The following is a 57671-nucleotide window of genomic DNA, read 5'->3' on the forward strand; positions in this document are numbered from 1 at the left end:
CAACAGCCCAAATACTGTCAGAGGTGCCATGTTGTGATAAAACACCAACAAAGACTGCTTCATCGCCTGAATAATACGGGGTTCATCACGGAAAAATACTAAGGGTAGCGCATAGGCAAAGGCCATCATCGCCAGCGATTGTATAACAACAAAAATCGCAATGTCCGCAAAGGTAACCTGTGCAATGACTTGCGCCAACACTTGCGCCTCATCACTCTGTTCATTCACGCTTTGTAATACTTCCAGTGCAGGACCAAATAAGACGCCCAGCAAAGCACTCAGTAACAGCGCAATACCCATTTGGTACAAACCAAAGCGAAACAAATTCAGGCGCCGGCCTTTAGTTGAAAAGGGCACTAAAATGTCGGCCAAGGTAATCGCTTCACCCTGTTGTTTTTTCACCACTGCCAGATAAAATCCCACGGTCAAAAAAGGCGACGCCAGTACAGCCACGAGCTGTAATGGCGGAAAGACGAAAGGCACCAGGCTCACTACAACCATGAGCAGGTACATCATGACAAAGGTAAAAGGTTGGGACTTGAAAATAATCCACCCGGCTTTAAGCCACTGCAAGCCATACCCTGCGGTAAACGTTTTAAATTCTGTTGGCATATTCATCAATTCATTGTGAAACAGACCGATTATACTGGGTCAAGGAAGGACTTAAAAGGTCAGATGGGGGAATTTTCAACTCGTTACCTACAACATCTGAGTCGATACTGGTCAATCGACAAAACCAACTGACCAGCGTGTTGCCTACGACCTAGATTTCGTCTGGCTTTTTGATCTTTTTAATGTCTAACATGTGCGAGCCATGTTTTACTTTGGTCTCGAGGTAATTTTTATTTCCGGCCACACCCACTTTAACATGTGCATGCGTGCCCACCACTTCCTCAACCTCAATCCCGGCATCTCTGAGCGCGTTAAGCTTACGGGGGTTATTGGTCATCAGCCGAACGTGATCCAGGCCAAGTGCCTGCAACATCAGTACCGCATCCGAAAAGTCACGCAAGTCATCATCAAACCCAAGGTGATTATTCGCTTCATAGGTATTCATGCCTTGTGACTGCAGCACGTATGCGTCGATCTTATTATATAGCCCAATCCCTCTGCCCTCCTGACGGAGATATAAAAGCACCCCCCCCTGCTGATGCATCGCTTCAATACTCTCATTAAGTTGTTCACCACAATCACACCGTGACGAGTGGAATACGTCACCCGTTAAACATTCAGAATGCATTCTAATCAGCGGCACTGACTGCTCGCTATCGGCACGATTAAACACCAGGGCAACGTGTTCCTGGCCGTCCTGTAACCCTTCAAATGAGACGATTTCTGCGGGGATATGACTACGCTGCCCAACATTCAGCTCAACTCTTGCTCTTACTTGTGCCACGACTACAAAATACCTAATTGCAAAAATGTGATAATATCACAAAAAATACTGTAACAGACTATATGGTGGCTAAGCCACCCAGTTACAAGTCCTCAGACTAAATACTGGCAAATACACCGAACACCGCTAGGCTATTAATATCAGACTAGGTTAATTTGCAACCAATTCTAGAGCATAGCTCAGGCGCTAATGGATTAAAAATTTCTCATTTAGAACAAATGAATAGCAATTTTTTCAGCATTAACGCCGAGGTTTCCTCATTGTATGATTGGCTACTTAATTAAGCAGGTTTGATATCAGAACTGCCCGGTGCCACTCGCACTAGTGCATTTTCTACTGAAATAATATCTTAATGGTAACTGATGCGCTCGAAAATTGTGATGTTTTTATCCCTGATCTGGTGCCTTGCGCTACCTACGCAAGCAGATCAGCTAAAAGTGGATGGCTTTGCCACATTAGATATCAACATCAGTAACTCCCAAACAGCCGGGATCCGACATGTGATCTCGCAACCCGACGCCAGCTATTTAGGTGAGCCCAGCTTTGCCAACTCCTCCATTGGCTTACAGTTCGAGTGGCAATCGTCTTCGCAACTGCAGTGGGTGGCGCAAACCGTGCTCAAAGAACGCAAAGAGTACAAGCTTGATTACCTTATTCAAATGGCTTTTGCTCGCTACACCCTGACACCTAACTGGCAATTTCGCATTGGTCGTACCGGACTCGATCTCTATATGATGACGGAGTACCGAGATATTGGCTTTGCGTTTAATTATGGTCACCCCCCCACTGAGTTTTACGCGGTTGTACCACATCAAAGCCTGGATGGCATTGATGTCACTTATACCTATCCACTTGAACAAAGTGTCCTGACTTACAAAGTGTTCGCCGGACGTTCAAATGCACCGATAATCAGTGACGAAGATTTCATCTGGGATGTTGAGCTGAAATCTATATATGGCATGGGCCTGTCGTTGCAAACCCAAAATTGGCTGCTGCGCAGCAATTTCACCACCACTCAGGCTGGTAACACTAATGAGCAACAGATTCAATTGCTCAGCGCTTTACAACAAATACCAAACGCTGTCTGGCCTACACGCCAGGCATTGATTGAATCCTTGCAAATTAAAGGCAAACGGTTTAATTACTTTACACTCGGAGCCCACTACGACGACAGCCATTGGATTTTACAAAGTGAGCTCGCCTATATCGACTCAAACTCTGAGGTGCTCAATCATTTAAAAGCCGGATACATCAGTGTCGGCACGCACCTGGACAACGACACTTGGTTACTAACTCTCAGTGCTGCAAAATCTAACAACCGTGTTGATCCGGGGCCTTTGCTGACGACACCTCAGCTCGATGCGCTCTATCATGGTGTGATCCGTCACACCAATTTTTACCTGATAGATCAACATACCTGGTCGTTAAGCTGGCGACGCGATCTAACCTCCACGCTGGCAGCGAAAATCCAACTTGATCACACCCAGGCCAACCACTTACCATCGGCCTTTTACCTCCACAAGAACTTGTCGTCTGGAGATCATGACAGATATTTTCAGTCACTTGGACTCAGTCTGAATTGGGTGTTCTGATGCGGCTGCAAGTACTATCAAGCATTCAGCATACCCTGACAGGGCTGCAAAAATTATTCAGAATGGCCTTGAGCCTGTCGCTGTTCATTTGTTTTACCACTGACGCGAACGACCCTCTGGTGGTAATTGTGCACAAGGACAACCCTAATCAGCAGATTTCCCAGCACCAGCTGGTCGATCTCTATATGGGCAAATATACCGCCTTCCCGGACGGCACCTTGGCTAACGTCCTGGACTATGAACAAGGGCATCCTTTACGCACTATTTTTCTGACATCATTAACAGGGCGCCCTATTAATCAGATAAATGCATACTGGTCACAGGTAAAATTTAGTGGTAAGGCCTCTTTCCCACAAGCATATCAATCAATCGACGCTATACTTGAAGAAGTCGCATCTACGCCCGATGCAATTGGTTATGTGCCCGCAACTGCGGTTACTGAGGACGTCAAAGTGGTGTATCGTTTTGTTCAATAAACACAGTTTGATCACACGGCTAACCCTTTTACTGAGTCTGGTGACGCTGCTTTTCAGTGTGATCTACGCAAAGCTCTATTATCGGCACGTGTTTGATGAAGAGCTGGCACGGGCCAGCGACACAGTTATGCAAATAGGGAAAACGGTGTCGTCTACAGCATCTATCGCCGCTTACCTTGAAGACAAAGATTTGGCCACAGAAGTCGTTAACGGGCTGGTGAGCAACGATATTATTTTATCAGCTGCGCTCGTCAGTAAAGATACTTTACTGGCCAAGAGCATATTACACAGCGGTCCGGGCAGTATTCAGATCAAACTGGTCAATCCGTTTTTTCTGTCAGAGCACATTGGCTTAATACATATCGCACCAAACACCCAAATTATTGAACAGAATGCACAAAATATCGCGCTGGGCGGCGTCAGAACCATGTTGGTCGTGATCCTGCCTATCATAATCTTACTGACGACCCTAGTTTATTGGCAAGTCACCCGACCCTTGAATCACCTCGGCAAACAATTAGCAAAGATCCTTCCAGGCAGTGCTCAGCGCCTAAAAATAGACAAGCACGCCCATCATAACGAGATAGGTCGTATTGAACTCGGGATCAATACCCTACTGGACAAAGCCGAGGTGTTATTCGAGCAAGAGCGCAACCTCAGAGCAGAAGTGGTGGAGCTGGAAAAACGCTTTCGGTTGATGTTCGAGCAGTCATCTTCGCCCACCTTACTGGTTAAAGATGAAGGAGATATTTTGTTGATCAACGATGCAGCAAAAGATCTGCTCGTTGGTATGGGCGTAGACATAGATGAACGATTTCCGGAGAATCTGGGACTGTACTGTAAAACCCCGGATATTCTTTACACCTTCACTGAAAACAGCATCAAACAAAAACAAGTGATGCAGTCTGAATTTGAATTCATAAACCCACTGACTCAAACCACCGTATGGTTGAGCATTATTGTACTCAACACACTGAGCGACGGAAAATGGTATTTTCAGGTGTTCCTTGCCGACATTACTCTGCGTAAGACCATGCTCAACCAGCTCAACAAGCGCGCGCAAAGGGACAGCCTCACTGGACTGTATAATCGCTACGGTGCAGAGCTCATGTTACTCGACTGGATAGACAATCAATGTACATTTAGCCTGCTGCTCATAGACTTAGACAAGTTTAAACCAATCAACGACGTGTATGGTCACAATGCTGGAGATGCGCTGCTCAAGCACGTAGCAAGTCAATTATCTAACACGATGGGCACCACAGACCTGGTTTGCCGCTGGGGGGGAGATGAATTTTTGGTTGCCCGGCTGGATATAACACAACAAGAGCTTACTCGTCTTGCTCAGGCACTACTCGAAGCAATCAATCAGCCTATGCCATTTGAACATCGTGAAGGACAGACCGAGCTGGTGGTGGGTGCCAGTATCGGTATTGCGCACTTCCCTCAGCATGCAGAAAACCTAAAAGGCCTGGTGGAATGTGCTGACGTCGCAATGTACAGCATTAAAAAGACCTCCAGGAATAACTTTACCTTTTATTCCAATTGAGCACAGTTGCATGGCTCAGCATTACTCTGACTGAGCCACCCTTCTTATTGAATAGCCCTCAGAACTTATCTAACAAAGCCGAATCGTACCGGGCCAAATCCAGTGTTACCTGATATTGCTTGGTCAGCGCATCGAGCTCTGCCTGCCAGATGCCTAGCTCTTCCATCGTCAACGTATTATCGTCAAGCTGCCATAATTGACGCGAACCACTGTAACTAAAGTGCATGGCAAGCATGGCATCGACATCACCCTGCTGTGCGGCCACCTTAACTTTGGCCATTTTTCGGGTAACCTTATTCAGCGCCTGTTTGAGCTGCCAGACATAGTTCACTTCATACATGAACGGGTGATACTGCACCTGTTTGAGTACCGCAGCGATTATCACACACGTCAGCACAACCCCAGTCAGGTTCCAATGGAAGTGACTCCCATCCGGATCCGGGAAAGCAACAATCAAAATCCGGGCAAACCCTAAGCTGCCAGCGACCAGGGCCGCAATACAGGCCGCGATCACTATGTTTAGGTGTTTTCTGTAACGTGTTTTATCTATGTCCAGTAATTGCATCTTTTCTCCCACATACTGTAAAACTATCACGCAGGCTAGGCTGTTACGCCCTGCTTAGCCTGTAATGATGAACAGGTAATCAGGTAGGCCTGTTCAGTTATTTTGCGCATTCTAACGTAATCGGAAAAAAAAACGCTAACTAGTTCACCCCTTTTTGACCTCAGCCCCGTTTTACTGATAAATCATCCAGGAGCATGCTTATGAACGGTCAATTTCTAGCAGAACAATCGCCTCGTCCTTACCAGACCCTGAACAAGGTATTATTGTCGTTTTTGGGCGCCTGCGGCGTCACCTTTGCTGCATTTGCTTTTATGCAGCACTTAATCAGTCAGGATCTGGAGTTTAAACAGGATCCAATCACTTATACGCCTGTATTTTTACCCACGTTAAAACAAGATAGTCCGGTTGAAATCAGAGACAAGCTGCCGCCTCCGCCTAAACCTGTGCCGAAAGCTCCACCAAAACCAACGGTGAATGCAGAAACGCCAACCGTGGCGTTAAACGGGCTTGGCAGTGCGCCAGTCGTCGAAACAGGCCCTATACAAATGGGCTCATCGATGAAACCAACCGATATGCAGGCAACGCCCATCGTCAGAATTGAGCCTCGCTACCCGGCTGTCGCGGCACGTGATGGTACGCAAGGGTGGGTTGAGCTGCACTTTACAATTTCTGAAACAGGCGAAGTAGTCGACGCCAGAGTCGCCAATGCTGAACCCAAACGTGTGTTCAACCGTGAGGCATTAAAAGCCTTAAAGCGCTGGAAATACCGCCCTCAAGTGGTGAACGGTCAGCCCCAGCGACAGCCCGGACAAAAAGTCGTGCTGGAGTTCAAGCTCAACCAGAATTAATATCTAGACTGGGCACCGGGTTTATTTACCTGGTGCAACCAGGCACAGACAATAAAAACAAGGACCTGCCTATGCTACTTGCTTTGAAAAACTGGCTGTCGGCAAACGAACCCGAGCCTGCCGACCCTTTATATGAGTTTAAATTGAGCGGAGACAACAAGTATCTGGAACTGGCGATAGACAAGTATAACCACGATTTATATCACTTTTTGCTGACCCAAAGTGACAGCGAACTGGCCAAAGACGTGTGCCAAAAAATCTGGCTAACCGTCGTTGAAAAACGTCAGGCCTATCACACCAGCCAGGCACCGAAAGCCTTTTTATTCAAGCTGGCCCGGAACGCACTGATCGACGAATTGCGTAAACAAAACCGGCTTACCTATATGGAACACCCGGAACAGCAGCTGTCTGTTCCAACGGAGCGCACTGTACGGTCCCATCAATCCTTGTACGATGCAATTTTATTACTACCACTACAGCAAAGAGAAGCCATAAGCCTGCAACTGGAAGGTTTTTCATTGCAACAAATCGCCAGTATCACTGACGCCCCGCAGGAAACCATTAAAACGCGCCTTCGTTATGCCCGCACGGCGCTTAAGCACGCATTAGGAGACGATGATGAGTGACAAATCGCAGGAAGATCGGCTTAAACAGGCCTATCTCCACGCAAAACAGCAGCACAGACCTACGGCACTTGAGCAGCGCCAGCTCAAGCAAGTTTGTCGCGCAGCTAATACCACAGCGAAACAGATCAGCTGGTGGCAAAGGGGCCAATGGGTTTTAGCATGCGGAGCACTCATAATGCTGGCCACAGTAATGCTATCTCAGGAACACGGCCAGCAATCAGTACAAGCTTTGTACGCCTTGAGCTTTGATGATTATGAACAGGTTGAAACCCATAGTGTCGAACAGGGTCACTACGTTACTCAGCTTCGAGCACAAAAACAGAACTTAGATAAGCAATTTAAACAGCAGCATCAACAACTGAGCGAACAACGCTTTTATGGACGACTGGTGCACAGTGACGCCAATACCTGGTTTGTTGCCGACTGCCGCAACAAAACGCTTTTGGAAATTAAACATTCAGTGCTCGCAGCACTACGAGACGACACTGAGTTGTCAGGCATGTCACCGGGTCAAATGTTAGCATTGGATAAGAACACGGATGGTCATTTAACGACCATCACAGCGGTACCGGGCAAAGTGTATGCCTGCCCTTAAGCTCGCCAGCCTTAGAACAAGGCTGGCGAAAGGCGATTCTTAAATCATTACGATACTGGCGACGAAGAAGCTGATCAGTGCCAGCACGCCACCGACCATTGCATAAGGAAGTTGCGTTTTTACGTGAGTCAGCAGATCGCAGCCAGATGCCAATGCTGACACAGCGCTGGTATCTGAAATCGGCGAGCAGTGATCACCAAAAATCCCGCCACTGAGTATCGCGCCGACAACCAGCGATGGAGGCAGTCCCAAAGTTTGGATCAATGGCACCCCTATCGGGATAAGAATGGCAAAGGTGCCCCAGGATGTTCCTGTCGTAAAAGACATCACAGCCCCTGTTAAAAACAGCACTGGTACAATAAAGTAAACGGGTAAGTAATCACCCACTAACGATGCAACAAAAACCCCAGTGCCTAACTCTTTTAAGCTTGCACCCAGCGTCAGTGACAGCAATACGATACTCACCAGAGGCAACAGTTCTCCCATACCTTTGAAGCCCACGTCAACCAGTTGTTGATGCGTAAAATGGCGAGCTTTAAGAAGCAGTAAGTAAGCTACCGCTGTTGCCAGCACCGTGGCATACAAAACCGATTTAGAGCCACTGCCTTGAGCCAGTTCACCCCCACCTGTCCACAACATAAAACCCAGCATACTGATGATAAGTGTCGCCAGAGGCACTAACATAAAGCGCGCTTTACTGGCAGCCGGACCTTTGTCAATTTCCTGGTCTTGCTTTGCCAGCGCGTGTTCTGCCACTTTCATTGGGCCATGTACTTTGTCAAACACTATGGTGTAAAACACTATCAACAAAGCAATGATGGCATAAAAATTAAATGCCACACTGCCCCACAAAATACTGACCGCCGATTGCTCCAGCTCATAATTACTTAACAGACCCAGCACATACGCGCCCCAGCCGTTAAGCAGGATAAGAATACACACAGGTGCACTGGTGCTGTCGATAATATATGCCAAACGTGCGCGACTCATTTTAAATTTGTCAAACAAGCCCCGGGATACGATCCCTGAGGTCAGCACACTCATGTTTGACTCAATAAATACCGCCATCCCCGTGAACATGGTCAACAGGCCAACCTGGCGCTTATTTTTTGCAACGCCAATATTCAGCAGTTTATTCACTGTCGCACCGACGCCACCTGATTCTCTGATATAAGCCAGTAGCGCACCAATCACGATACTAAACAGTAAAATTCGACTGTTGCCGGGAGAGGTAGCAACGCTCACAATACGCTCAATACTATTAATAAAGGTGGAAAATAGCGCGTTACCACCACCGTTTAGCGCGAGTAGAAATTCTGAAGAGATCAACGCCAGGATCAGCGCCACAATGACCTCTTTGCGCCAAAACACCACGGCAATAGCTATCAAAGGCGGTAAAATCGAATACCAGGACATAGGTTCCCTATTACTAATTATTAGATCAGGCTGTAAACCCGTTAGCTTAATTAGTTGAGAGGAAAAAACCAAGCTTTTCGCAGCTGAATTTACAAACGCAACAAAAAGAACTTTTTTAGGGACCAACCAGATTAAAAAGCGCAATAATATATCTTTCTGATCTATTACATTGTTCACTTTGAACCTATAATATGGACATCTCTGTTAGTACAGGTTACCAAGTGAAGCGCATGTCTACTTTTATTAAAATAAAGGCATTAAGGCCAACTCTCTCACAAAGTGAGGCAAAACTCGCCGACTTTACCCTTAGTTCGGGGACCCAGATCCGTACCTTATCGTCCATTGAACTGGCCAAGGCAGCCGGCGTTAGTCAGTCCAGTGTCGTAAAGTTTGCACAAAAATTGGGGTACCGGGGTTTTCCGGCTTTCAAACTCGCGGTTGTGGATGCACTGAATGAGCAAACTTCCGAGCAGACATCCCGCTCGACACAGTTTGAGCAAAGCGATTCGTTGGCTGATATCAGCGAAAAGCTCATCGCCAATCAACACAAAACGCTGAGTGCAACTCAGAAACTCAATAATGGCTCAGAATTTGAGCGCACGGTGCAGGCCTTAAAAGCGGCGCGCAAAGTACTGATCTGCGCCAAAGGTGCATCCTGGTCTGTTGCGCAAGATTTTGCCTTTAAACTACAAAAAGTAGGCATTTCTGCGGTGTGTCACAGCGATGAATTTAATGCAGCCAGCTATGTTGCGTCGATGGGCAAAGAGGATCTGCTAGTTGTGATCAGCAATTCAGGCCAGACAAAAGCACTTCTTAAACTGGCCGAACAGGCAAAGCGCAATGAGTGTCGCGTATTTGCTATCACGCGTTATGGCGACTCTCAGCTCAGTGAGATGGCGGAGCATGTCTTGTTTACCGTACAAGAGGCTGAGCCGATTAATCACAGCGCCATACTCACCCGGGCATCCCAATGCTACCTCATTGATACGCTCTTTGTTGCCTTGGCTCAGTCAAACTTGCACTGGCAACGCCGGGTTGAGCGGGCAAATGATAATATGCGCGCGATTTTTAACGACTGAGATCGTTTTATTCCCGCTCATAAAGCAGGTAAGGCAGGCGGCGTATCTTAAACGCCTGTACTTCCTGCGCCCAGATTGCTTCTATCTGATGTGCTTTCAGACCTTGTGTCAGTGCCAGACGGATGACATCGGTTCCTGCTAGTTTGTCAAAGAAGCTCGGTGAGTTAATCAACGCCTCAGGATACAGCTCAAATGCACTGTGTGCCTGCACTAGCCAGTCTAATGACAGGCCGCGTTGTTGAGATTGCCGTAAATCTCTGGCATAAACGGTTTTACCTTTTAACTTAGGGTGCATGGCTGCACCAGGTATAGACCGTGGCGAGAAAGCCAAGGCCCCGAGCGGGACCTGATCATGACCAAACACCTGAAACGGAAAATCACTGCCTCGACCCACTGAGACGCGTGTGGCCTCAAATAAGCATAACGAAGGGTACAAATAAATAGCACGTTGATTCGGCAGGTTAGGACTAGGTGCAATAGGTAGCATATAGTCATCTTTTGCACTATAACTGGCAACCGGGATAACCGTCAGATCAAGCTTTGCACCACCATCTAGCCACTCTTCCCCTACACTCATCAAAGCTAACTCACCCAACGTCATACCATGCAATACAGGCACAGGCAGCATACCGACAAAAGAGCGGAAGCGCTCATCCAGAACCGGACCATCAACATAAGCGATATTCGGGTTAGGTCGGTCCAGCACCAGAAAGCTGACACCATTTTGCTGCGCGGCCTCCATCGTTAGAAACAATGTGCTGAGGTAGGTGTAAAAGCGGACACCCACATCCTGAATATCAAATACTAAAACATCAATATCTGCCAACTGTGCGGGCTTTGGCTTCTTATTCGTACCGTACAAGGAGACGATAGGCACACCTGTTTTTGTGTCTTTACCATCCGTGATGTAAACACCTGCTCCTTTGTTGCCCCGAAATCCATGCTCTGGCGCAAAGATCCGGACCACATTCACCTGGTTGTCTGTCAGATAATCCAGTAAGTGTTGATCATATACTCGGGCACTTTGATTCACCACCAGACCCACCCGTTTGCCTTTCAGCATTGGCAGATACTGATCACCGCGCTCGGCAGCAACCGTAATCGCCCGTGTTTGAAATGAGCAAAGGAGCACACTGATGGCAATCATCAGCATCAGAAAAGCATAGATAGTCTGGCGCACAAAAGTCCTCAGGGGAAAGCAAACGGTATCGAGATTTTGCGGTGCGATGGCTCACCTTTGCAAATATTTACGACGGAAGAAATCCTACAAATTCGGCCCCAACTGCCGGGTTTGTAGTCAGGTACTCTATCCTGCAGAGACCACTAACCTAAACTTCAAATACAAAAAACCGACTTTCGTCGGTTGATTGCTCACTTCCTGAAGAAGAAGTGGCGGGCTCGGGACGTCTTTTGTGGAGAGTGACCCTCCGACCGCCTGGTTCGTAGCTAGGTACTCTATCCAGCTGAAGTAACTCACACCAAATTTCAGACACAAAAAAACCGACTTTCGTCGGTTGATTGCTCACTTCCTGAAGGAAGAAGTGGCGGGCTCGGGACGTCTTTTGTGGAGAGTGACCCTCCGACCGCCTGGTTCGTAGCCAGGTACTCTACCCTGCTGAAGTAACTCACACCAAATTTCAGGCACTAAAAAACCGACTTTCGTCGGTTGATTGCTCACTTCCTGAATAAGAAGTGGCGGACGCGGGACGTCTTTTGTGGAGAGTGACCCTCCGACCGTCTGGTTCGTAGCCTGGTACTCTATCCAACTGAAGTAACTCACACCAAATTTCAGACACAAAAAAACCGACTTTCGTCGGTTGATTGCTCACTTCCTGAAGAAGAAGTGGCGGACGCGGGACGTCTTTTGTGGAGAGTGAACCTCCGACCGCCTGGTTCGTAGCCAGGTACTCTATCCAGCTGAAGTAACTCACACCAAATTTCAGGCACAAAAAAACCGACTTTCGTCGGTTGATTGCTCACTTCCTGAAGAAGAAGTGGCGGACGCGGGACGTCTTTTGTGGAGAGTGAACCTCCGACCGCCTGGTTCGTAGCCAGGTACTCTATCCAGCTGAAGTAACTCACACCAAATTTCAGGCACAAAAAAACCGACTTTCGTCGGTTGATTGCTCACTTCCTGAAGAAGAAGTGGCGGACGCGGGACGTCTTTTGTGGAGAGTGAACCTCCGACCGCCTGGTTCGTAGCCAGGTACTCTATCCAGCTGAAGTAACTCACACCAAATTTCAGGCACAAAAAAACCGACTTTCGTCGGTTGATTGCTCACTTCCTGAATAAGAAGTGGCGGACGCGGGACGTCTTTTGTGGAGAGTGACCCTCCGACCGCCTGGTTCGTAGCCAGGTACTCTATCCAGCTGAAGTAACTCACACCAAATTTCAGGCACAAAAAAACCGACTTTCGTCGGTTGATTGCTCACTTCCTGAATAAGAAGTGGCGGACGCGGGAGGATTCGAACCTCCGACCGCCTGGTTCGTAGCCAGGTACTCTATCCAGCTGAGCTACGCGTCCGTTGTTCAATTCAATTTTACTACCTGAATTAGTGTAGTCTTTTTATTTAACCACTTAAGAGAAGTGGCGGACGCGGGAGGATTCGAACCTCCGACCGCCTGGTTCGTAGCCAGGTACTCTATCCAGCTGAGCTACGCGTCCGTTGTTCAATTCAATTTTACTACCTGAATTAGTGTAGTCTTTTTATTTAACCACTTAAGAGAAGTGGCGGACGCGGGAGGATTCGAACCTCCGACCGCCTGGTTCGTAGCCAGGTACTCTATCCAGCTGAGCTACGCGTCCGTTGTTCAATTCAATTTTACTACCTGAATTAGTGTAGTCTTTTTATTTAACCACTTAAGAGAAGTGGCGGACGCGGGAGGATTCGAACCTCCGACCGCCTGGTTCGTAGCCAGGTACTCTATCCAGCTGAGCTACGCGTCCGTTTTACTACAAAGACACCATTTTAATAAATGGCGGAGAAGGAGGGATTCGAACCCTCGATAGGGCTACAAACCCTATACTCCCTTAGCAGGGGAGCGCCTTCAGCCACTCGGCCACCTCTCCGTCTTTGTGGGGCGTATAATATAGAACCGTGAAAATATGTCAAATACTTTTCTTGTAAAAAAGCACTGTATGGTGATAGATTGTTCAGCTTGGTCTGTTTTAAGGCACTTTGTCGATTATTTTGTCATAAATTAGTCACTTTTAGGGCCTGACTGTATATTATAGTGGTCCAAAAGAGTTTGCTTACGCGTGCTTTCTTCAGCAATAAAGGCATCTACATAGCCTAAACGCTGAAATTCGCTGATACAGCTACGACAATAATTCATCCTGGCTTGTTCGTGCTGTGATTTTGATTTTTGTTGCGACATGGTCTGAGTTCATTTGCATCCTTTCATAACCAAAGCAGTATAGGCTAAAAAGTCTGATATGCCAGTCGTACCCAACTAGCAACTATTCGCCGAATGTACTCCTGCACACTTTCTATGTATCTAACCTCTGATCTTACAAAAGTTTTATAAATATATTGAGAGTTCAACTGGCGTTTAGCAGAGATGTCTTACATAGATAAAAGAAAAGCGCCTAAGGCGCTTTTCTCAATTGTACATTCAATGTAACCGGACTAGTCAGCCTGAGGTCGCATATGCGGGAACAGGATAACGTCTTTGATAGTCGGAGAGTCGGTAAATAGCATCACCAGGCGGTCGATACCAATCCCCTCACCAGCCGTTGGCGGTAAGCCATACTCCAGCGCACGGATGTAGTCATCATCAAAATGCATTGCTTCGTCGTCACCGGCGTCTTTCTCTTCAACCTGACGCGCAAAACGCGCAGCCTGATCTTCTGCATCATTGAGCTCCGAAAAGCCATTTGCCAGTTCACGTCCACCTACGAAGAATTCAAAGCGATCAGTGATAAATGGGTTTTCATCATTACGACGTGCCAACGGTGATACTTCCCACGGGTATTCCGTGATGAAAGTTGGCTGGATCAGTTTATGCTCAGCGGTTTCTTCAAAGATTTCACATAAGAACTTACCGGCACCCCATACACATTTTTCAGGGATCTTCACGTGTACTTTCTTCGCGTATGCCACCAACTCGTCAAAGTGGTTTTCTGGATCTTTAAAGATGTGCGCAGAGGCTTCAGCGTCAGGACCATATTTGATGATCGCATCAGCCATAGACAGGCGCTCAAACGCTTTACCAAAGTCGTACTCGATGGTCTCAAGGACTTCGCCTTCTGCGTTCTTGACTGTATTAGTCACAATGGTCGTGCCCAGTACATCCTGTGCAACGGTACGCAGCATGTCTTCTGTCAGGTTCATCAGATCTTTGTAATCTGCGTATGCCTGATAGAATTCAATCATAGTGAATTCCGGGTTGTGACGAGTCGACAGACCTTCGTTACGGAAGTTACGGTTGATCTCGAAGACGCGGTCAAAGCCACCAACCACCAGGCGCTTCAGGTAAAGCTCAGGTGCGATACGCAGATACATGTCGATGTCCAGCGCATTGTGGTGTGTCACAAACGGACGTGCCGTTGCACCGCCAGGGATCACTTGTAGCATTGGCGTTTCAACTTCCATAAAGTCACGTTCAGCCAGGAAACGACGAATGCCTTCAATCACTTTAGAGCGAATACGGAAGGTCTCACGCGTTTCCATGTTAGTGATCAGATCAACGTAACGTTGACGATACTTGGCTTCCTGATCAGTTAAACCATGGAATTTCTCTGGTAGCGGACGCAGCGATTTAGTCAGTAGTTCATACTGAACCATATCAACATACAAGTCGCCTTTACCTGATTTGTGCAGCGGACCAGACACACCAATGATGTCACCAATGTCGAGCTGACCATATTTGGCTTTCAGCTCTTTTTGTACATCTTTAGACGCGTAAGCCTGGATACGGCCTTTCATGTCTTGCAGAACCAAAAATGGCCCACGTTTAGCAAGGATACGGCCAGCCACAGAGACCTGATGATCTAACTCAACCAGCTCTTCTTTAGACTTATCACCAAACTTAGCCTGTAGATCAGCCGTATAGTCTTCACGGCGGAAGGTGTTCGGATGGCCATTGGCACTGCAATTATCACGAATTGCATCCAATTTAGCACGACGCTCAGCAATGAGTTTATTCTCGTCTTGGATTTGCTCTGTCATTTTTTAGCTCTTAGTTTAGCTTGTTGATTATAGGCCTGATTTCAGGCTGGCTTCGATAAATTTGTCTAGATCACCGTCCAATACCGCCTGGGTATTACGGTTCTCAACACCGGTGCGCAGGTCTTTAATACGCGAGTCGTCCAGTACGTAAGAACGGATCTGGCTGCCCCAACCGATGTCAGATTTGGCATCTTCCTGAGCCTGCTTTTCCGCATTTTGCTTTTGCAGCTCAAGTTCAAACAGTTTTGCTTTTAACTGTTTCATTGCCTGATCTTTGTTTTTGTGCTGTGAACGGTCGTTCTGGCACTGCACCACAGTGTTCGTTGGCAAGTGCGTAATACGCACCGCAGACTCTGTCCGGTTAACGTGCTGACCACCCGCGCCCGAGGCACGATATACGTCGATACGCAAATCTGCCGGGTTGATGTCAATCTCAATGTTGTCATCAATTTCCGGGTATACGAATGCAGAGGCGAACGAGGTGTGACGACGACCGCCTGAGTCGAACGGGCTCTTGCGGACCAGGCGGTGTACACCGGTTTCTGTGCGCAGCCAGCCATAAGCATACTCGCCGCTGACACGCAGTGTTGCGCCTTTGATACCTGCCACGTCACCATCTGTTGCTTCGACAATCTCAGTTTTGAACCCTTTGGCTTCTGCCCAGCGCAGATACATACGCAACAACATGTTGCACCAGTCCTGGGCTTCTGTACCACCGGAACCGGCTTGCAGATCGAGATAGGCATCATTGCTGTCTTGTGCGCCAGAGAACATACGGCGGAACTCCAGCTTTTCGAGCTGGGCATTCAGGCCTTGCACTTCTTGCTCAGCTTCAGCAAAAGTCTCTTCGTCTTCGGCTTCTACAGCCAGCTCAACCAGGCCTTCTGCATCATCTGCACCGCTCACCAGGTTGTCTATGGTTTCAACGATGGTTTCCAGACTGGATTTTTCGCGACCCAATGCCTGTGCCTTCTCAGGCTCATTCCAGACTGCTGGATCTTCCAGTTCCGCATTAACTTCTTCCAACCGCTCTTGTTTCAGAGCATAGTCAAAGATACCCCCGAAGAAGTTCAGTACGCTCGCGAATTTCCTTGATTTGATTAATCACAGGATTCACTTCAAACATTCACATTACTCCAATTTACGTGATGGTGACGCAGCCAATGGCCCACCTAAAGTGACCACCGGACTGAAAATTTTGCGACCACTGTGTATCAACACATTATGTAAGCGGTCTAAACGGCCAATACTAACAAATAATGGGCTCAGATATCAGCCCTTAAAGAGAACATTTTATACCTTTCTCGCAAATGTTAGCAGGCACGGATCTCCCGAACTATCAACTGCAAGGTAAACTTGCCTCTAAACTCATTGATATCCAGTTGATAAGCTAACTCCGCCATCTGTGCCGCGGTGTTTGGCCAGGCCCGCACATCTATGTTAAACGCAATCGCATCAACCAATTTACCGCTGGGGTGTTTAAGCACCAGCTTGAGATGTTTCTCACCGACAATGCGCTGCTGCACTAACTCGAACACGCCGCTGAATACCGGCTCAGGGAAATGCTGACCCCAGGGCCCAGCCTGTTGCAGTAACATTGCAAAGTCCATATTAAAACACTCAGCTGGTAACTCACCATCTGTCAGTAATACCGACTGCTTATGCTCTTCACTGAGGGTCTCGCTGACCAGGGCCTCAAAGGTGCGTTTAAAGTCGCTAAAGTCGGCTTCTCTGATGGTCAAGCCGGCCGCCATCGCATGGCCACCGAATTTCACGATTAAGTCCGGATGGCGTGTATTTATCTGCTCCAGCAAATCACGCATATGCAAGCCTTCAATTGAGCGGCACGACCCTTTAATTTCGTCATTGTCGCCCTGAGCAAAAATAATCGCCGGGCGATGGTATTTTTCTTTGAGTCTGCCCGCCAGGATCCCAATCACCCCCTGATGCCAGTCATCCTGATATAAACATACCGCATCAGGAATACTCTGCTGCGCAGCAACCAAGCGCTCAAGCACCGCCTGCGCTTCTTGCTGCATGCCCTGCTCTATCTCTCGTCGCTCCTGGTTTAGGCTATCCAATTGTGCGGCAATGCGCCGTGCCTGATGCTCTTCTTTAGACAATAAACAAGCGATACCCAGGCTCATATCATCCAGTCGCCCTGCAGCATTCAATCTCGGTGCCAGTGCAAAACCAAAATCACTGGCGTTAAGCCGGGCTGCGGTGCGATTTGCCACTTCAATCAGAGCACGGATCCCAGGCCGGGTTTGCCCTTTGCGAATTCGCGCCAGTCCCTGATGTACTAAAGTACGGTTGTTGGCATCCAGGGCAACGACATCCGCGACCGTCCCCAAAGCAACTATGTCCAGCAAGGATGCCAGGTTAGGCTGAGTCTGGCCCTGACGCTCAAAATAGCCCGAAGAGCGCAAATGATGACGAAATGCCACCAGCAAGTAAAACGCCACACCAACACCCGCAATCGATTTCGAGGGAAACTGGCAGTCGTGCCGATTAGGGTTAACGATGGCGTCGGCATTGGGCAGTTGCTCACCCTGCAAATGATGATCGGTGACCAGAACAGCAATGCCAGCCTGTTTTACGATGTCTATGCCTGCCAGGCAAGAGATACCATTATCAACGGTGATCACCAGTTGTGGAGCAAGTTGAACTATTTGCTCCGCCAGTGCCGGACTTAGGCCATAACCCAGACTAAAACGGTCAGGAACCAGGTAGTCGACTTGCTGCAGACCAAACAGGCGCAGCCCCTCCATCAGCACAGCTGTGCTAGTTGCGCCATCGGCATCAAAGTCGCCCACAATGAGTATACTTTGCTGTTGCTGTAGTGCTGTTTCTAGTAAGGCACAGGCTTTATCCATGTCCCGGAACAAACGAAAATCCAGCAAAGTGGCGGCACTGTTATCAAGCTCTTGGGCCTCTTTTACACCCCTGGCGGCATAAATTTGTTTAATTACAGGGTGAAGATGGGTGGGTAAATGACTGTCATCGACACGTAATCTGGGTCGGATCTCTGTTTGCATAACACTCTCTGAACTACCTGATGACGTGAAGTAATACCAATTTGCTTAATTAAGTGAAATTGGTATAAACCTCCACAAAGCAAAAAAGGCCCGCAGGCCTTTTTAGAAACGCTGAGAGTATACCTCAGATTTAAGATTTTTTGCTCGCCTGGTCTAACATTTTTGCCAACGCGTCTGCCGGTTGATAACCCGGGATCATACTGCCGTCTTCAAGTACAATAGCCGGAGTACCGGAAATACCAAAACTCTGACCTAGCTGATAATGCTCAGCAACCGGTGCCTGACAATTCTTTGCATCCGCAATGGTGTTACCAGCTTTCGCTTCAGTCATGGCAGATGCAGCATCGTCAGCACACCAAACGTTCATCAGGCTCTTGTAACCGTTACCACTCAGGCCGCCACGAGGAAACGCGAGATACTTAACGGTAATGCCCGCTGCCAGGTAATCATCCAGCTCACGGTGAAGTTTACGGCAGTAGCCACAGGTAATGTCAGTAAAGACCGTGATTTGGTGTTTCTCATTTTCCGCCTTGTACACAATCATCGAATCCTGGTACTCAGCGACACCATTTTTACGTACACCACTGAGTGCATCCTCAGTGATATTACGACGGTTTGTCACATCAATCATGGTCCCCTGAACCAGATACTGACCATTAGGGCTTGCATAGAATACCCCTTTATCCGTGATCACAGTCTTAAGGCCCGAAATAGGGCTGTCAGATACACTCTTGACTGTTAAGCCCAGATCCGCAAATTGAGATGCGATGGGGCTAACCGCCATTGGTGAAACTTCTTTGATTGTCTCGGCAACGGTACCGACACTAAAAGCGAGCGATGCTGCTAAAAGTAACTTTTTCATGTTTTTCTCGTAAAATTGCTCTTGTTAATCACTAGGACCGGATTACTGCAAATAAATTCCATTACGACCTAGGATGATGTTGCTGATGAAGCGATTTCAGTCGCTCACTGGCAACATGCGTATAAATCTGGGTTGTCGACAAATCGCTATGGCCTAACATCATTTGTACAACGCGGAGATCCGCCCCATGATTGAGCAAATGTGTTGCAAACGCATGACGCAACGTGTGTGGCGATAACGGTGACTTAACGTCTGCCAACATAGCATAGTGTTTGATGCGATGCCAAAAAGTTTGCCGGGTCATGCCGATACCACGCTTAGAGACGAAGACAAAGTCATTCGCATGTTTCACCATTTGAGCTCGTCCAACCTTTAGAAATTGTTCGACCCAGTGCAACGCTTCCTCACCCATCGGAACCAGTCTTTCTTTGCCACCTTTACCGCGAACCAGCAAAACAGCCTGACGCAGATTAATTTGCTCCATCCGCAGCCCCACCAGTTCTGTGACCCTTAATCCCGTCGCATACAACAATTCCAGCATCGCTTTGTCTCTAAGACCCATAGGATCTGACACATCTGGCGCATTGAGCAGAGCCTCAACTTCCTGCTCGCTGAGGGTTTTAGGCAACGACTGCGACAACTTGGGCTGCGCGATATGTGTCAAAGGGCTGGCAGGAAGCTCCTGTTTGCTCACCCAATAGGCATAAAAGCGCTTGAGGGCACTCATTGCCCGTGCGGTACTGCGCGGTTTCAACCCCTGGTCGACCCGGTAGGCCAGATAGGCCTCCACATCTGCGCTATTGATGGCCAACAATGGTTTATCATCCAGATTGGCCACGACATAACGGACAAACTTATCCAGGTCAGCCCGATAGGCAGCCAGGGTGTTGTCACTGAGTCCTTGCTCAAGAAAGAGCGCGTCCAGGAAAGATTCAATCAGCTCACTGTTACTGTGCGTGGCTGGGTCAGATAATTCTATATCGGTCACGGGCCGCCTGTATCAATTCGTTACACCATAAGGTAGACTTCGCGCCATATAATAACAGCCAATTGAGCGAAGACTACTATGCAGATCGGGTTATTTTACGGTTCAACTACCTGCTACACAGAAATGGCAGCAGAAAAGATGCAGGAGATCATGGGTAAAGACATCCTGTCGCTCCACAATATCAAAGACGAGCCTCTGAAAAATGCAGAGCAGTTCGACTTTGTGATCTTCGGTATCTCAACCTGGGACTTTGGCGAGTTACAAGAAGACTGGGAGTCACACTGGGACGACATCGATCAGGTCAACCTCGCCGGGAAAACCATCGCATTATTTGGTATGGGTGATCAACAGGGCTATGGACAATGGTTCCAGGATGCACTGGGTATGTTACACGATAAAATTGCGCCACAGGGTGTCAACTTTCTGGGGTACTGGCCCAATAGCAGCGACTATGAGTTTGAAGCCTCCAAAGCGCTGACTGAAGACAAAAGCCAGTTTGTAGGCCTGGCGCTCGACGAGGACAGTCAGTACGAAAAAAGCGATGAACGAATTGCCACCTGGATTGAGCAAATCATGACTCAATACAGCGAGTCATTGTAATTTATCCCCTCTCAGATCTGCCATACGCATTGTTGGCAGATCAAACTCATCTCCCTTACATCCATTAACAAAAAATATATACAAATATCTTTTTATAGTTCAGTATGGATTTTGTACAGCAACTGCAATTTTGCCTTAGTCGCAGCAGCTGTCGTTCATTAACTCAATTATAAAAGGACTAATCATGAAGCTTAACCTAAACAAAAAGAACTATAAGAACTTGTCTCAGCAACCACAATCAATCAACAACAAAATGACGCCACGTATCGGCGGTGGTCAGGGTGCATGTTCAGGCGGTGCAGCCTGTCATATGGACAAACAAATAGAAGGTGGTGGCTCTGTCTGTATCACTTGGTAAAACAGGCAAGATAACGGGACTGTAAACGTCCCGTTTTATGTCATACTCCGTATCCAATCCTACTCAGGAATCCCCAGTGTTCTGCTTTTGTTTGCTGAACTTTCCCGGAGAACACCCAAACCAGCGCTTAAACGCCTTGTTAAAAGCCGCCTGTTCGTTAAACCCTAACTCTCTTGCCAGCTCGGCCAGTGGCATGGTGCCCAGTAAGTCTCGAGTCCGCCTGAGCCGCTCTTCGGTCAGTAACTGTGAGTAACTGGTATTACATTGCTTAAGCTGCCTTTGTACCTGACGCACCGATTTATTTAATTCACCAGCCAGCCTGTCCAGCTGACAATCACTGAGATCGCGACGGGCAGCCAGCATAATACGAAGCTGTGTTGCCACGGTATGATGCTGCTGAAGTTGTGCCAGTGCTGTGTCTGACAGACGCTGTAACGCCTCATGCATAACGCAATTCGCCCGTCTGAAGGGCAAGGACAGATAAGCGCGCTGAAATACAATCTGATTGCAATGCTGACTAACAATCACAGGGCAACCGAACCACAGCGCCAGCTCTGAACACTCTGTGTTGTTCAAATAGCAGGTTAAGTAAACGCGCTCAGGCGCGACCTTTTGGGTTAACAAGGCACGCACTAAGGCAACCCAGGCGGTCATATTGCGCAAGATCACATGACGAGAGGTCCGTGAATTTGGTACCCAGTCAAGTACGGCCCAATCATGCTGTTGATGAAATTGTGCTTTTCCGATGCTGGCCACAAGCTGGTCATATCTGAGTAGCGCCATTAGCGCTTGATGCAAATTTTCGCAGCTTTCAACCAGGTAGCCCAACACGCCATAATCTGCAGACTGGATCTGCTGGCCCAGGTGAAAACCAAACAAAGGATCTTTAGTCAGCTCAACCCCTACTTGCAATATCTGCTCATATTCAGCCAAAGGGATCCTCGCCCCCAGCTCAGCCTCCGTGTTACTTGCGTACTGATTGCTGTTTTCGTACAGCCAGCCTAATTGCTCCAGATAGAGCTGCACACTGGTGAAATAGTTTTTATCTAAAGTGTTTTCCATGTCGCATTTGGACAAAATTACGTCGCCTATTCGCAAGATTGCCAGATAAACCTCACTTACACTAGACAAAACTGTGAATAAGGAAAAGCCATGGTCAATGTTCGCTGCCACAGAGACATCGCCGCCACGCCGCATGAGGTAATGGAAACTCTGCTTGATCACCCAAGGTTAGATCGCTTTTTTAATGCCCAGTTCAAAGTCGTGCACAGTGCTGTGCATCCAGCCATTCGGGGTGGCAGTGGCTGTATTCGCGAAGTACGTATGCTGGGGCTCAGATTCTATGAACAGATCCAGCATGCCGACCCAGGTTCAATTCGCTATCAAATCGTCGGTGATTTCCCGGTGAAAAAACACCAGGGTGAGATCCGGCTGCGTCAAATCGACAATAACACCTCAACCCGGATTGATTACCATGTGCGCTTTGCTCCACCCTGGTACCTGCCAGGCTTTATTATTCGCCACCTGATCACCCGTGACATCAACCTCGCACTGACGCGTCTGGAGGCAAGTTATGCTGTCCGTTGAGTGGATCTTGCTACTACTCAGTCCAGTCTTTGTGATTGCCATAGTGCTGGAATATCGCATCGCTCCCGGACACTATCGCCTCAAAGACGGTCTGCACAACGTGATACTCGCCTTACTCCATCAGGGCGCTGATCTGTTGGCATTGAGTGTGCTAATGCCGCTGTTCTATTGGTTACATCAATTCGCGCTGTTTGAAGTTCCCCTCACAGTTCTGACTGTAGCTGGCGCTTTCTTACTGCAAGATTTTCTATACTACTGGTTTCATCGTGCCTCACACAAAGTACACTGGCTGTGGTTAGCACATGTGGTCCACCATAGCTCTGAACACATGAACTTTTCAACGGCCTTTCGCCAAAGTTTACTCTATCCCTTTGTTGGCATGTGGCTATTCTGGACCCCGATGATCTTACTGGGCTTTGAGCCTGAGCTGGTTCTGGCCGTCGTGGCCATTAACCTCGCTTTTCAGTTTTTTGTTCATACTCAGCTGGTTGGTCAACTGGGCTGGCTGGAGCGAGTATTTAATACCCCCACACATCACCGTATTCATCACGCCAGCAACGCCTGCTATCTCGACAAAAACTTTGCAGGCGTGTTGATCATCTGGGACAAACTGTTTGGCACCTACACGGATGTGCAACCTCATGAACGGATCCGTTATGGTATTGTCGGTAGTGCACCACAAGATACGCTGCTATCTATCAATTTTCATGAGTGTCGGATATTGCTCTGCAAACTTAAAAAAGCGAATGGATTCAAAGAGAAGCTAAATCAACTGTTGTCTTCACCACGGCATTTTGAGTAGGCAACAGCAGCCAGCCCACATAGTTCATCCAAAAAAAGACATTTAATAGTTTACTTTTCCACCCAAAAAAGTAAACTACACAGTGCAGTTTACTTTTGGATCACACAATGAAAAAGTGGTTGGTTATTTTTGCCATCATGTTTAGCGCTATTACAGGGGGCTGTTCTATGATCTCTAATCTTAATGCACAAGTGCCATCTCAGGGTTACCAGTCTGAGCATTTTCAACAAGGCCGGTTTAAAAACCTACACCCGACTATGCCTGCCAGCCTGAGCAAAACGTTGGTTATCACCTGGCGGTTTTTTACCGAGGCCAAAGTTGCCGCTGAGCCTGAGCAAAGATTGCCTGTCTCAAAGTTAACCCGCGCGGAGTTAAACGCTTTACCAGATGTTGGCGTGCATATCATTAAACTCGGACATTCTTCGGTACTACTGAAAGTGAATGGGGCTTACTGGCTGTTGGACCCGGTTTTCTCCGAACGTGCTTCTCCCTTTTCATTCATAGGGCCAAGCCGCTTTCATCAACCACCTATCTCGCTTGATGAATTGCCTCCCATTGATAAAGTGCTGATCTCTCACAATCATTATGATCACCTGGATAAACAGGCGGTCAAACAACTCAATGCAAAAACGACTCAGTTTTTAGTGCCACTTGGCGTTGAAGGGGATTTGATCCGCTGGGGTATCGAGGCTGAAAAAATTCATTCATTTGACTGGTGGCAAGAGCTGCATGATCAGGACCTGATGGTGGCATTTACCCCTACCCAACACTTTTCCGGGCGTGGCCTGAGTGATGCAAACCGCACATTGTGGGGCTCCTGGGTCATAAAAACCGACCATGAACGTCTTTATTTTAGCGGCGACTCTGGCTACTTCCCCGGTTTCAAAGATATTGGCGAGCGCTATGGTCCCTTTGATTACACACTGATAGAAACGGGAGCCTATGATGCCGACTGGGCCGATATTCATATGACTCCGGAGCAAAGCGTACAGGCGCATCTGGATCTACGCGGCAAAATTATGATCCCTATCCACAACGGAACCTTTGATCTGGCCTTTCATAGCTGGTATGACCCTCTGGAGCGTGTACATAGCGCAGCGCAGCAGCAAGGTGTTGTGCTCAACACACCGACGCCCGGAGAAATCATCACCATTAATCAGGCCTATTTAAATCAAACCTGGTGGCAGTCATTAATGGCGCAAGTGCATCGCTAAAACCTGTCTGAAACCCTCACCCCTGGCACTTATTTATTCTGCGTCGTGCTTTGACAATTGGCGAGGGTTTCACCTTTTAACAAAAACAGTGACGATAACTTGAGCGTATTTGCATCACAGATATCGCCCCCTTTACAGCAATGACTGACCACACTCAGCATTAATCCCCTAGCCTGCGACGAGCATGAAAATGTTTCACGCGCATTTGTGGCTAATTTATAGACAAACAACCTTCCTCTCTCTCATCATAACTGCCACTATAAAAACAATAAGGAAAGCTGTTATGACACAACGCGTCTATGAACTGGACCTGCTGCGTTTTATTTGTGCGCTGGGTGTGGTGATCTTTCACTACACCTACACCGGGCATATGGAAGGGTTTGCCCCAATCGCCGACTTTGAGGCAGTCCGTGAAGTCACTCGCTATACCTATGTGGGTATTAACTTTTTCTTTGTCATCAGCGGATTTGTGATCTTGATGAGCCTGCAAGGGCGCACACTCAGGGAGTTCTTAACCGCGCGTTTTATCAGGCTTTACCCTGCCTATTGGGCAGCATTGACCATCACTGCGCTGGCCACTTTGCTCTGGGGCAAAGATGTGTTTAACATCTCGCTTGGGCAATACCTGACCAACCTGACCATGGCACAGGAACTATTTTCCGTTGCATCGCTGGATAGCGCTTACTGGACACTGTACATCGAGCTCAAGTTTTATCTGTGTATGGTCTTGCTTGTCGCATGCGGGCTTATGCCCTATCTAAAAGCCATACTGACACTGGTCCTGAGCGTCAGTTTGCTTGCGCTGTTTTTGCCCTGGAGTAGTAACATCAATATGTTTGTGGCGATGTTTCCGCACTGGAGTGGCTACTTTGCCTGTGGTTGCGTGTTTTATCTTGTACGCCGTGATGGATTGAACTGGCAAGGTGCAGGTCTGCTGGTACTCTCGCTGGCATTTATGCTGACACAGTCGGTGTTGTTTGGTGCGTTGATGCAAAGCTGGTTTAATATTCCCTTTAACGGACCCACTATCGCCCTCATCAATGGGATATTCTTTGCGCTGCTGTGCCTGACCGCCCTGGCAAAACGCCACCCGTTCAGATTTCGTCGCTGGTATTACCTGGGTATACTCACCTATCCTTTGTACCTACTCCATCAGCATCTGGGTTACATGCTGTTTAACCGCTTTGGCAACGAACACAACATTGCCAGTCTGGTTGTGTTCACCACACTTGGCATGATAGTACTGGCAGGATTACTCCATTATGGGATTGAAAAGCCCATGGCACGCTGGCTAACACAGCGCACCAAAAGCAGTGTTCAGCCTGAACAAGTGGCTAACCGAGCTTCACTGTAGCCACCTTAATTAACACAATGTGCCTAACGCTCGGCAGAATAGGGATCTTCTGCCATCAGATAAGCTCTCAGGTCGGCTTTCTGAGGATGATTATTCAACCACGTACGGGTCTCGCGCAATCGCTGGTAGGTTTCGTCACCAAACTTATCCTGATAGATATCGGCGAAGTTCTGCTGGCTGGTGTCTTCGCGGATTTGCTGTTGCCACTGCTGAGTAACCAGTTGATTTAGTGCGCCAGCCAGCCCCTCAGCTTTCAGCAAGTCCCATTCTCCTTTATCTAGCCAGATGCCGCCAGTGGCTACGCTGTAATCAACCCGATGTGCGCTATTTGCACTAATTCTGAATTTACGCATCAAAGTACCGGACACAGGGCAAATCAGCGCGCGTTTGCTATCTTCTGCCTCATCGCCAAACTCAATATGTTCCGCAAATTGATAGTCAGGATTACGCTCTTTCCAGGCAACATAATCTTCTATCAGGATCCAATCCCCCTGACAGTGGTCGCAGCTATGCGCCCGAAATAAGCCTTCAATGAACCCTGGGCGCAGCTGGCCTTCGCCACAACTAGTGCACTTCATGATGTCTCCCAATGTGTTTTCCATTTAATAAGCCAGAACAGTGTAAAGCAATTGACCTGTAGCCTCAATTTGCGAATTTCGACAAGTGCGCAAACATTATCAATCCTGTCTGATATACGCTGAGTTTCGTCGCCAACAACCCTGGTGTGCATCTTGAAGTGCTAAACTGACTAGCCTATAACCTAAGCGAGAAAGCATCATGACAACACGTATCGCCACACTCAACCACTATCAACAGCGTCTGCTGCGGGTGATTGATTATATGTATGATCATGTTGATCAGGATTTGGACGTAAACACACTGGCTGACGTGGCCTGTATGTCGTGTTACCACTTCCATCGCATATTTCGCGAGTTTATGGGTGAACCGGTGAACGCCACAGTAAGACGTATGCGCATGTTGAAAGCGGCATCCTACTTAGTTCGCAGCACACTCACTCAGCAGCAGATAGCAAAACGGGTAAACTATGGCAGCGTTGAAGCCTTTAACCGCGCATTCAGCCGTCATTATGGTATGACCCCCAATCAATTTCGCCAGCAACAGCTAAGCGATACTCTGCAAAGCGCTGCGTTTTATCCGGCTCAACCACAGGAGTACAACACCATGTACCAGGTAGAAAAAACGCAACAAAACGCATTAACCCTTATTGGCCTCGCTCATCAGGGAGACTATATGCAAATAGGAAAAACCTTCGAAAAACTCGGGATGATGGCAGGCAGTAAAGGCCTAATTAATGAGCAGACCCGTTACTTTGGCATTTACTATGACGATCCACAAACAGTAGTGCAGGACAATCTCCGGGCCATGGCCTGTATCACTTTGCCCCCAGGCACTGAGTTCGATCAAGACACCTTTGAGGCCGTCACCATTCCTGCGGGTAATTTGGTCTCACTGATTTTTAAAGGGGATTACAGTGAGCTGGAGCAACCCTACAACTGGCTGTTTGGCCAATGGCTACCGCAAAGTGGGCTGGAGCTGGTTGATTACCCTCCATTTGAGGAGTACCTGAATGATACTCGTGATACTGCACCGCAGGACTTGCTAACCCGGATCAACTGCCTGGTGCAGGCGTAGACAACTGCTGCGCCAACGCCCCCAACAGTGTCCTGACCAATTCACCTGCCTGCTGCTGCGATGATGCTTCGGTATAACAGCGCAGCTCAGGCGCATTGCCCGATTGCCTCAGGTGTACAACACAGTCATCATCGAGCAAAAAACGTACACCATCCAGAGTGCTCGCAACAGTGGGCACACAATCACACTTAAGCACATCGGCAAGCCTCTGCGGTTGTGTCTGCAATATGGCTAACAACGAGTCTGAGCTGGCCCGTGTAACCCCTTGCAAACGATCGCTGGCAGTATAACGCACCGCATATTGACGCGTTAGCTGTGCCAAGGTAGTGCCTCGTTGCTTGACCAGATACAAGATGGCCAGTAGCGGGAGTAATGCATCCCGGGTCGGCAAACGTTCAATGACTTTACCGTTAATCATAATATCTGTGCCCAGCAAAAACCCTCCATTGGCTTCAAACCCGGCAACTGTGGGGTATATGTCAGCTAAATGAGTCAGTTGCTCAATCACATATGGAGAGCCTATTCGTGTGCGCCTAACCTGCTTAAACTCTCCACACAGCTCCAGTGAGGTGTTACAGTTCAGCGGCACACTCAGCGCCTCAATATCCAGTGCTTTGGCACACAACAGGCCCAGTATATCGCCTCTGAGCCAATGCCCTGAATGGTCGGCTATCATGGGTCTGTCACCGTCGCCATCCGTACTGAATAACAAATCTAGGTGATGCTCCCTGGTCCATTGCCGGGCAAGGGATTTATCCTGCTCGCTGACAGCTTCAGTATCAATCGGGACAAACTCACTACTGCGCCCCAGGCAAATTACCTTCGCGCCCAGTGCCTCTAGCACAGCAACGTATAAATCACGTCCGGCACTGGTGTGCTGATACACACCAATGGTCTTTCCGACGCATAAGTCAGCAGGAAAAACATCCAGCATGCGAGATAAATACGGTAAACTTATCTTATGATCAGGGTCTGGCAGAGGTTGTATGTTCATTGGGCTTGGGACAGCCTGACAAGCCACAATAGCCGCTTCATCGGCTTTGTCTATTTCACCATAGGGGTGATAAAACTTAAGTCCATTGCGATCAAAGGGGATATGACTGCCAGTCACCATGACCGCTGCCCTCTTACTTCGTTGTGCATACAAGGCCAATGCAGGCGTTGGCAACACCCCGGCAAACTGCACTGTCACCCCTAAAGCATGTAACGCACTGACACAATATTGCGCTATCTTCGGGCTGGAAGGACGGTTATCCATCCCCACCACAACACCACTAAAGCCATAACGTGGTTTTAGTTGTGCAATCATAGCAACCATAAAAGCCTGACACACCTGAGCCGTAAACCCGTCATTAAGCCCTCTGGCACCACTGGTACCAAACTGAATACCACTTTGCGCAATGATCTCTGTGCAATTAGCTGTTGTCATGCGGCCCTCTGGTATAATCATCCTCAAACCGGATAATGTCATCTTCCTCCAAATAACTGCCCGATTGCACCTCTATCAGTTGTAAATCAACTTTACCGGGATTGCTGAGCCGATGTACCACAGTTGCAGGAATAAACACCGACTGATCCTCGCATAATAAGCGACGCTCTTCACCGATCTCCACTTCAGCAGTGCCTGACACAACCACCCAATGTTCCGCCCGGTGATAGTGCAATTGTCGCGACAAGCTGTGTCCGGGCCTGACCGTGATCCGCTTGACCAAAAAGCGCTGATCCTGATCAACAATGTCATACTTGCCCCAGGGTCGGTAAACTTCTCTGTGGTCTGTTACTTGCGCTAATTCACGATCTTTCAGCTCATCCACCAATGACTTAATCGTCTGACTCTGATTGCGGTGGGCCACCAACAACGCATCTTTGGTATCAACGACCACCAAATCCTGCACTCCTACTGTCGCCACCAAGCGATCCTGTGCGAGGACGAGGTTATCCCGCGTATTCAGCGCCATGACATTCCCGATATGGGCATTGTTCTGGGAGTCTTTGCTCAGAGTTTGCCAAAGCGCTTCGAAGCTCCCGATGTCGTTCCACTGCGCATTTAGGGGAACGACTGCAGCATGCTCGGTATGCTCCATTACGGCATAGTCTATTGATTCAGAAGGAGCGGCTAAAAACGCCTCACGATTGACTCGGGTAAAATCCAGATCAACTTGCGGCTCTGCCATCGCCTGCTCACAAGCCTGCAAAATATCAGGTCTGTACTGCGCCAACTCTTTTAAGTAATCACTTGCTCGAAATAAAAATAAGCCACTGTTCCAGAGATAACCGCCTTGCTCAAGATAACCCTGTGCTGTTTGCTCGTCAGGCTTTTCGATAAACGCAGCTACCTCAGCGCCTATATCATCGCCGGCATCATGAGTAAGGGGCGAGCCACATTGAATGTATCCGTACCCTGTATGCGGGCTGTCGGGCGCAATACCAAAGGTCACCAATTTGCCTCCCTGCGCCAAAGCCAAACCCCGTTCAATACTCAGGCGGAATGCCGAGACATCACCAATGTAATGATCTGACGCCAGTACAAGCAATATTGGATCGTCACCATTTTTGCAGGCTTTGAGCGCTGCCAGTGCAATGGCCGGTGCCGTGTTGCGCCCTTCTGGTTCTAGTATAATCCCACCAGCCTGATAGCCTATGGCGCGCATTTGCTCAGCACAAATAAACCGGTGTACTTCATTGCAAATCACCAATGCTGGCTGATTGCTGCCTGGCTCAAGCCTCAGCAAGGTGTCCTGCAACAGCGTGTGCTCAGAGCCCAGCTGTAAAAACTGTTTGGGGTAGCGTTCGCGCGACATGGGCCATAGCCGGGTTCCGGAGCCGCCACACAAAATAACCGGTAATATCATATTTACTCCCCCAGACATACTACACATATCACTGTTCAACTGTACCAATTCACCATTTTACTCTCAGTGTATCTGCCGGGGCAATGCTTCGTGCTTCACTCACGGTTCACGCTGATGTACTACACTCTGTTATCGCGTTACTGACCCCCAGATTGATAATCCGATGTATGATATGATCTTACGACGCCGTTACTGGCAACCAAGGAACTATCCAAAACCCAGCTGCACCCTGTGCAGGCCCAAGGAGCTTTAACATGTCGGGTAAGACCCCCTTTCATTCCATCGCTGTGTTTGTTTTCTTTTTTGTCTTCTTATTACAAGCGGGCATTCAAGCTCAAGCCAAAGTCATGCAGCAACCTAAACTGGCCATTGTTGGTTCGGGACCTGTGGTCGCCAAGGGATCCAACCAGTCTATTCCCATCACCTATCAACACATCGATGCTGTGGATGTGGAATTGTTGCGGCTCAACAGTGCGCACGACTTTCTTAGCCGTTACTACCTGACAGACAAGCTCTATCCCAGCTCTCTGGATAGACTGCAATACGCCTACGACAGTGTCTTTGCTGACCGATTTACATTGCCCACCAGTACCAAAAAAGGTACTCAGTCAGCTCGATTACCCATTCCCAAATCCTTACCCAGCGGCTGGTATATCATCGTATTAAAAGCCCCTGGCATGTTTAATGATTTACAGGCAAAGCACCTGTTACTGACTGATTTGGGTATACAGGCCAAAGTGTTTAAACGCCATGCCAGCTTTCAGGTCAATCGGCTATCCAATGGGCTGCCAGTCGCAGGCGCCAGGGTTAAAGCCTACCGCAAGCATGAACTACTGCGCGAGGCCAAAACCGATACCCAGGGTGCCGTGCATTTCGACATCACACTGAACCGTGATGACATCATCGTTGCTGAGTACGGTGAGCAGGACGAACCTGATCTGGCATTGTTGCCCATCAAGGAAGTCCCGCTGGATTTATCCGAATACCAGATTGGTGGTCGACCCTATCAGGAGCAGGAAGCCTACATATACAGCAACCGAGATCTGGTTAAACCGGGTGAAGCTTTACCCGTGAACATTCTTTTGCGAGATGCCGATGGCGTCGCAATTGTCGATCAACCCGTTACGCTCAGCGTAACCAACCCCTTACAAGAGGAAATGCTTCGCGAGCAACTGAGCCCTCAACAGGGCGGCTTCTATAGTAAGCGCCTGCATACAGGAAAAAGCTGGCCTACCGGACGCTATAAAGTGTCGGTAATGCTCGACCCCACTGCTCAGTCCGCAATCGGTCATTTTGAGTTTCAATTGGAAGAGTTTGTGCCTGAGCGCATGGATTTAACCTTCAGCGGACAACAGCCATTTGTCAATGCAGGCTCCTCTATGGCGGTCTCAGTACTTGGGCGTTACTTGTTTGGCAGCCCAGCCGCAGGCAATACGTTAAAAGCCAGTTTGGTTCATCGTGCCGTGCGTCATTATACGGGTCCCTATGCCGATTTTTTTGTGGGCGAAGATTTTTACCTGAGCAATCGGTTTCAGACCCTGCCTGATCAGCACTTATCCGAGCAGGGAACACTGGCACTGACCCTCCCCACAGCGCCTGCCGGGGCGCTCAAAAGTCCGGTAAAAACCCAAGTCAATTTCAGCCTGCTAGAGTCCGGCGGTGCAGCGGTGCAACGCCAGCTAAGTTACACCAGCTGGAAATCCCACCCGCTACCAGCGGTGAAACCCGCACAGGCGGAGTTTAAATACGCCACGGACGCAGAGTTTGAACTCGCGCTGTTGAGTCCAGATGGTCAGCAGCTAACAAGTGGTGAGCTGGAGGTCGAACTCAGTTACGACCAGGGTCGTTACTTCTGGTTTTATGAAGAAGGCATAGGCTGGCGTCGTCAGTCTCAGCCACAGTGGCGCAGTGAAGCCAGGCAAACCGTCATGCTAAACCAGAACACTCACACTGTGCGCTTCCCGGTAAATTGGGGCAACTATCGACTAACCGTCACTGACATAAACAGTCAGATTAAAACCGTTTATGACTTTTACGCTGGCTGGTATCGGGGTTATCAGCAACTTAAGGCCAAACCACAACATCTCACTGTGCAACTGGATAAAACCCATTACCAGGCCGGCGAAATAGTGACAGTCGAATTGGAGGCCCCGGCTGATGGACAACTGCAATTGGCGCTGGAGACAGACAAAGTGCTGTGGTCACAAAGTCACACCGTACGTAAAGGAAAGACGACGCTGCGCGTACCTTTAGATAAAGCACTGGCTCGCCACGATCTGTATCTCAGTGCAACCTTGCTCAGTGGTCAATCCCGCACGCTACAACGTCATTTTGGCATTGTCCCAGTCAGGCTGGCGCGGGAAGACCGCGAGCTGATGCTTAGCCTGACTTTGCCAGACAAAATAGCGCCACTCAAACCACTCACTGTCGAGATCCAGGCTGACAATATGGCGGGATCTGAGACCAGCAATAGCTGGGTAACTTTGTCCATCGTTGATAAAGGGATCCTGAACCTGAGCCGCTATTACCCGGTAGACCCACATCATTACCTGTTTAATCAACGTCGTTACGGAGGCGATGTGGTTGATTTGTACTCTCGACGCTATGATAACCGCCCCGACCCGTTTGCGCAGTCCCGCTTTGGCAGTGACAGCAATGAACGCAGCGACAACCGCAATGATGACCTGGTCGAAAGCAAAACCGCGATCCTGATGACTCAACCGGTGAAACTGATTGACGGCAAAGCGAGCATCACGCTCGATATGCCAGACTACAACGGCGAAGTTCAAATCGTCGCGACCGCTTTCAATCAATCTCAGGTAGGTCACTACGTCGACTCCCGACCGGTCAGCTCCCCTGTTATTTCAGAGCTCAGCGTTCCGCGCTTTTTAGTCCCGGGCGATGAAACTTCCGTCACACTGGACTTGCATAACGTCAGTGGCCGAAAGCAGACCTTGTCCGTCAGCCTCCAGCCTTCTGGCCCTGTTCAGTTTACCGCAGACACTTCTTTCACAGTGACGCTGGACGACCAGGCACATTGGCACAAAACCCTTCGCCTGGTGGTTGCCAACGCTCCCTTGTCCCACACTGCAACCGTGCAAATTGAGTTGCAGAGTACGGATATCACACAAACACGCAGCTGGTCTGTGCCCGTCAAAGCCATTGAGCCTGACATAGTACAGGCCACCAGTCTGGTACTCTCTCCCGGACAGAGCCATCAAATCAGCCCGGCACTTTGGCAAGGATTACATGTCGATAAGGCAAATGCAGGTACCCTTTACGCCAGTCATACGCCCAGATTACCTATCCGGGAATATGCCACCGCTTTGCGTGCCTACCCTTATGGCTGTGCAGAGCAGACCACCAGTAAAGCCTGGCCGTTTCTACTTAAGCACCCGCAGCTTGATGGTGCTTTACAACAGGCACTGCAGAGCAAACAGGCAGAGGCTGAACAACTAAACGACCCTCGCACACTGGTCAGTCAGGCAGTGCAACAGCTTAAGACCATGCAAAAACCCAATGGTGGTTTTGCTCTGTGGGATAGCCAGGGCACAGAACATCCCTGGTTAAGTGCTTACGTCACAGAGTTTTTAACTGAGGCGCACAACCGTTTTCCAGGCACAGTTCCACAAAGTATGCTTAACCGAGCACACTATCGTATGCTCAGATACACCCGGGATAACCTGGTCGATGACCTCAGCCAGGACGCGTATGAAGCAACCGCGGCAAAAAGCTTTGCGGCTTATCTGGCCAGTCAGCGCGGCCAGGTAAGCTACAGCGACTTAGAGTCCTTGCGGATCACCGATTATCCGTCCAGGTTAAGCATACTGCATATGGCGTCGGCCCTGGCCAATGTCGGTGCGACCCAACAGGCAGCGTTACTGCTCAGGCAAGCCAGCACACTTAATCGTACTGACACCTACATTTCCGATTACGGCTCTGTGCTGCGTGACGATGCACAGTCCGCCCTGATATTGACAAAACTGGCAAAGCATACCGCACTACGCACTCAGTCACGTGCACTACAGGCAAGCTTGCTAGAGCAACTGCCAGATCAAGCCCTGAAAACCTGGCTCAGCACGCAAGAGCGTGCCGCTTTGCTGCGTACTGCCGTACACGTCAATAAGGCCGACCCAGATAACCCCGTGCGACTGGAAATCAATGACCAGCAATTGCAGCACCCTGCGGTGATCAGTCATACACTTGCGCAAACGATGACACTACGCAACCCACATGACGAACCAGTTTATGTCCAATTGATGGCGAAAGGCCGTCTCAAACTGGATTCCAGTATCGCTAATGAGATTAGTCCGTTTAACACCCTGAAAACCAAGCGGATGGTCAGACGCCTGTTTGACTTAAATGGCCAACCTTTAGATAAGACCCGTTTTAAAGTCGGCGAGCGCGTGGTCGTAGTGCTTGATTTACAGACCAAAGAGCCCGTGCCGGATGCACTCTTAATTGAGCGTATACCCGCAGGATTTGTACTTGAGAACCCGGCTTTAATGCAAGGATTTCCGGTTTCACAGTTACTGCCTGAGCACGTCACATTGACCTCCACAGAGCACACTGAGCACCGTAATGATCGATATGTTGCGGCACTCAAGCTCACGACCCAAAAATACCAGTTTGCTTATGTACTCCGAGCAGAAACTCCCGGGGTTTACCAGGTACCACCCAGTTACCTGGAATCTATGTACCGGCCCCATAAACATGTCATTTACTGGCAGTACCCCTATCAGTTAGAGGTCGAGCGCTGATATGTCACAAGGGCACCAATGTGATATCCGCTAGGCAAATACGACTGTGCAGGAATCTCAGCCTAATTATTCTGGCAATTGGGGGGTTGGGTCTGCTGCTACTGAGCTGGCTAGACTGGCGATACCCATTACCCCAGCCCTACCCGGATGGTCCTGCCACAGTGGTTACGGCGCGCGATGGACAACAGTTACGCGCCTTTAGCGACAACCAAGGCGTGCATCGCTATCAGATTTCTCTGGAGCAAGTTGATCCATTTTATATAACTGCCCTGCTAGATTACGAAGATCGCTGGTTTTACTATCATCCTGGCTTCAACCCACTGGCACTGTGCAGAGCTTTGTGGCAATGGCTGGCCCATGGTCGGATTATTTCTGGTGGTTCAACCCTGACCATGCAGGTAGCCCGGCTACTTGACCCACATGAACGCTCGATTTCTGGGAAACTAAAGCAAATTGCCAGAGCCATACAGCTGGAATGGCACTATAGCAAAACAGAGATCCTGACTTTGTATCTCAACCTGGCACCATTTGGCGGGAATATCGAGGGCGTAGAAGCCGCATCGCGACGTTACTTTAATAAACCTGCCAGGTACTTATCGATTAACCAATCAGCCTTATTAGTCGTATTACCCCAAAAACCGTCTTACAACCGCCCGGATCGTTACCCTGATCGTGCCAGAGCTATGCGTAACAAAGTACTTCGACGACTGGCCGACAGCCAACTTGTGGATACCGAGCAGCTCACGCTATTGAGTCAGGAGCCAGTTCTCTTATCCTCTGACACCCACCCCCCGTTGGCGCCGTTGTTAAGCCGTGAGCTCAAACGCCAATACCCACGTCAACATGTGATCCGTACCACTTTAGATCATACGCTACAACAGCGCCTCAGCAAGCTACTGGCGAATACAAAACACAGATTAACCGGCAAAAGTTCAGCTGCCGTTCTGATAGTGCATAATCAGCGCGCTGAAGTATTGGCATACCAAGGTTCTGTTGATTTTCACGATGACAGTCGGTTCGCTCATGTCGACATGATCCGCGCGGTGCGTTCCCCCGGTTCAACATTAAAACCCTTTATTTATGGGCTGGGACTGGATCTGGGCCTGATCCACAGTCAAAGCCTGATGAGCGATATCCCCAGCAACTTTGATGGCTATAAGCCGCAAAACCTGACCGGACAATTTAATGGGCCAGTGAGCGCCAGCAAAGCTTTGCAGCACTCTCTCAATGTGCCGGCGATTCAGTTGCTACATAGGATCGGGGCCGAGCGCTTTGAACGGCAGCTGAGCAATGCCCGGGTTAAGCTGCATCATCAGCATGCTAACCTCGCTGTCGGACTGGGTGGCACCGGGATTGAATTGTTCGAACTGGCGCGCTTATATCGCGCACTGGCAAGTCAGGGCAAAGTACGTGAGTTATCTCTTGTCGCACATAACCCCCGTTATCCGCGCGCGGATTATTCTTTGCTTTCTCCTGCTGCCAGCTGGATCACATTTGAGATGCTTAGTCAGTTGTCGGCACCGGATCGGGTCGTCCCCAGCAATCGTCGCAAAATCGCCTGGAAAACCGGCACCAGCTATGGTTACCGGGATTTCTGGGCAGTTGGCGTCAGCGCAGACTACACGGTGGCAGTCTGGGTCGGTCGCCCTGATGCCAGCCCGATAGTCGGATATTTGGGAGCAACACGCGCTGCGCCTTTGATGTTTGACGTATTCGACTTACTTCCAGCAGATGTACATCGCCTGGCTTTACCTGATCAGGTCAAGCCAGTACAGATCTGCTGGCCAGGTGGTCTGGCACATCAAAATACCCCTGACAAGGCTTGTCATACACAATTATCAGCCTACACCCTCAATGGCATGACACCACCCACAATGCACAGCCAGGGACATTTTGTTACAGAACCCGGCTGGCCTGACGACCTTGCCAGCTGGCTAGCACGGAATAATACCCCCACTCAACAGGCTGGCAACGACCAGATACGTATCGTCCAGCCACGCACTGGTCAGCATTATTATCGTCAGCAAGTATCAAAAATAGAGTTAACGGTATCGGGGGGAGGTGATCCGCAAAGTAATGCAGTTCGCTGGTATATCAATCATGAACCACATGCCTCAACCACGCTGCCTTTGTCTGATTATCAGGGCAATGTGGTGATCACGGCTTGCTTTGCTGAGCACTGTGACCAACAAAACATCGTCATACATCCCTAAGGTAGGTACCACATTATTGCATTGCGGTTTTTAGATAGCCCACCACAGTGTGTAAATCAACCAGGCGTTGTTGTGCTTCTTCTTTGCTTATTCCCTGGATGGCTTCATAATCATCAAGGAAGATGGCACTGTCATAATCACCCGTTGTGGCGTTTTTAACGTACACCAGTACGTAGCAATAACGCAAAATGGAATCCAGATAGCGGAAGAATTCGATGTCGTCGGCGCTGAGCTCCGGTTTTACCCCGCTACCAAGCCGATTAATAAACACCTGTTTAACATAAACACTTTGACTTCCCTTTATGTACTTAACAACACCGTAACAGCCACTGTTATTTATTGATTCAGAGAAGATATCTGCGACTGGAAGTAAGTCTGGCTGATGCATAATCCCGTTCCTGATAACATTAGTTTCATATAATGTTAGAACAAAATTACAAAATGACTATAAAATGACATTAATAAAACCCCAAAAGAGTGCATAAGCCCCCTTTTGGGGAAAGTTTAACCTGGCTGTGAGGCTACTACATTAAGTGTGTTGCCTGAGTCTGTTAGACACTGCGAGTTGCCAGCGCCGGAGACACTCTGGCCGCTATCCAGGCAGGCTGACACACTGCCAGTTGACCAACAATCAGAATAACCCCTGCGACCTGAAGTAAATAAATAACGGGTACTGGCGCCATATCAAAGTGATTAACCAGCTGAACATTCGCAAGCAGCGCGCAGATCACACCTAGCACAATGCCGATAAAGGTCACAATCGCATTCTCTGCCATACAGTAACGTAAAATGTCTCCCCGACTGGCGCCCAGTGCCCTACGCGTACCTATTTGTTTGCGACGCTTTACAATGGTAAAACGCGCCTGACCAAAAATGCCCAACAATGTCAGGAGCACCAGCCCCACAATGACCCAGTACAGAGTCTTGATTGCCGCAGTCTCGGATTTGAACTTATCTTCACGCATCTGCTGATAGTCCATCAGTTTATCCAAATGGCGACCCGGTGTCTTCATTAGCTGCTCTACGACTTGTAGTTTTGCCTGCTCAAGATCCCCTGCCCGGGCGCGCACCAGGACCTTATAATTGTTGCTGATGTGTCGTAACGGAACCAATACCGTATTGGCATGAGAGTACCAGCCAGGCCAGACAGATTTCAACTCTTTGACCACGCCCTTCACAATATAAGGCTCATAATTCAAATAGACAGTAGTGCCCAATATCGCACGCCAGTCATCCGGGTAAAAGCGCTCAGCAAACCCTTTAGACACAATCGCTTGTGTGACATTTGCACTAAAATCTATTGAGTCTTGTACCTCACCTTCTGTCGGTGCCTCACCTGCAATTAACTCCAGCCCCATCGTGTCGATGGCATGCTCATCTCCGGTGTAGTAACCCGTGTAGATATTCATGTCTTCATCAGTTGGGCCTAACCCGGTCAGTGCATAGCTACCCCAGTCGCTCAAAGGAAATGCATTCATGACAGTCACATTTTCAACACTGGATAAGCTACGAATATCCCGTAAATCCTGTTTAACCAGCGCGATCATTTCTTCCGGTTCACTGCTTTGTACGTTGGTCTGGAATGTGAAAATCACATCTTCATCCAGTCCACTTGGCTCAATCAGCAGTGCTTCCTTTTGGATGATCAGATATACCGCATTCACCAAAATCGTAAAAGTTACGGCAATTTGCAATATCAATAAGAGCGGCGCGGATTTAGCACGCCACAATGTGGTCAGTATCGGTTTTAAGTCATTCATTGTCTGGCTCCTATAAACTCTTTAACTGAGCTGAAGGCTGCGTTTGCGCCGCCCGATAGATTGGCCACAAGCCAAACAAAGTGCTACTCAGCACCGCCAGAACAACGGTCATCACCACCAGTGGCAAACTCATCTGCATTAGACCCGCGGGCAAATGTGCAAATATATCTGCAGTTATGCGCAGACCCAGTTGTGCCAAGGCCAGCCCCAGGAATCCCCCTAAAATGCCAATCAACACAGTTTCACAACCGAACTGCAGTGCGATGTGTTGCTTACTGGCCCCCACAGCTCTGCGTAAACCCACCTCTGCGCCTTTGCCGTAAAACTTTATCAACATCAGTCCCATACAATTAAGCAGACAAGCCACAAGAAATGCAGCGGCTAGCCAGACAGCAATAAAGTCGTCGTCCTCCACCACCTGATCTTCAATGAGCGACTCAGTAATATTGAAAATCTTACTCAGATTCTCCCGCGCAAATCGCCCACCACTTTTTTGCTCTTCCACATAGGCATTAATATAATCCATGTAGTCGCCGCGTTGCGTAGCCGCTTCCAGTTCAACCCAGTAGCGGATCCATACGCACTCAGATGCCAGGAAAGTTTCCAGTGTGCCATCACCCAATGGCGCCCAGCATTGCCAGCCCATTTCACCTTTCGACAACAGGTTATTGTTGACCTGAAACTGAAAGGGGGTGAACAAAGGGAAAGGCAAATTATGCGCATGATGTGGCCCATGAAATACCTGCGGAAGCGGAGACCAGCTGTCAATGACTCCAACTATTCTTGCCAGATGATTTCCGATATACAGGTGCTGCCCGACTGAATTAGCACCTGAGAACAACCGGTCGTTTGTTTGCTTGTCCAGGATCACCAATGCAGCCCCATCTCGGTCTTCCTGATCTGACCAGGGGGCACCATATAAAAACGGCACGTTAAACATGGCAAAAAAGTCATTGTTGACGGAGTTGAAGCGCAACATTTTGGCCTCTTTGTCAGTCTGACTTTCGCTGCGCACCATACTTTTGTACATCACCGCCGCACTTTGTCGCAGGCCTTTGCTGTCCCCTAACAAATTCATGGTATCCATATAGGTCAGCATAGGTGGGATCACTTCCTCTCCTTTTGCCAATTGATACGCTTTATCCGGGCTCCAGCTACTAAGACGTACGGAGAAAACCCGATCACTTTTTTCGGGTAAGGGATCTTGTGCCATCATGATGCTGACGGTCGAGGTGATCATGGTGGCTGCAATCCCCATCGCTATCGTGCCAATCATCAGAATGCTTAACAAAGGCGTCTTTTTGAGACTAAGCCAGGCAAGTTTAAAGTAGTAACCGATTAACATACCCACCCCCAAGGGACAGATTGAAAAATGGCTGAAATAGGTACAAACAAGTTTGACCGAGTTGAATTGGGCAGCATACTTATTCCTTTATTATTTTAATTGTATTTCCTTTCAATTCAGGTCACATCATGTGACCTGAACTTTAAACACTGCGTGTCGCCAGCGCTGGCGAAACACGCGCAGCCTGCCATGCAGGCTGAAACACAGCACATTGACCAGCAAGCAGAATTATCACTGCGCCCGCCGTCAAATAATCAGCTGGTACCGGCATGAGACCGAAATAGCTCACCAGCTGCGTATTGACCAACACAGCACAGATCATACCAAGGACCACACCAATCAAAGTCACTATAAAATTCTCTAACATATAGTAACGCAACACCTGAAACTGATTCGCCCCCAGCGCGCGACGGGTGCCAATTTGTTTACGGCGCTTCAGAATAGCAAACCGGGCCTGACCGAAAATGGCCAGCATAGTCAGGATCAATAACCCCACCAGAACAAGCTGCAACGTTTGCAATTCAGCAACGTCTGTTCGGTAGCTTTCCTCTCGGGTCTGAGTGAACGGCTTCAGCTTATCAATTTGCCTGCCAGGCGTCATGAGCAGCAGATCTTTAACATCCAGTATTGCCTGATCAAGCGTGCCTGCCTGTGCTTTTACCATAATGCCCACTTTGTCCCGAACTTCAAATGTGGGGGACAGTACAGCATGATCAAAGAGTCGCCAAAAGCTCCAGACCGCCTTGAGGTCGTCCACAACACCGATCACCTGCTGTGGTTCATTATGCACATACAGCGTCTTGCCCAGCACTTCGCGCCAGTTATCCGGGTGTAATGTTTGTGCGAGTGCTTTGGAGATTAGAACCTTTCCGCCTGATCGTGCACCAAAAAAAGAGTGCGAGACGTCACTTCTTTCAAACCATTGACCTGCAACTAGTTGCAAACCCAGGGTATCGAGGCTGTCATAGTTACTGCCGTAATATCCGCTTGAGGTGAGCTTATCTTCATCAGCCGGTCCATAGCCAATATCGACGGAGCGACCAAACCCACTCAGGGGCACAGAGGTCACAGGGATAGCATTATCAACACTGTCCAGGCTCTTAATATCGCGTACTGCTTGCTCAAACTCAGCAACACGAGCCTCACCGGTTTCCTGTAAGTTAATAAATAAGGAAAACACCTGCTGTTCATTGACACCACTGGGTGCTGTCACTTTTTCGTGCTTTTGCATCACCATATAAACGGCATTGACAAAAATGGTAAATGTCACGGCTATCTGTAACACCAACAGCAAAGGAGACGTTTTACTGTGCCAAAGAGATTTAAGAATGACGGTAAAATCCTTCATGACTTCCTCCTACAAACTCTTAAGCTGACTGGATGGCTGGATCTGCGCTGCACGATAAATTGGCCACAAGCCAAATAACACGCTGGTCACGACAGACAGAATCAAAGTCATCAGCATGATATTCAGGTCCATTTGCATAACGGTGACATTGAGATAAGTGAATATTTGCTGGATTAGCTGCAATCCAAGCTGCGCAAATATCAACCCCAATACCCCTCCTAAGATACCAATCAGAAATGCCTCACAGAGAAATTGCCAACAGATGTCGTTACGACTGGCTCCTACTGCTCGTCGCAGTCCGATTTCACTGCCCTTACCGTAAAACTTTGTCATCATCAGGCTCATACAGTTGAGCAAACAGGCCAATAAAAAGGCAAATGCCAGCCACACGGCCATGTCGTTTTCGTTACTGAGGACCTCAGCCCAGCGCAGATAGTCATCAATGGTGAATAACCGGCTAAGATTCTCCCTGGCAAAACGACCTGTCGATTTCTGCTCATCAACATAAGCATTGATAAAATCCATGTAATCAGCTCTGTCTTCGGCAGACTCCAGCTCAGCCCAATAAAACAGCCAAATACAATCAGACGCAATAAAGACACTAAAATCGACATCTTCAACGTCCTGCCAACAGGACCAGGTTACGTCGTTATGAGAAAAAATCTGTTGATTAATCTGGTATTCAAGCGGCACAAACAGCGCCTCTGGGTCCTGATATGCCTGTGAAGATAAATAATAGAACCTCGGGATGGGAAACCAGTCGTCCATAACGCCCACAATTTGCATCAGCGACTCGCCCATCACAATATGGCGGCCCACCGAATTGGCTCCTCCAAACAACTCATCGTTCAGAGCTTTGGTGATCACAACCACCGGATTACCCGAGCTGTCATCCTGTTCAGACCAGGCATTACCGTATAAAAATGGCACCTGAAACATTGAAAAGAAATCGTTGTGAGTGGTACGTATCATGCGCATCTGCGCATCCCGGCGGTTTTGCTCCTCAGCCCGGCTCATTATTTTAAACAATCCGATAGCTGTTTCCTGTTTCGCCTTGGCGGCTGCTTTGAGACTCCGGGCATCCCGGTAAGAAACCATTGCGGGTATCTCTTCCTGGCCATCGACCATCAAATATGGCTGATCAGGACCCCAGGAGCTTAACTGCACGGTAAACACCCTATCACTTTTCTCTGGCAGCGGATCTTTGGTCATCATATAACTCACAGTATATGTCACCATAGCTGCAGCAATACCCAAAGCAATAGTGCTCACCATAAGCACACTCAGCAATGGCGTTTTGCGTAAGCTGAGCCATGCCAGCTTAAAATAATAACTTAACATATGTGTTCCTAAGCAATCGCCTGCTCTGGGGCAAGACGCTCACTCAGTACACCGTCTTTAATCTCTATGATCCTCTGTGCCTGACTGGCCTGCTCCGTGTCGTGTGTCACCATCAAAATACTCGTGCCTTTGGCGTTGATGTCCTTAAGCAGAGACATGATGCCATCAGCCATTTTTGAATCCAGGTTACCAGTGGGTTCATCTGCCAGCAAAAATGCCGGGCTGCCCGCCAACGCACGTGCGATTGCAACACGCTGCTGTTGGCCACCAGAGAGTTGTTGTGGGTAATGATCTTTTCGACTTGCCAGACCGACCTGCTGCAAGGCATCCATAACACGTTGCTTGCGCTCACTGGCGCTAAAGCTGCGATAGCGCAGTGGCATTTCAACATTGTCGAATAAATTCAGTTCAGGGATCAGATTAAACCCCTGAAAGATAAAACCGATTTTCTCATTTCGTAAGCGCGACTTTTGCTTATCGGACAGACCTGTGACATCGTTACCATCGAGCAAATACTGCCCTTCGCAATATTCTTCCAGCAATCCAGCAATGTTCAGGAAGGTTGTTTTACCTGACCCTGAAGGACCAATAACAGCAACAAACTCGCCCTGCTGAACTTCCAGGTCAAATGGTTGCAGTGCTTGAGTTTTTACCGTATCCGTGTAATAAGCCTTCGCCAGTTTTGACATTTTAAGCATTAAAATTTCCTTATGGATTGTCTTTATTCTTGTAATTCTGGAGCTCGTTCACTCCTACAGCGACAGGCACACAAGACATGCCTGCCCTCAGGACAACGCGCTGGCAGCTTGAGAAGCTTGTGTCTAAAATTAAGCACATAAGCTATCCGCCAGCGAACTCAAGAAGGTACACAAAAAAACATTTAAAGTCACGTTTTTTAAACGTTCCGTTAAACTAAAACTGTCTCTGATTTTATCTACTACATTTGTTGTAGGTATTTGAAAGTAATAATTAAGCGTATTTTTAGGCGCTTAGATTTGTTAACAAAACAAAGTGCTGCTTATCAGCTTGTCGCGCACATAGTTTTTCGCTTATTTGACTTGTCTAAACGAGGGAAACATGACCGATATTATTGAGCCATTCGTACATTATCTGAACCAATTGCAAGCAATACTGGCACGCGACGACATTAAAGATGAGCTACTAATGCGTCGTCTAAGCTCTGACATGTTTCCATTTCACCAACAAGTTTCAACCGCCGCCGCACTCTCGTTACGATGCTGCTGTCCTTTATTTAATAGAGAAGTCGCGAACTTCAAGCGACCCGTTGTGAGCGTCGCAGATTTACAAGAAGAAATAGACGACACTCTGGACTATCTAACGCAATTACAAGACGTCTCATTGGATGAAATGCCCACAAGTATTACTTTTGTGGCGGGGTTTACCAACCATACTCTGGAGCCTGAGAAGTACTTTCAGCTTTATGCCTGGCCCAACTTTTTATTTCACTTCTCAATGGCATACGCAATACTGCGCGCCGCAGGCATTCCTCTGGGCAAAGGCGACTTTGATGGCTTTCATCGCTACCCCGCCGGATTTTCATTTCCTTCCTGAACAGGCCTGGCAAGCCAACAAACCCAGGGATGATAACAAAGGTGCCTCTTTGTCCCTCGGAGTTGGCTTTACTGTTCTGACGTAGTTCACGCAACCAAGCGAGTGAACGAACAGCACACCTAAAGACTCCCGGATAACCCCTAACGGCCCTCAACCTTCCTAAAGTTATGAGCTTGTTTGCCGATAGTATGTCCAACTTTAAGTAACAAGGATAAGGTTATTTATGACGCTACACTTTCACACTTACTCCAATCGGACAGACCACCTCTTTGACCGGCAAACCCGCAGTGCTCAGGAAGTACAGGCTACAGTTCACGCAGAGATTGCCGACTCAGGAACACCTATCACAGACGAGCACTTAAAAACATTGCTCCCGGAAACCCCGAACCGTCCAGCCTCGCCTTTCACTTATCCAAGACCCAGTGCTGAGCGGTCTGACTATGTTGGCTTTAAGCGTTTTCATATTGTCAGCCAGCATAGTGCAGACACGAAACATGGTCAGCTGAGTAAAGAGTATGCTTATGGCGACCTGAGCGACACAGAAGACATCAATGCGTTTCTCGTCCAACTTGACCGTCTGCCACCCGAGCAAAGGAATAAACTCGAGCACATTAAACCCAGTAAATCTCTGCTGTCCATCGCTGAACGGCTAGATGATGAAGCGCTGTCTCAACTTGCAGATATATTAATAGACGCTGGCAGTACCCCTATTTTTTCTGAACAAAGACGAAACCAAGTGCCAGACCAACTCGTCGACGCACTCGCGGCTTTGTCTGATGACGTGCTGGGAGATACCATTGCAACCCTTGCCAGTCTGCGCGAACAAGGTGCAAGCTATCAGGCCCCTAATTCACCAGTGAGTCTTGATGAGCATGGTCAGGAGCATTTGCTGATGGCCTCATATGACCGCGATAAGTTCTGGAAACACAAATTCAGTCAACCCGTGGAAGAGGTTGAGCTGCTGCACACCTTCAGTGATTTACTAATCAGCGGTAAGTTCAAAGGCGAAGATCTCAGTACGCTGAATACCCACCTGCAACAAAGTACCTTTGAGCAAAGTCGGGGCGTACTGGATATGGCCACAGTCATTAAACCTTTTGAGAAGCACAGCATGCTCGAGATGCTGGATGAAGCTGACAAAGACAGCGAGCCGAATATCTTTGCTTACCTGAGTCAGCAAGTCGACCTGTCTGCCCACCGTCAGTACTACCAGAGCGAAAACAACGACATGGTGGTGCAACAAGACCTGCCGCCAAGTGACTCTGATCGTGGACGTCTCTATTCTGATATTTTGACCGCTTATGATGAATATGGACTGGGGTGGATCAATGATGCACTGGAACATGTGGCAGATACGCCGCCACAAATTCAACGACAACTGTGGAGTCAGCTACTGGATGATGCAGCGCAATTTGAAGATCAGTTTATCCGCTCAGATGCGTTAGAAAACTGGGCCAATCAGGCAATCACTCCAATTTTACAAGCATTTCATGATCAACAGATTGAGCGCATTCGCGAATTTAACAGTGAACGCGAAGTACCTGATTACCTGGGTAACCTCACTTACTTTGGCAATATGCGCCAAGCGACTATCTCGTCCGTTGATACGACCCAGTCCACACAGAATAGTGCCGTCAACAATAACCACTCTGTTGAAGAGTAAAACGAACACAGGGAATGCGCCTTTGTTTGTTGTTTGTCGGGCGCACTGTGCAAAGGTTGCAGCCAAATCTAATTAGGATATGATACCGAACACTTAGCCAAGCTCATTACACTAATAACTCACAGAGCACGATGTATGACCAAAAGATTTTTCACACTGGTACTGCTAGTAACGGTATTCGTTTCCCAGGCATGGGCCTCAACCTTTAAACTCGACAGACATAGGGTAGTTCTGGATCAGGACATGCGCCGTGGCGAACTGCGCATTTATAACACCTCTGATAGCCTGCAAAGCTACCGGATATCGCTTATCGACATGCAAATGGATAAAGAAGGCATATTGAAGTTTGCACAGCAATATGAGTTTTCTGCCAAGCCTTACTTGCGAGTCGGGCCGCGTGTTGCCAAAGATGTTTTGCCCAAACAATTTCAGAAAGTTCGACTAATGAAAAAAGGCAAAATCCCGGAAGGAGAGTTTCGTGCACACCTCATGGTTGAAGCACTTAGTGGTGATGACCCGACGGAGCAAAGTGGCGCTATTCAGGTTAAAGCCAATTACAAGGTTGTCATTCCCGTTTTCATCAAAAACACTTCCTCAGTCACTGAGCTGTCGATTGGCGACATTACATTCAGTAAAGATGCCAGCAACCTGATAGTCAGACTGAACAAACAAGGTCCGGGGCATACCAGTGCAAACCTGGTCGTCAAAGAGGCTGAAGAAGAGCTTTTTCGGGTGAATCAATTCAGCTTATACCCAGAGCTCAGTCAACGAGATATGACACTACCGATTGAATATAAAGAGGTTGCCAGCAAAAAATTGACAATTCAGCTGGAAGATGTGGAATCTAAAGAACCGCTAAAATCACTCGACGTCACCATCACAGAGGACCTGCTGAAGTAATGGCTGTCGGCTTATTGACTGGAGTGTGGTTAGTCGCGTCTGCGCAAAGTGTCGATACATTGACATATCTGAAGCAGCAGCAACGCCAGGCCGGTCAATTTAATGGGGTCAGTATCAATTTATTGGCGCCCATGACGTTTCCCCAGCTAAAACAGACACCCGCAACCTGGGATGGGGCTTTTTGTAAGGCCAATGGCAAAAAAAATAAAAAAGCCGTAAAAAAGTCACTTTGTCCGGGGTTAAGAGGCTACAAAGCAGAGTTTGAAATTAGCGGTGAGCCCAGAAGCTACGTGGACATACACGTTTTTGGCAATGAAACCAAACAAGGTCTTACCTTTACCGTACAGAATAAATCAGGAGGCTTTAGTAAGCGCGTTAGAATAAAAAAAAGTGGAGTTGGCACATTTAGTGCAGGAGGTATTATAACGCTCAGTAACGCTCATGAAACAGGCAGCGGAGAATACGCTTTCAGCTACACAGTTACTGCGCTATATCAATAATAATTAAGGAAATAAACAATGTTTAAAAAAGCCTCCAGCACACTTGCACTGTTAGTTATGAGTTTTGGTTCAGCCGCAGCGACTTATCAGGTTGATGTTAACCTGGTGGTTGAGCGCGCACCTCTGCAAATTGCACAAACATCCGCTATGAGCTTTCCTGAGCTTTTGGTAAACGAAGCGTCGAAAAACGGTGACTCTTGTTACGCCGTAGAAACGCCGCTACCAAACCCAATCGCATCTGCCCTGTGTAACGATGCCAACGTTGGCGGTAAACGTGCCACTTTTACCGTATCAGGCACGCCTCACGCACAAGTTGTCTACACATTTTCTGCACCCGATCAGACGCAAGATGGACTTCGCTTTACCATGACAGACATGACAGCAGGTGCTCAGCTTGATAACGCAGGTGAAGCCAGCGTCTCATTCGCAGCCAGCATTGTACTGGACGATAAAGATGTCGCAATCAATGCACCTGGTACCAAATCATTTAGCTATGACTTTGTTGCAGCTTACCAGTAATATCACCAAGTTCCCTTAAAGGCCCGGCCCAGCCGGGCCTTTACCATGCAGTATCTATACGTTTTATTCTTTCTATTGCCATTTTTTTGCACGCACACTTCAGCCCGGGAAGTAGGCGATATTGCCGACTTTGTATTTGCTGATCTGTATGTCGACCAGCAAAACTTTCCCGAAGGGGCAGAGTTAATCACCGACAACTACGAAGATTATTATTTATCCCAGAATAACCTCAATGCCTTGCTCGTTAGCCACCTCACTATTGACCCGACAGGCAACCGCTTATCCGGTGAAATTTGGAGTGAACAAATCGATATTGAACTGGATGAAGCGCACTGGGTTACGTTAGATGGAGAGCCCTATATCCGGCTCGACATACTGGCGGCACTCGGCATTGATTCAGAGTTTAATACGCGCACTCAGGTGCTGGCTTTTGACACTCGGGACAGACACCCCAGTTCACAGGAAAAAAAACGCGAGGCTCGAAAAAATATCCTTGCTGCAATGCAGCGAAAACGCGCCAACCAGCTTGTTTTGAACGACCAGTACCAATGGTACACAGCACCTTATGTCGATGTGCAACTGTCTGCATCGGATAGCAAACAAAATTCCAGTGCTTCGGCCTATGTTTCAGTCAACCAGGATCTGGCGCACCATCAGGCACAAATCATACTCACTGACTCTGACAACGATAAACGCAACGGACGTTTCCAGCTCTCCCGCAATCTCACTGAGCTGAGCGAATATCAGTTTGGCGACTTGCAAGGTCTCACAGGCGCACTGCTGCAAGCCGGCGGAAGCGGTTTGGGTGTGCAATATGGGGCGACGTACAACAGCGCGAGTAAACCACTCATCATCCAGGGCTATGCAGAGCCTGGCAGTGACGTCGAGCTCTATCGCAATGATGTGTTGTTTGACCTGGTGCGGGTAACAGCCAATGGTCAGTACCGCTTTCGGCCGCTCCAGGTGTTTAACTCGAATCACAGTTATCACTTGATGATCCAGTCGCCAGACGGAAAACGCGTTCGCCGGGCAGTCACGCATCAGGCGCATTCTGGCTATAAACCCGGACAGTGGTATACCAACTTAACGGCCTACACAACCAAAGCATCCATACTCAAAAAAAGGCGTTTTAACCCACAGGAAAAATACCTCAACTCACAATTGAACTATGTCGTCAGTGCCCGGGACGAATTAAACCTTGGTGGCGAATGGCTGGAAAACACCCGCCAAAAAACATTCTTATGGTATCTGGGCTGGGAGCGGGCAAATAGATCAAGCGATGCCAAATGGAGCCTCAAAGCGGGCGGACATGAGCAGTTCCACTATGATTTGAAATGGCTGACCCCACTGAGTACCACACAAACTTTAAGCCTTGCGTCCCAGCGTGGGTATGGTCAGTTTGGCAAGGAAAACATCAATACGCTAAATTATGAACAGACATTCAATCGCTGGCAGTTTAGTTCAACTCTAGGCCTCAGCCAGATAAATCAATTACGTTATAAATCTGTTGATGGCTACCTCAGCTACCAGGCAGACTCAGGAAGTGTTAGCACAAACGTCAGTCAAATAAGAGGCGATGACGCGCATGAGCAGCAATACTCCATGATTGGCAGCTTGTTTGGCAGCTGGGGCAGAGCGAGGTTTAATTGGAACAAGTCAACCGGCTTGTTTGAACAACATGCTCTGGCGCTCAGTTACGCCAATCAGTTCAACGGCTATCACGGCTCTTTGCAACTGCGCCGCTCCTTCACTCAGCGCCGAAATACCGCATCGTTTTCGTTATCAAAAACCTTCGATGCGATGGCAGTCAATGCCAGTGCCACCTACCATGAAAGCAATGGCTGGCAATTTGGCTTATCTTGCTCATTTTCGTTTTACGGGCCAAGGCCGCTCAGCACCATCAGCAGCCAAAGTGGTCGACAAAGCAGTTCCGTCAAGCTGCGCGCGTTTTACGATCGTAATAACAATCAACGATTTGATGAGCAAGACCAGTATTTACCTGATATTGCCGTGATGATGCATGGCAACAAGGTTGACACTGTTTCTCATCCACAAGCCAGAACAGTGCTTCACCTACCCGCAAATCGTCCTGTGACACTGGAAGTAGAACACAATGAGTTGGACGTCCTGTACTTACAACCTCAATTTGGACTCATAGAAGCCGACCTGCATCCAGGTGCTCAGCCCATTGTTGACGTTCCTTTTCACCTGCAATTCGAAGCTGAGGGCATCATTACCCTGCGTAATGACGACGGCAAACTTGAGGACCTCACTGGCCGGGTGGCGCTGCAACTGACCCGAGAAACCAGCGGTGAACAAACCATTATCTACACAGAATCAGATGGCTTTTTCTTTTTTGACAAGTTGAAGCAGGGAAAGTATCACCTTGAGGTCTCTCCACACTATCTGGCCCAAAAGGCGCTTACCTGTGACCCTTGCCAGTTACGCTTTACGCTGGATGAAAACAGCGAACAGCTGGTCATACTGGATGATTTGACACTGTTTCCAACTCCCCCAACGCAACCCAAAAGCTAACGCTTGCGCCAGCTAAACTGACGCCGATAAGCACTGGGTGTCATACCTGTTTGTGCTTTAAAAAACTGATTAAAGTAGGCTGCACTGACAAAGCCGCATTGTTGTGCCACCACCCCAATAGGCCGATGCTCAGTTGCCAGTAAATGCTGGGCACGCTGACAGCGCAGTAGCGCGCAATATTGAGAAAAAGAGCAGCCAAGTTCTTGCTGAAACCACCGTTTTAGCGTCGCGGTGCTGACATTGATATGCGCTGCACACTGAGCCTGACTGGGAGGATTGTCAACCTGACTGGCAATGAAGGCCTGAACACGCGCTAGCCGCTCTGAGATACGCGAATGAGCAAGCCGGATCCCTTTGGCAGGACAGGCGCGCAGCTCCGTCAGTATCTCACATAGCAAAGCCAACCGACCAACCGGACTTTTCGTGTGAAGCGCCAGACACTGTTCACGCACCTGCTCAGCAGCATCCCGACTGAAAACTAGCCCACTCTCAATACGCTCAAGCCAGCCTTGCAAGTCTGCCAGCTCCGCAATGGCGCAGTTCAATAGTGCCTTAGGCCATAACACGACCACAACCAGCTCAGCCGTATCATTGGGTGCCTGACTGTCCCAGGTATGGGGCACTCCGGGTGCAACCAACGCCAGGTCAATGTCATCAAATTCATGAATGGCATTACCGATAAATCCACTGCCCTGTGCTCCGATTGTCAGGATCAGTTCGAAGCAATCATGCTGATGCCATTCAAACATGACTTTTTGTTTTTCGATGTATTTAACCTGTACAGATTGATTCAGTGCAAATCGGATCGGTGCAGGCTTTCCGGTATTAACAGTCAAATGGAGCTAATATTTATAAATAATGAGCTAATAACTAAAATATTAAGTGGTTAGTTTGGCAAAGTAAACGCTCTCTTTTGTACCTGGATGTAACGATGAATTTTGTTTTTGATTTAGATGGCACGACCGTATTCCAAGCCCAACGCATGCATGACGACATAAGGGATGGCCTGTTAGCACTTGAGCGCAGTGGTGGCAACGTATACTTCGCCACAGCCCGACCACTAAGAGATACACTCCCCGTCTTGCCTGACTGTTTCTGGCACCACCCAATTATTGGCTGCAATGGCGCTATGTTCAGTCAAAACAAAGCGGTAGTCAAAGCACACAGCTTCGACCCGGATCAGGTGGGAGACTTACTTGCTTGGCTCGATAATCACCAGATAGCGTACTTATTTGATGGTCACTGGCAGTATGCCATCTCCGATAAGCCTCATCATTTTCATCAGCATGTGGCCGACCTTGGCATTCCGCCAGGCTGCAATCAGACCCTAAGACATGAGCCCATAGTCAAACTCCTGATCCTGGAAGATGCGCATCATGATCAGGTCAAGCACATGTGTAAGCAGACCCTGAGCAGCTTTGAAATCTATCATCACAATGGCCACCATTGCTTTGATCTGGTGCCCGCACGCAGCAACAAGCTCACAGCGCTGCTGGAGCTTGGCCTGAATATGCAGCAAACTGTGTGTTTTGGTAACGATGTCAATGACATTGCCATGCTGGAGGCCGCCCATCAGGCCTATGTCGTCGGCAAGCAGATCGCACCGAATTGTGAGTACGTTCAGTTAACCCAGCAAACCGTCGCGTTGACCCTGCATCAGTTAGCAAATAATCTTTGTGTATAAACCCGCACCTTGCTCCCCCCCTGCCGCGATTTAATGCTAAAATCGCGGCAATTGAATTTAATGAGCACCCCTTATGCTTTCCTGTAACAACATCACCATGCAGTTTGGCGCTAAGCCACTGTTTGAAAATATCTCGGTTAAATTTGGCGATGGTAATCGCTATGGTCTGATCGGCGCCAATGGCTGTGGTAAATCAACCTTCATGAAGATCCTCAGCAAAGAGCTTGAAGCCAGCGCAGGTAACGTGTCATATGATCCTAATGAACGCATCGCGAAACTGAACCAGGATCAATTTGCCTACGAGGAATTCTCAGTAGTCGATACCGTTATCATGGGCCACAAAGAGCTTTGGGAAATCAAACAGGAGCGCGATCGCATCTACTCGTTACCTGAAATGAGTGAAGAGGACGGCATGAAAGTGGCCGACCTGGAAACCCAGTTTGCCGAAATGGATGGGTATGCTGCCGAAGCTAAAGCCGGTGAGCTGCTGCTGGGTGTGGGTATTCCTACCGAGCAACATTACGGACCAATGTCTGAAGTGGCACCAGGCTGGAAACTAAGGGTGCTGCTGGCACAAGTGCTGTTTGCCGAGCCGGACATCATGCTGCTCGACGAACCAACCAACAACCTGGACATTTATACCATCAAGTGGCTGGAAGATGTGCTGAATCAGCGTGACTGCACCATGATCATCATATCGCATGACCGTCACTTCCTGAACTCTGTGTGTACGCACATGGCCGATATCGACTACGGCGAGTTACGCATTTACCCGGGCAACTACGACGAATACATGCTTGCGGCCACTCAGGCGCGGGAACGTCTGCTGGCTGACAACGCTAAGAAAAAAGCCCAGATCACTGAACTTCAACAGTTTGTATCACGCTTCTCGGCAAACGCTTCAAAAGCGAAGCAGGCTACATCGCGTGCCAAACAAATTGACAAGATCCAGCTGGAAGAAGTTAAAGCGTCGAGCCGTCAGAATCCGTTTATTCGCTTCGAACAGTCCAAACAACTGTTCCGGAATGCACTGGAGCTGGAAACCCTGTCACAAGGCTATGAAGACGTGCTGTTCAGTGGCCTCAATGGCCTGGTTGAGGTGGGTGAAAAAGTCGCGATCATCGGTGAAAACGGCGTAGGTAAAACCACCCTGCTGAATACCCTGGCTGGCCGCATGGCGCCTAAGTCGGGTGCGTTTAAATGGTCAGAGAATGCCAACATTGGTTACTATGCTCAGGATCACGCGGACGAATTCGAGAAAGACCTGGACCTGTTCCAGTGGATGGAGCAATGGCAGCAGGAAGGTGACGACGAGCAGGTGGTTCGTGGATTCCTCGGTCGAATGTTGTTCTCGCAAAACGACATCAAGAAGTCAGTAAAAGTGATTTCCGGAGGTGAGCAAGGCCGAATGCTGTTTGGCAAACTGATGATGCATAAGCCAAACATTCTACTGATGGATGAGCCAACTAACCACATGGACATGGAATCTATCGAATCACTGAATATGGCACTGGAGCAATACGAAGGTACCTTGTTCTTCGTATCACACGACCGCCAGTTCGTATCCTCTTTGGCGACTCGTATCTGGGAAATCAAAGACGGTCAGATCATTGACTTCAAGGGCACGTACGACGAGTACCTGGCGAAGCAGGCCGCAGAGCAATAAAGATGATTTTCTGGCCGCGCCCTGCGGCCAGACTCTCCACACAAATCACTTTTCAATTGCACTCCTGCCATTTCCGTCCCACTTTCCATTTCGTTTTCACCATGTGTGTTAAATAAAAATAAGAATAAAAGTCAATAACTTAAACCCGGCCTTATCGCCAAATCGTTCTAGAATATTTCTATTTTCCTCACTTTGTAAAAATTCGCTAGGATTTCTCCCGCTCAGGTTAGGCATGGTAAAGCCGTCTTTTTTACAGGAAAAATAATGATGAAAGCGACTCTTCCCTATTCTACCTGCTTAGTGCTACTGGCCAGTGCACCCGCACTAGCTGGCAAACCCCTTACGCCCATTGAACCCATCATGGTGACTGTCCCAGCGGGCAGCTTTGACATGGGCAGTAAAGAAAACGAAAACAGTCAACCCGTCCGTACTGTTACCCTGCCCGAGTTCAGCCTGGGGAAATACGAGGTCACCGTCAGAGAGTATCGACGTTTTATAAAGGCCACCGGCTTCGAGGCTCCACAGGCCTGTTATCACCAACTGGACAACTGGTTCATCGGCAATACGCCCGGTAGCTGGGATAATAACAGCTTGACCCACAATGAATTTCAGCCTGCTATCTGCGTAAGCTGGGCAGGTGCAAAAGCCTATGTTGACTGGTTAGCAAAAACGACCGGGAAACCCTACCGTTTGCCCAGTGAAGCAGAGTGGGAATATGCAGCTCGCGGCGCTGCCACAAGCCGATTTTATTTTGGCAATGACCCGAAACACCCTTCTGTTTGTCAATATGAGAACACCGCCGACCTGAGCGGAGAAAATGAGCTACAACGCTCCACTAACAGCTCTTATGTCAACTTCGTTGATGGCTTTGCCGATTGTGTTGATCATGCGACCTATGCCAGCGTCGTCGGTATGTACAAACCCAACCCATATGGTCTGCATGACATGCTGAGCAATGTCGCAGAGTTTATGGGTGACTGCTATCAAGACAACTACAATAATGCCCACTCTGATGGTCGAACGTTCCAGTCAGAGCAGTGTGAAACCCGCTCTACACGCGGCAGCAGCTGGCACTGGAATATCTGGCCTGTAACACAACGCGGTGGGATGCCTGAAGACTTTGCGGGTGCCGCCGAGGGCTTTCGCATCGCATTGGATGGCCAGGCCCCCAAGCCCGGCAAAGCAACTCGTCAATTCGAGCGGCAGCTTGCCTTTGCGCAACAGCAGGAACAAAAACGCCGGGATCAGCAGTTTGCTTATCCCCAGCCTGTCACTAACCTGACGCTTTCCCAAATCGATGGTAAAGCGATGCTCAGCTGGGATAGTAGCAAAGAAACAGATATTTTTGGCTACCGGGTTTATCGTAATTACAGCGCAGGCTCTATGTTTGAACTGATTGCCGACAACGTCATCGACACGCAGTTTATCGATGCCAATGCCTCGCCCAATATTTACGAATATGCTGTGGTAGCCGTACGTCGCAACCTGCAAAGCAACTACAGTAATCTGGTCAAAACCCAAGGTAAAGCGCTTACAGTTCCGGGCCGCATCGAAGCTGAATATGCGCACACCGTCACTGGCGCGAATACCGACAGAACCTCAGATACGGAGGGGAGATTCAATCTGACCGGTGGCGGTGGCATTGCCGAAGGTGCTGAGATTGACTACCAGATCACAGTCAATCAAAGTGGTCACTATCGTCTGAGTTATCGGATTGCCGGACCACGCGATGGCAAAGGCTTTTCTGTCAAAATCAACGGGAAAACGGTCTCAAAACACGCGGTCAGGGGCACCGGTGGCTATCATGACTGGCAAACCCAACAAGGAGAGCGTGTTTACCTGAGTGCAGGCGAGCATACGCTGAAACTTCAGTCCCACGACACCAACTGGAAACTCAACTGGCTAGCGCTGAATCGCGACTAACCATTAAAGCGGGGGAAACTAAGTTTCCCCTGCACTTGCAATCTGCTCTGTTAAGGTCAGTATTCCTCCACAAATTGCAATAACATAACGAAAACGCGCCCCATAAGTTTGCCCATTCATTGAAATAAGCGCTACTTTTTAACATAGGCCTGAAAAAGCGTTTCTAACTTTGATTAACCAGCAGACTGTATGGACTATAACTTAACATGCTAATCAAATATTGCCTCTTACTCACCCTCTTTCTCTGTTCATCAAGCATAGGTGCACGCTCGCTCTGTGACAGTCCTCAGTATCATGCTTTTGATTTCTGGATAGGGGAATGGCGAGTCATGTCAAAGGGGCAGTTTGCAGGCAATAGTAAAATCACCAAAATACTCAACGGCTGTGTCATTTTAGAGGAATATCAGGCAGTTTCCGGGTATAAAGGTAAGAGTTTAAATATCTTCGATAAACAACAGCAACACTGGCATCAAAGCTGGACCGACAATGCCGGTTTGCTGCTGCAACTCAATGGCAACCGCTACAATGACGGCATGGTATTGCAAGGCCCGGGGCTGGACAGTGAAGGCAAGCCTGTTTTACACCGCATCACCTGGCAACCCAAAAAGAATAACACAGTACACCAGCACTGGCAGTCCTCAGGCAATGAGGGCAAGTCCTGGGAAACGCTATTTTATGGTATCTACCATAAAATTCAGTGAAGGGTAATCAGGCTCGCGCTCAGCAGGGCGTTGTGATAACCATGCTGTAGGTAAAAGGGCACACACTTACCTGTGCCCGTTTACAGGATCCACGATTACTGCGGTGGGATTGCAGGCCAGTATCCAAGCACAAAATTATCCATTTCCCCTTTAATACTAACGCTACCATAGGACCGAACCCGGACAATCATGCGATAAAGCGGCCGCGAAGAGTCGACCGGGTAAACTTCATGCAGTTGAAAACTGCCCACCCCCAGCATGCGCTCTTCACAATGGCTATCTTGTGCACCATTCATGTAATATACGTCTGTACACACTCTGACGGGCGTGTCTTTTTGCGCTTCCATCAGCTGTACAGCCAACTGGGTATAGACTTTATCCGCATAATATTTTGCGCCCCAGCCAAAGTAATGTGTAAAGCTAGCCTGGCGCCACGGACTCATCTCAAATCCCAGGCTATGCTCACCACTGATGACCTGAAGATTCTGATTGCTCAGGGTAACGTCTTGCGGCGAACGTGTTGTAAATCCGCCGGTATCAGTTTCAAACCCTGACGTCGAGATCGTCACCAAACCATCCGACAAGCTGGTACCGGAAAGCAGCGTCAGACTATTTAAGG

48 protein-coding genes and 5 tRNA genes (2 of these 53 only partly in view) are annotated in these 57671 nt (G+C 48.6%); 26 read left to right on the forward strand and 27 right to left on the reverse strand.

Annotated elements, in window-relative coordinates:
* Positions 1 to 612: the 5' portion of a BPSS1780 family membrane protein gene (locus tag CWC22_RS15020; protein WP_138538675.1), read on the reverse strand. 183 nt of this gene lie to the left of the window's left edge; only the first 612 of its 795 coding nucleotides appear in the window; it begins with the start codon at positions 610 to 612; the stop codon falls past the left edge of the window.
* Between the two features lie 151 nt (positions 613 to 763).
* The gene (locus tag CWC22_RS15025; protein ID WP_010386843.1) at positions 764 to 1396 is read right to left on the reverse strand and encodes a GTP cyclohydrolase II; all 633 of its coding nucleotides are present in this window, start codon (positions 1394 to 1396) and stop codon (positions 764 to 766) included.
* A 362-nt stretch (positions 1397 to 1758) separates the two neighbouring features.
* Here CWC22_RS15025 and CWC22_RS15030 point away from each other — a divergent pair, with 362 nt between their 5' ends.
* Genes CWC22_RS15030 through CWC22_RS15040 form a run of 3 tightly spaced genes read left to right on the forward strand, consistent with a single transcriptional unit; the run spans position 1759 to position 5013 of the window.
* Positions 1759 to 2988, forward strand: a complete 1230-nt coding sequence (locus CWC22_RS15030) for a hypothetical protein (RefSeq protein WP_125563613.1) — start codon at positions 1759 to 1761, stop codon at positions 2986 to 2988.
* Positions 2988 to 3464, forward strand: a complete 477-nt coding sequence (locus tag CWC22_RS15035; RefSeq protein ID WP_125563615.1) for a hypothetical protein — start codon at positions 2988 to 2990, stop codon at positions 3462 to 3464. The genes CWC22_RS15030 and CWC22_RS15035 overlap by 1 nt, the downstream gene beginning before the upstream one ends.
* Positions 3454 to 5013 carry a sensor domain-containing diguanylate cyclase gene (locus tag CWC22_RS15040; protein WP_171045084.1) on the forward strand — a complete coding sequence of 520 codons (1560 nt, stop codon included), beginning with the start codon at positions 3454 to 3456 and terminating at the stop codon, positions 5011 to 5013. The genes CWC22_RS15035 and CWC22_RS15040 overlap by 11 nt, the downstream gene beginning before the upstream one ends.
* Positions 5014 to 5071: 58 nt before the next feature.
* On the opposite strand, the gene CWC22_RS15045 is transcribed toward CWC22_RS15040, so the two are convergent.
* The gene (locus CWC22_RS15045) at positions 5072 to 5578 is read right to left on the reverse strand and encodes a DUF3087 domain-containing protein (protein WP_138538677.1); all 507 of its coding nucleotides are present in this window, start codon (positions 5576 to 5578) and stop codon (positions 5072 to 5074) included.
* A gap of 200 nt (positions 5579 to 5778) precedes the next feature.
* Here CWC22_RS15045 and CWC22_RS15050 point away from each other — a divergent pair, with 200 nt between their 5' ends.
* The 3 genes from CWC22_RS15050 to CWC22_RS15060 all read left to right on the forward strand — a co-directional run bounded on the left by CWC22_RS15050 (position 5779) and on the right by CWC22_RS15060 (position 7647).
* Positions 5779 to 6426, forward strand: coding sequence for an energy transducer TonB (locus CWC22_RS15050; protein ID WP_171045085.1), 648 nt, complete (start codon positions 5779 to 5781; stop codon positions 6424 to 6426).
* A gap of 71 nt (positions 6427 to 6497) precedes the next feature.
* On the forward strand, positions 6498 to 7052 hold the full coding sequence (locus CWC22_RS15055; RefSeq protein WP_125563623.1) for an RNA polymerase sigma factor: 555 nt from the start codon (positions 6498 to 6500) through the stop codon (positions 7050 to 7052).
* Complete coding sequence (locus tag CWC22_RS15060) at positions 7045 to 7647, forward strand: hypothetical protein (RefSeq protein ID WP_125563625.1); 603 nt, start codon at positions 7045 to 7047, stop codon at positions 7645 to 7647. Before CWC22_RS15055 ends, CWC22_RS15060 begins: the two co-directional genes overlap by 8 nt.
* A 39-nt stretch (positions 7648 to 7686) precedes the next feature.
* Here the strand turns inward: CWC22_RS15060 and CWC22_RS15065 are convergent, their stop codons facing one another.
* Positions 7687 to 9063 (reverse strand): Na+/H+ antiporter NhaC family protein, encoded by a 1377-nt coding sequence (locus CWC22_RS15065; protein WP_125563627.1) that lies wholly within the window; start codon positions 9061 to 9063, stop codon positions 7687 to 7689.
* A 230-nt stretch (positions 9064 to 9293) separates the two neighbouring features.
* Between CWC22_RS15065 and CWC22_RS15070 the strand changes: the two genes are divergently transcribed.
* Positions 9294 to 10142, forward strand: coding sequence for a MurR/RpiR family transcriptional regulator (locus tag CWC22_RS15070; RefSeq protein WP_125563629.1), 849 nt, complete (start codon positions 9294 to 9296; stop codon positions 10140 to 10142).
* Between the two features lie 7 nt (positions 10143 to 10149).
* Here the strand turns inward: CWC22_RS15070 and CWC22_RS15075 are convergent, their stop codons facing one another.
* The 11 genes from CWC22_RS15075 to xerD form a co-directional block, all read right to left on the reverse strand.
* Positions 10150 to 11322: an exo-beta-N-acetylmuramidase NamZ domain-containing protein gene (locus CWC22_RS15075; protein WP_138538679.1), complete on the reverse strand. Its 1173-nt coding sequence runs from the start codon at positions 11320 to 11322 to the stop codon at positions 10150 to 10152.
* Positions 11323 to 12590: 1268 nt separating this feature from the next.
* Positions 12591 to 12667, reverse strand: a tRNA-Arg gene (locus CWC22_RS15080).
* A 64-nt stretch (positions 12668 to 12731) separates the two neighbouring features.
* Positions 12732 to 12808 (reverse strand) — tRNA-Arg (locus CWC22_RS15085).
* 64 nt (positions 12809 to 12872) lie between these two features.
* Positions 12873 to 12949, reverse strand: a tRNA-Arg gene (locus tag CWC22_RS15090).
* 64 nt (positions 12950 to 13013) lie between these two features.
* A tRNA-Arg gene (locus CWC22_RS15095) sits at positions 13014 to 13090 on the reverse strand.
* A 30-nt stretch (positions 13091 to 13120) separates the two neighbouring features.
* Positions 13121 to 13213: transfer RNA gene (locus CWC22_RS15100), tRNA-Ser, on the reverse strand.
* A gap of 559 nt (positions 13214 to 13772) precedes the next feature.
* Complete coding sequence (lysS, locus tag CWC22_RS15105; RefSeq protein WP_010386862.1) at positions 13773 to 15314, reverse strand: lysine--tRNA ligase; 1542 nt, start codon at positions 15312 to 15314, stop codon at positions 13773 to 13775.
* A gap of 27 nt (positions 15315 to 15341) precedes the next feature.
* A protein-coding gene (prfB, locus tag CWC22_RS15110; protein ID WP_125562743.1) for a peptide chain release factor 2 occupies positions 15342 to 16440 on the reverse strand; the annotation gives its coding sequence in 2 pieces (ribosomal slippage) (positions 15342 to 16364 and positions 16366 to 16440; 1098 coding nt in all).
* A 187-nt stretch (positions 16441 to 16627) separates the two neighbouring features.
* On the reverse strand, positions 16628 to 18352 hold the full coding sequence (recJ, locus tag CWC22_RS15115; protein WP_138538631.1) for a single-stranded-DNA-specific exonuclease RecJ: 1725 nt from the start codon (positions 18350 to 18352) through the stop codon (positions 16628 to 16630).
* 130 nt (positions 18353 to 18482) lie between these two features.
* Positions 18483 to 19214 (reverse strand): bifunctional protein-disulfide isomerase/oxidoreductase DsbC, encoded by a 732-nt coding sequence (dsbC, locus tag CWC22_RS15120; RefSeq protein ID WP_138538630.1) that lies wholly within the window; start codon positions 19212 to 19214, stop codon positions 18483 to 18485.
* Between the two features lie 61 nt (positions 19215 to 19275).
* Complete coding sequence (gene xerD / locus CWC22_RS15125) at positions 19276 to 20202, reverse strand: site-specific tyrosine recombinase XerD (protein ID WP_138538629.1); 927 nt, start codon at positions 20200 to 20202, stop codon at positions 19276 to 19278.
* Between the two features lie 78 nt (positions 20203 to 20280).
* Between xerD and fldB the strand changes: the two genes are divergently transcribed.
* Positions 20281 to 20802 (forward strand): flavodoxin FldB, encoded by a 522-nt coding sequence (fldB, locus tag CWC22_RS15130; RefSeq protein WP_058796146.1) that lies wholly within the window; start codon positions 20281 to 20283, stop codon positions 20800 to 20802.
* A gap of 184 nt (positions 20803 to 20986) precedes the next feature.
* Complete coding sequence (locus CWC22_RS15135; protein WP_156202181.1) at positions 20987 to 21160, forward strand: hypothetical protein; 174 nt, start codon at positions 20987 to 20989, stop codon at positions 21158 to 21160.
* Positions 21161 to 21223: 63 nt separating this feature from the next.
* On the opposite strand, the gene CWC22_RS15140 is transcribed toward CWC22_RS15135, so the two are convergent.
* Complete coding sequence (locus CWC22_RS15140; protein ID WP_171045083.1) at positions 21224 to 22222, reverse strand: AraC family transcriptional regulator; 999 nt, start codon at positions 22220 to 22222, stop codon at positions 21224 to 21226.
* Positions 22223 to 22312: 90 nt separating this feature from the next.
* On the opposite strand from CWC22_RS15140, the gene CWC22_RS15145 reads away from it, so the two are divergent.
* The 4 genes from CWC22_RS15145 to CWC22_RS15160 all read left to right on the forward strand — a co-directional run bounded on the left by CWC22_RS15145 (position 22313) and on the right by CWC22_RS15160 (position 26117).
* Positions 22313 to 22747 (forward strand): SRPBCC family protein, encoded by a 435-nt coding sequence (locus CWC22_RS15145; RefSeq protein WP_125562753.1) that lies wholly within the window; start codon positions 22313 to 22315, stop codon positions 22745 to 22747.
* Positions 22734 to 23549, forward strand: a complete 816-nt coding sequence (locus CWC22_RS15150) for a sterol desaturase family protein (RefSeq protein ID WP_138538627.1) — start codon at positions 22734 to 22736, stop codon at positions 23547 to 23549. The genes CWC22_RS15145 and CWC22_RS15150 overlap by 14 nt, the downstream gene beginning before the upstream one ends.
* A gap of 107 nt (positions 23550 to 23656) precedes the next feature.
* A complete protein-coding gene (locus CWC22_RS15155; protein WP_419144610.1) occupies positions 23657 to 24763 on the forward strand; it encodes an MBL fold metallo-hydrolase in 1107 nt (368 codons plus the stop codon).
* Positions 24764 to 25046: 283 nt separating this feature from the next.
* The gene (locus tag CWC22_RS15160; protein ID WP_138538626.1) at positions 25047 to 26117 is read left to right on the forward strand and encodes an acyltransferase family protein; all 1071 of its coding nucleotides are present in this window, start codon (positions 25047 to 25049) and stop codon (positions 26115 to 26117) included.
* A 23-nt stretch (positions 26118 to 26140) separates the two neighbouring features.
* Here the strand turns inward: CWC22_RS15160 and CWC22_RS15165 are convergent, their stop codons facing one another.
* The gene (locus CWC22_RS15165) at positions 26141 to 26695 is read right to left on the reverse strand and encodes a zf-TFIIB domain-containing protein (protein WP_125562760.1); all 555 of its coding nucleotides are present in this window, start codon (positions 26693 to 26695) and stop codon (positions 26141 to 26143) included.
* A 199-nt stretch (positions 26696 to 26894) separates the two neighbouring features.
* Here CWC22_RS15165 and CWC22_RS15170 point away from each other — a divergent pair, with 199 nt between their 5' ends.
* Positions 26895 to 27770, forward strand: coding sequence for an AraC family transcriptional regulator (locus tag CWC22_RS15170; protein ID WP_138538625.1), 876 nt, complete (start codon positions 26895 to 26897; stop codon positions 27768 to 27770).
* On the opposite strand, the gene CWC22_RS15175 is transcribed toward CWC22_RS15170, so the two are convergent.
* Both CWC22_RS15175 and CWC22_RS15180 read right to left on the reverse strand, forming a co-directional pair.
* Positions 27748 to 29199, reverse strand: a complete 1452-nt coding sequence (locus tag CWC22_RS15175; protein WP_138538624.1) for a phosphomannomutase — start codon at positions 29197 to 29199, stop codon at positions 27748 to 27750. The genes CWC22_RS15170 and CWC22_RS15175 overlap by 23 nt on opposite strands.
* On the reverse strand, positions 29186 to 30622 hold the full coding sequence (locus CWC22_RS15180; protein WP_138538623.1) for a mannose-1-phosphate guanylyltransferase/mannose-6-phosphate isomerase: 1437 nt from the start codon (positions 30620 to 30622) through the stop codon (positions 29186 to 29188). Before CWC22_RS15180 ends, CWC22_RS15175 begins: the two co-directional genes overlap by 14 nt.
* Before the next feature lie 254 nt (positions 30623 to 30876).
* On the opposite strand from CWC22_RS15180, the gene CWC22_RS15185 reads away from it, so the two are divergent.
* Positions 30877 to 35382: an alpha-2-macroglobulin family protein gene (locus CWC22_RS15185; protein ID WP_138538622.1), complete on the forward strand. Its 4506-nt coding sequence runs from the start codon at positions 30877 to 30879 to the stop codon at positions 35380 to 35382.
* A 20-nt stretch (positions 35383 to 35402) separates the two neighbouring features.
* Complete coding sequence (pbpC, locus tag CWC22_RS15190) at positions 35403 to 37595, forward strand: penicillin-binding protein 1C (RefSeq protein ID WP_230090578.1); 2193 nt, start codon at positions 35403 to 35405, stop codon at positions 37593 to 37595.
* Positions 37596 to 37608: 13 nt separating this feature from the next.
* Here pbpC and CWC22_RS15195 read toward each other — a convergent pair whose 3' ends face one another.
* The 6 genes from CWC22_RS15195 to CWC22_RS15220 all read right to left on the reverse strand — a co-directional run bounded on the left by CWC22_RS15195 (position 37609) and on the right by CWC22_RS15220 (position 44087).
* Positions 37609 to 37983, reverse strand: a complete 375-nt coding sequence (locus CWC22_RS15195) for a hypothetical protein (protein WP_010386894.1) — start codon at positions 37981 to 37983, stop codon at positions 37609 to 37611.
* Between the two features lie 163 nt (positions 37984 to 38146).
* Positions 38147 to 39355, reverse strand: a complete 1209-nt coding sequence (locus CWC22_RS15200; RefSeq protein ID WP_138538621.1) for an ABC transporter permease — start codon at positions 39353 to 39355, stop codon at positions 38147 to 38149.
* Between the two features lie 10 nt (positions 39356 to 39365).
* Entirely contained in the window at positions 39366 to 40700 is a 1335-nt protein-coding gene (locus CWC22_RS15205; protein ID WP_125562772.1) for an ABC transporter permease, read from the reverse strand.
* A gap of 142 nt (positions 40701 to 40842) precedes the next feature.
* The gene (locus CWC22_RS15210; RefSeq protein ID WP_138538620.1) at positions 40843 to 42048 is read right to left on the reverse strand and encodes an ABC transporter permease; all 1206 of its coding nucleotides are present in this window, start codon (positions 42046 to 42048) and stop codon (positions 40843 to 40845) included.
* A gap of 9 nt (positions 42049 to 42057) precedes the next feature.
* On the reverse strand, positions 42058 to 43389 hold the full coding sequence (locus tag CWC22_RS15215; RefSeq protein ID WP_125562776.1) for an ABC transporter permease: 1332 nt from the start codon (positions 43387 to 43389) through the stop codon (positions 42058 to 42060).
* Positions 43390 to 43397: 8 nt separating this feature from the next.
* Positions 43398 to 44087, reverse strand: coding sequence for an ABC transporter ATP-binding protein (locus CWC22_RS15220; protein ID WP_010386899.1), 690 nt, complete (start codon positions 44085 to 44087; stop codon positions 43398 to 43400).
* Between the two features lie 379 nt (positions 44088 to 44466).
* On the opposite strand from CWC22_RS15220, the gene CWC22_RS15225 reads away from it, so the two are divergent.
* The 6 genes from CWC22_RS15225 to CWC22_RS15250 all read left to right on the forward strand — a co-directional run bounded on the left by CWC22_RS15225 (position 44467) and on the right by CWC22_RS15250 (position 51078).
* Positions 44467 to 44961: a DUF1993 family protein gene (locus tag CWC22_RS15225; protein WP_138538619.1), complete on the forward strand. Its 495-nt coding sequence runs from the start codon at positions 44467 to 44469 to the stop codon at positions 44959 to 44961.
* 223 nt (positions 44962 to 45184) lie between these two features.
* On the forward strand, positions 45185 to 46624 hold the full coding sequence (locus CWC22_RS15230; RefSeq protein WP_138538618.1) for a hypothetical protein: 1440 nt from the start codon (positions 45185 to 45187) through the stop codon (positions 46622 to 46624).
* Between the two features lie 135 nt (positions 46625 to 46759).
* Positions 46760 to 47524 carry a hypothetical protein gene (locus CWC22_RS15235; RefSeq protein WP_125562782.1) on the forward strand — a complete coding sequence of 255 codons (765 nt, stop codon included), beginning with the start codon at positions 46760 to 46762 and terminating at the stop codon, positions 47522 to 47524.
* The gene (locus CWC22_RS15240) at positions 47524 to 48024 is read left to right on the forward strand and encodes a hypothetical protein (protein ID WP_125562784.1); all 501 of its coding nucleotides are present in this window, start codon (positions 47524 to 47526) and stop codon (positions 48022 to 48024) included. Before CWC22_RS15235 ends, CWC22_RS15240 begins: the two co-directional genes overlap by 1 nt.
* A gap of 18 nt (positions 48025 to 48042) precedes the next feature.
* Complete coding sequence (locus tag CWC22_RS15245; protein ID WP_138538617.1) at positions 48043 to 48543, forward strand: DUF4402 domain-containing protein; 501 nt, start codon at positions 48043 to 48045, stop codon at positions 48541 to 48543.
* 45 nt (positions 48544 to 48588) lie between these two features.
* Entirely contained in the window at positions 48589 to 51078 is a 2490-nt protein-coding gene (locus tag CWC22_RS15250) for a hypothetical protein (RefSeq protein WP_138538616.1), read from the forward strand.
* Here CWC22_RS15250 and CWC22_RS15255 read toward each other — a convergent pair.
* Positions 51075 to 51914 carry an AraC family transcriptional regulator gene (locus CWC22_RS15255; RefSeq protein WP_138538615.1) on the reverse strand — a complete coding sequence of 280 codons (840 nt, stop codon included), beginning with the start codon at positions 51912 to 51914 and terminating at the stop codon, positions 51075 to 51077. The genes CWC22_RS15250 and CWC22_RS15255 overlap by 4 nt on opposite strands.
* Positions 51915 to 52009: 95 nt before the next feature.
* Here CWC22_RS15255 and CWC22_RS15260 point away from each other — a divergent pair, with 95 nt between their 5' ends.
* The 4 genes from CWC22_RS15260 to CWC22_RS15275 all read left to right on the forward strand — a co-directional run bounded on the left by CWC22_RS15260 (position 52010) and on the right by CWC22_RS15275 (position 57052).
* Complete coding sequence (locus CWC22_RS15260; RefSeq protein ID WP_138538614.1) at positions 52010 to 52762, forward strand: HAD-IIB family hydrolase; 753 nt, start codon at positions 52010 to 52012, stop codon at positions 52760 to 52762.
* 73 nt (positions 52763 to 52835) lie between these two features.
* The gene (locus CWC22_RS15265) at positions 52836 to 54428 is read left to right on the forward strand and encodes an ABC-F family ATPase (protein ID WP_138538613.1); all 1593 of its coding nucleotides are present in this window, start codon (positions 52836 to 52838) and stop codon (positions 54426 to 54428) included.
* A gap of 264 nt (positions 54429 to 54692) precedes the next feature.
* A complete protein-coding gene (locus tag CWC22_RS15270; protein WP_230090579.1) occupies positions 54693 to 56351 on the forward strand; it encodes an SUMF1/EgtB/PvdO family nonheme iron enzyme in 1659 nt (552 codons plus the stop codon).
* A gap of 329 nt (positions 56352 to 56680) precedes the next feature.
* Entirely contained in the window at positions 56681 to 57052 is a 372-nt protein-coding gene (locus CWC22_RS15275; protein WP_138538612.1) for a hypothetical protein, read from the forward strand.
* A 95-nt stretch (positions 57053 to 57147) separates the two neighbouring features.
* Here the strand turns inward: CWC22_RS15275 and CWC22_RS15280 are convergent, their stop codons facing one another.
* Positions 57148 to 57671: the final stretch of a hypothetical protein gene (locus CWC22_RS15280; RefSeq protein WP_138538611.1), read on the reverse strand. 1012 nt of this gene lie beyond the right edge of the window; 524 of the gene's 1536 nt are visible here — the last part of the coding sequence; its start codon lies beyond the right edge, outside the window; it ends in the stop codon at positions 57148 to 57150.

The sequence above is a fragment of the Pseudoalteromonas rubra genome (assembly GCF_005886805.2).
Lineage (GTDB): Bacteria > Pseudomonadota > Gammaproteobacteria > Enterobacterales > Alteromonadaceae > Pseudoalteromonas > Pseudoalteromonas rubra_D.

Bases quoted from the DNA above. Each gene is read 5' to 3' on its own strand.
- CWC22_RS15215 (WP_125562776.1), bottom strand. From the start codon at position 43,389: ATGTTAAGTTATTATTTTAAGCTGGCATGGCTCAGCTTACGCAAAACG.
- CWC22_RS15230 (WP_138538618.1), top strand. From the start codon at position 45,185: ATGACGCTACACTTTCACACTTACTCCAATCGGACAGACCACCTCTTT.
- lysS (WP_010386862.1), bottom strand. From the start codon at position 15,314: ATGACAGAGCAAATCCAAGACGAGAATAAACTCATTGCTGAGCGTCGT.
- CWC22_RS15160 (WP_138538626.1), top strand. From the start codon at position 25,047: ATGACACAACGCGTCTATGAACTGGACCTGCTGCGTTTTATTTGTGCG.
- CWC22_RS15055 (WP_125563623.1), top strand. From the start codon at position 6,498: ATGCTACTTGCTTTGAAAAACTGGCTGTCGGCAAACGAACCCGAGCCT.
- recJ (WP_138538631.1), bottom strand. From the start codon at position 18,352: ATGCAAACAGAGATCCGACCCAGATTACGTGTCGATGACAGTCATTTA.
- CWC22_RS15165 (WP_125562760.1), bottom strand. From the start codon at position 26,695: ATGAAGTGCACTAGTTGTGGCGAAGGCCAGCTGCGCCCAGGGTTCATT.
- CWC22_RS15045 (WP_138538677.1), bottom strand. From the start codon at position 5,578: ATGCAATTACTGGACATAGATAAAACACGTTACAGAAAACACCTAAAC.
- CWC22_RS15135 (WP_156202181.1), top strand. From the start codon at position 20,987: ATGAAGCTTAACCTAAACAAAAAGAACTATAAGAACTTGTCTCAGCAA.
- CWC22_RS15150 (WP_138538627.1), top strand. From the start codon at position 22,734: ATGCTGTCCGTTGAGTGGATCTTGCTACTACTCAGTCCAGTCTTTGTG.
- CWC22_RS15145 (WP_125562753.1), top strand. From the start codon at position 22,313: ATGGTCAATGTTCGCTGCCACAGAGACATCGCCGCCACGCCGCATGAG.
- CWC22_RS15235 (WP_125562782.1), top strand. From the start codon at position 46,760: ATGACCAAAAGATTTTTCACACTGGTACTGCTAGTAACGGTATTCGTT.
- CWC22_RS15030 (WP_125563613.1), top strand. From the start codon at position 1,759: ATGCGCTCGAAAATTGTGATGTTTTTATCCCTGATCTGGTGCCTTGCG.
- CWC22_RS15180 (WP_138538623.1), bottom strand. From the start codon at position 30,622: ATGATATTACCGGTTATTTTGTGTGGCGGCTCCGGAACCCGGCTATGG.
- CWC22_RS15060 (WP_125563625.1), top strand. From the start codon at position 7,045: ATGAGTGACAAATCGCAGGAAGATCGGCTTAAACAGGCCTATCTCCAC.
- CWC22_RS15260 (WP_138538614.1), top strand. From the start codon at position 52,010: ATGAATTTTGTTTTTGATTTAGATGGCACGACCGTATTCCAAGCCCAA.
- CWC22_RS15065 (WP_125563627.1), bottom strand. From the start codon at position 9,063: ATGTCCTGGTATTCGATTTTACCGCCTTTGATAGCTATTGCCGTGGTG.
- CWC22_RS15210 (WP_138538620.1), bottom strand. From the start codon at position 42,048: ATGAAGGATTTTACCGTCATTCTTAAATCTCTTTGGCACAGTAAAACG.
- CWC22_RS15050 (WP_171045085.1), top strand. From the start codon at position 5,779: ATGAACGGTCAATTTCTAGCAGAACAATCGCCTCGTCCTTACCAGACC.
- CWC22_RS15250 (WP_138538616.1), top strand. From the start codon at position 48,589: ATGCAGTATCTATACGTTTTATTCTTTCTATTGCCATTTTTTTGCACG.
- CWC22_RS15225 (WP_138538619.1), top strand. From the start codon at position 44,467: ATGACCGATATTATTGAGCCATTCGTACATTATCTGAACCAATTGCAA.
- CWC22_RS15265 (WP_138538613.1), top strand. From the start codon at position 52,836: ATGCTTTCCTGTAACAACATCACCATGCAGTTTGGCGCTAAGCCACTG.
- CWC22_RS15220 (WP_010386899.1), bottom strand. From the start codon at position 44,087: ATGCTTAAAATGTCAAAACTGGCGAAGGCTTATTACACGGATACGGTA.
- CWC22_RS15155 (WP_419144610.1), top strand. From the start codon at position 23,657: ATGAAAAAGTGGTTGGTTATTTTTGCCATCATGTTTAGCGCTATTACA.
- CWC22_RS15170 (WP_138538625.1), top strand. From the start codon at position 26,895: ATGACAACACGTATCGCCACACTCAACCACTATCAACAGCGTCTGCTG.
- CWC22_RS15185 (WP_138538622.1), top strand. From the start codon at position 30,877: ATGTCGGGTAAGACCCCCTTTCATTCCATCGCTGTGTTTGTTTTCTTT.
- CWC22_RS15245 (WP_138538617.1), top strand. From the start codon at position 48,043: ATGTTTAAAAAAGCCTCCAGCACACTTGCACTGTTAGTTATGAGTTTT.
- CWC22_RS15070 (WP_125563629.1), top strand. From the start codon at position 9,294: ATGTCTACTTTTATTAAAATAAAGGCATTAAGGCCAACTCTCTCACAA.
- CWC22_RS15270 (WP_230090579.1), top strand. From the start codon at position 54,693: ATGATGAAAGCGACTCTTCCCTATTCTACCTGCTTAGTGCTACTGGCC.
- CWC22_RS15275 (WP_138538612.1), top strand. From the start codon at position 56,681: ATGTCAAAGGGGCAGTTTGCAGGCAATAGTAAAATCACCAAAATACTC.
- CWC22_RS15140 (WP_171045083.1), bottom strand. From the start codon at position 22,222: ATGGAAAACACTTTAGATAAAAACTATTTCACCAGTGTGCAGCTCTAT.
- dsbC (WP_138538630.1), bottom strand. From the start codon at position 19,214: ATGAAAAAGTTACTTTTAGCAGCATCGCTCGCTTTTAGTGTCGGTACC.
- CWC22_RS15205 (WP_125562772.1), bottom strand. From the start codon at position 40,700: ATGTTAATCGGTTACTACTTTAAACTTGCCTGGCTTAGTCTCAAAAAG.
- CWC22_RS15035 (WP_125563615.1), top strand. From the start codon at position 2,988: ATGCGGCTGCAAGTACTATCAAGCATTCAGCATACCCTGACAGGGCTG.
- CWC22_RS15240 (WP_125562784.1), top strand. From the start codon at position 47,524: ATGGCTGTCGGCTTATTGACTGGAGTGTGGTTAGTCGCGTCTGCGCAA.
- CWC22_RS15200 (WP_138538621.1), bottom strand. From the start codon at position 39,355: ATGAATGACTTAAAACCGATACTGACCACATTGTGGCGTGCTAAATCC.
- CWC22_RS15195 (WP_010386894.1), bottom strand. From the start codon at position 37,983: ATGCATCAGCCAGACTTACTTCCAGTCGCAGATATCTTCTCTGAATCA.
- fldB (WP_058796146.1), top strand. From the start codon at position 20,281: ATGCAGATCGGGTTATTTTACGGTTCAACTACCTGCTACACAGAAATG.
- CWC22_RS15175 (WP_138538624.1), bottom strand. From the start codon at position 29,199: ATGACAACAGCTAATTGCACAGAGATCATTGCGCAAAGTGGTATTCAG.